We start from the raw sequence: 57671 nt of genomic DNA on the forward strand, positions 1-57671 counted from the left end.
GCCGCTCTTATCCTCTTTGCCTCCAGTCATCCCTATCTAGCCGCCTTTGCTTACACCCTCCAGTTGCGTTCGGTTGCGCAGAAGTGGCTCCCTCACACCCTAGTTGGGCTCAGGCTAGCAGAAATAGCTCCTCTTCACCAAAACCCGTCGAAGGCTTTCATCCTTCTCTGGCTTTTGGCTCCAGAGGTCTATTTCTCCCGCTAGCCTTCACACCCTATCTAGTCGGGTTCGACTTGGCAGGCTTGGCGTGATTTCACAAGTAAGGAACGAACGAATGCTTCGCTCTTATCCTTAATTGCTCCAATCATCCAAGCCAAAACCTCAAGTCTCTCACCCTTATTTAGTCAGGTTCGACTTGGCAGGCTTGGAGTGATTTCACAAGTAAGGAACGAGCGAATGCTTCGCTCTTATCCTTAATTGCTCCAATCATCCAAGCCTAACCCCCAAGTCTCTCACCCTTATTCTTCAGAGTCTAAGATAATAGTTACTGGGCCATCGTTGGTTAGGCTAACTTGCATGTCAGCACCGAACTGGCCTTCTTCGACGTCAAGATCATAGGCTTCGCGTAGTTTTTGATTGAGCGCCAGGTAGATTTTTTCACCGTGGTCGGGATGGGCGGCGTCTACAAAGGAAGGTCGGTTGCCCTTGCGTGTCCGGGCATAGAGGGTGAACTGGGAGATGGAAAGGATCTTGCCGCCTACCTGGTTAATGTCCAGGTTGAGTTTGCCCTCTTCATCAGCAAAAATTCGCATTTTGGCAATTTTTCTTGCCATATAGTCCACCGTTTCCTCGTTGTCGTCATCATGGACACCTACTAGGAGCATGAAACCTTCTTGAATAGCGCCCAAAGTCTGGTCGTCAACACTTACAGATGCTTGGCTAACACGTTGAATAATTACTCGCACAGTCACTCTTCCTTTCTTTTTACTGGGTGGAGGCCCGCTCCACCACATAGACGTCAGGGATATCCTTCACCTTATCAATGATCTTATCCAACTGGTCAATGTTTTGGATAGCCAGGCGGAGGCGTATCTTGGCCATGTTGGTCTTGTGGTCAACATTCCCGTTAATGTTAGAGATCGACTTGGTCAAGGGACTGACCACCTGGATGATTTCATTCAAGAGCCCACTCCGTTCAAAGGCTTCGATCACCAGTTCCACCTCAAAGCTGATATCCGCATCATCCTGGGTATTCTCCCACTCAACTTCAATCAGGCGATCAGAAAGTTCATCATCCAAATCGACATTCTTACAATCGCGGCGGTGGACAGAAATCCCCCGTCCCTTGGTAATATAACCGACAATATCATCCCCAGGCACCGGTGTACAGCAGTGGGCCAGGCGGAAGAGCAGGTTGTCAGCCCCCTCCACGAAGACGCCATCATTATGGCGGACAGTCATGGCGGGCTTGCGGTCCTTCTCCTCTTCATCGTGGATAACTTCTTCCAGATCCTTCTTATGCAATTCCTCCCGGCGTTTAGCCCGAGCCTTTTCTATCAGGCGGTTGGCCACGGCCGAAGCCGACAGTTCACCAAAACCAACTGCTGCAAAGAGGTCATCTAAGGAAGAGAAGTTAAAGCGTTCCAAAAGATCAGCCTGCCTGGTCTTGGTATAGAGGTCCTTGAAGGCAAAGCCGCTCTCATTGACCGCATCTTCGACTGCTTGTCGTCCCTTTTCCAGGTTCTCTTCCCGGTCTAAGAGCTTGAAGAAACGCTTAATCTTGTTCTTGGCCCGGTTGGTTGCCACTAGGTTGACCCAGTCTCGACTAGGGCCGGCGGAATTCTTCGAGGTTAGGATTTCCACAATATCGCCATTCTCTAACTTATAGTTAAGCGGGACAATTTTAGAATTGACCTTAGCTCCGATCGTTTTATTCCCTACCTCTGTGTGGATCTGGTAGGCAAAGTCCAGCGGTCCTGCCCCTGATGGTAACTCCTGGACGTCGCCTTGGGGGGTGAAGACGTAAACCTTGTCCTTGAAAATGTCTTCCTTGACGCTTTCTACAAAGTTTTCTGCGTCAACCGAATCATCTTGGAGGTCTTGGATTTGTTGGAACCAGGCGATCTGGTCATCTAAGTCATCCTTTTCTACTTCACCGGTAACGCCCTTCTTATAGGCCCAGTGCGCAGCAACCCCGTATTCGGCAACTTCATGCATCTGGTAGGTGCGGATCTGAATTTCAACCGGGACTCCCTTATCCCCTAATACCGTGGTATGGAGGGACTGGTACATGTTGGCCTTGGGCATGGCGATATAGTCCTTGAAGCGGTTAGGAAGGGGCTTCCAGTTAGTGTGGACAACTCCCAGGACGGCATAACAATCCTTGACCGTGTCGACCAGAACCCGGATAGCTAGGAGGTCGTAAATTTCCGAGAACTCCTTCTTCTGCTTCTTCATCTTCCGGTAGATGGAATAGATGTGCTTGGGCCTCCCATAGATTTCGAAGGGCTCTGCAATGACGCCCTCCATCTGAGCTTGGAGTTTTTCAATGGTTTCATTGATGTAGTTCTCCCGCTCATCCCGCTTGGCATTCATCAGATGAACAATTTGATAGTAGGCTTCGGGATTAATATAACGCAGGCAGGTATCTTCTAATTCCCACTTGATCTGGCTCATCCCCAAGCGGTCAGCCAGCGGGGCATAGATCTCCAGCGTTTCTCTAGAAATACTGACCTGCTTTTCGGGTTTATGCCACTTAAGGGTCCGCATATTGTGGAGGCGGTCAGCTAATTTTACCATAATTACGCGGAGGTCATTGGCCATGGCGAGGAGCATTTTTTGGTGGTTTTCCGCCTGCTGCTGCTCCTGGGACCGGTATTTCAGCTTCCCTAATTTGGTTACCCCGTCCACCAGAGTCGCCACTGTATCGGAGAAGAAATAAGCAATATCATCCAAGGAAATGCCCGTGTCTTCCACCACATCGTGGAGAAAACCGGTCGCCACCGTGTCAGGATCCATGTGAAGCTCCGCTAGAATCGAAGCCACCTGGATAGGATGGGTAAAGTAAGGCTCTCCCGATTTGCGAACTTGGTCACGATGGGCCCGCTCAGCAAAATCAGCCGCCTTAGAGACAAAGGCCAGCTTATCTTCTGGCATATAGGACTTGCAGAGGTCCAATACTTCTTCTTTAGTATAATTTTGTTTTTCAGACATCAAACCTACCCCTTTCTAATTACATCTCAATACCGCGGACAGTCTTAGGTAAGCTATGGCAGTTTAGATGTCTTTTGATGAATGGTTTAACTCATATTTTACCATATCTGAGAGGATAATGAGAAGTATTCCTTTAAATGGAATCCTTAGTCGCTTCCGCTCGGCCCTTAACGGCATAGATACCAAACCAGTCGCCCCGGCGGACGATCTCTTCGATACGGAAATCTGCTTGGATCAAGGCCGCCTTGATTGCTTCAAATTCCTTATAGTAGATGCCCGAGAGGATGAACTTCCCTTGAGGCTCAAGGCAGTCATAGGCTTGGGGGATGAGCGGGATCAAAATATCAGCCAAGATATTAGCCGTAATCAGGTCGACGGGGTCAGAAATCCTGCTTAGCTTATCATTAGCCCGAGCCGAGCACCGGTCAGCCACCTGGTTGACTTCAAAATTTTTCTGGGCAATGGGAATGACTTGCTCATCATAGTCAAAAGCCTGGACGGACTGGGCCCCCAGCTTAGCTGCTGCAATAGCAAGGATCCCTGAACCGGTGCCCACATCATAGACCCGGTCCTCCGGTTCGAGATAGCTTTCCAGAAGTTGGAGGGAGAGCTGGGTAGTGGCATGGTCCCCGGTCCCAAAGGCCATTTCAGGGTCCATATAGATAGGAATCAGGACCTGGGTCTCTTCTTCTTGCCAAGAAGGAATAATATGAATAAAACGACTGATCACTATGGGCTGGTAGTAACGCTTCCACTCTTCCTCCCAGTTGGTCTCCGCCAATTGACCAATCGCGATTTCTTCTTCGCTATAGACTGGGTCTAAATCCCTCAAAGCTGCTAAAAGAGCCTGAGCCAGGTCTTCCTTGGACCAAGCCGTATCAGAAAAATAGCCCACCACCTGGGGAAAGCGCGGATAAGCCTGGCGCTTGGCCTCTAACTTAACCACTGATCCTTCCTCTTCCAGCGCATCAAAATCCTTGACATCTTGGATCACAGCCCCCTGTGACCCCAATGCCAACAAGCTGTCTGACACCTGGTCGGAATCTCCGTATTTGACGTCGATTGTCACCTCATAGAATCCCATTAATATACCTCCAATGAATAGCGTTCTTTGTTTCCATAACGGTTGACTGCCTGACGCTGGGCAACATCTTGACTCACTGCCTCATGAGGCCAAGTCAAATCGAGCGTCTCCCGCTTACCCCGGTCCAGTTCGCGCAACTGTTGGTCAGCTTGGCGGAGGGTGTAGCGCATCCATTTGAGAAGAACCTGGACATAGTCGCCCGTATAAGTCCCATTGCCTAGGTTAGGTGCCAGGATAAAAATCCCAGGCTGCAAGCTAATATCTTTGCTATAATAGCCGAAACGAAAGGTTAAACTCAAATAAGCAAATTGATTGCTTTGCTTATTTAAGGCGTCTCGCATCATATGATCGGAAGCCAGCTCCTGCCGACTGGGCAGGTGAACTTGGAGAATAATCCCTGTACTCCTCTCATCATAGGTTAATTGCCAGGGAAACTGGAAGCGTAAACCCTGCCACTCCTGGTATAGGTATTCAAATAAGCTCTTTTCGGTCATCTGTCCACACTCCTTTTGGTCATTGCTTGCCCTATCTTGGGGCCTTCACTTCTCTCTATTATAGCTTATCCATCCTTGTTCTCCTAATTTATTAAAAGTTCTCTAAAGCCCTCTTTTCACTGACCTTGACCAAAGAAGATATGCTATACTATTGGAAGACAGTGTTAAAAATGGGGTGTAAGGATGTCCGAACGTAATCTGACAACAAAAGATATTTTACAAAAAGAATTTAAACCAGCCATCCGCGGCTTTAACATGCAAGAAGTGGATGAATTTCTAGATATCATCATGCGGGACTATGAGTCCTATGAAAAAGAAATTGCCTACTTACAAGCCGAACTGGAGAAAGCCAAGCGGCAGACTGGCGAAGATAAGAGTCGGCAAAGCCGATCCAAAGCTAGCGGAACTAACAAAACCGGTGCAACCACCAATTATGATATTCTCCGCCGCCTATCCAAATTAGAGAAGGCGGTCTTTGGTTCCCAAAGCTATGACGAAGAAGACCATATGGACGATACCATTATTCGCCAAAATTATTAGCATTTTACGCCGACTTGCGTTATAATGAGTTATCATATGTAAATTTCGGGTAATCGCGGGTAGTCATACCTGAGGAAAGTCCATGCTCACACTGACTGAGAGGTCAGTAGTGTTCGTGCTTAGCGAAAACATAAGCTAAGGCATAGACGGCGGGAAAAACGGCTTCAGCCCTAGGGCTATGCCCCAGTATCCCTGAAAAGTGCCACAGTGACGAAGTTAGTTGGGAAACCAGCTAAGTGGAACGAGGTAAACCCCTCGAGTGAGCAACCCAAATTCGGTAGGGGCACTTGGCAAGCAGAAATGAATGTGAGCCGAGGCAGCAATGCAGATAGATGATTACCGAACTTGCAAACAACCTGGGATGCAAGGGAACAGAACATGGCTTATAGAAATTTACATCAGGTTTGTAAAGAATCCAAGCTTGTGTGGTCTATCCCCAGGCTTGGATTTTTTATATTTTTATCGATTATTTTTTTGTGTTGGTAACTAGACATTGATTACCAGCACAGTATGTTAAAAAATTATAAGGAGGATTCCATGAAGACGTATCAGTTAATGGCCAGCTGCGCGAGCGGGATCGAGGCCCTGGTGAAGAATGAATTAAAGGCCCTGGGCTATGACTGCCAGGTCGAGAACGGCCGGGTCCGCTTTGAAGGGGCTCCCCAGGACGTTGCCCGGACCAATATCCAATTGCGGACAGCTGACCGGGTTAAAATTATCGTCGGTGAATTTGAAGCCAAAACTTTCGAGGCTCTCTTCGACCAAGTCAAGGCCCTCAATTGGTCGGATCTCCTGCCCTTCGACGCCAATTTCCCTGTCTCAGGCAAGTCCGTCAAGTCCCAGCTCCATTCGGTTCCCACCTGCCAGAAGATGGTTAAAAAAGCTATTGTGGACCACTTAAAAGAGGCTTATTTCCGGCGCGGACAGCTGCCTGAAACCGGTGCCCGCTACCCCATTGAGATCAGCATCCACAAAGACCAGGCCCTCCTAACCCTGGATACGACGGGAGATAGCTTGTTTAAGCGGGGTTACCGCCAGGTTAAAGGGGGCGCACCACTCAAGGAAAACTTTGCAGCTTCCTTGGTTAAACTAACGACCTGGTTCCCCGACCGGCCCTTGGTAGACCCTACCTGTGGCTCAGGGACCATCGCCATTGAAGCCGCCCTGATTGGGATGAATATTGCTCCCGGTATGCACCGGCACTTTGTCTGCGAGGACTGGGATATCTTCCGAGACCAGGAATTCGACAAGGAGCGGGCTGCTGCTAAGGCGGCCATTGACCATAACATCCAATTGGACATCCAGGCTTCGGATATTGACCACCGCATGGTTGAAATTGCCAAGGCCAATGCCCAAGCGGCAGGAGTTGACCATCAAATTACCTTTAAGCAGATGCAAGTAGCTGACTTTACAACGAATAAAGACTTCGGCATTATGATCAGCAACCCGCCTTATGGGGAACGTCTCAACGACGAAGACAGTGTCCACCAACTCTACCAGGAGATGGGCGAGGTTTTCCGGCCCCTAGAGACCTGGAGCAAGTATATCCTGACTTCAGACTTGGCCTTTGAGGACTATTACGGTGACAAGGCCACCAAGAAGCGCAAACTCTACAACGGCGCTTTGCGGACCGACTTCTTCCAATTCTGGGGAAAGAAGAAGAAAGCGCATTAAGCTAAAGCGAGGCCTGGCGCATGGCCTGCTTGGCGAGCTGGTCAGCCCCCCGGTTGTCAGCTTCCGGTACCCAGTTCAAATGAAATTGAGGAAATTTAGCAAGAGCAAGTAAGATAGCCTGGATGGCCTGGCTATAGGGACTGTTCTTGCTTTTTTTCTTGCGTATGGCGTCATAAACGGCCCGACTATCCGTTTGACAAATGATCAGGTCATCTGTACGTCCTTGGTCTTCGAGTAGCTCTAAAGCGATTTTAAGGGCAGAGAATTCAGCTAAGTGGTTGTCCATTTTTTGAGGCAGAGAGAATTTGAGGGGGTATTGCTTGCCCCCTTCCAGCCAGAGAATCCCGACCCCCGCCCGGCCGTCCTTAACATTGACCGAAGCATCGATGGCGAGACGTATCACCTAGATCACCCCTTTCATGATTTTTCTAAGTAAGCGGTAAGTGTCGTCTTCTGGATCAGCTGTCGCTAGAGCAGTCAATAAGTCAGCGGGTGACTGGTCGAGCTCTTCTTCGAAGGGATAGACTAAGCCCGTCAGAAGTACCCACTCCTCCTCCAGATAGGCCTTAACCAAGGGCTCCTTAAAGAAACAAGCCTCCAAGTAGTCTTGACCAGCCTGGAAGAAAGACCGGTCCTGGGGCTGGTCTAAAGTAGCTAAATGGAGCTCATGGCACTTCCCTAACGGTCCCTCTAGAACTAAGTGGCCTTGGTCTCCAGCCTCCAACAAGCGCGCCAGGAAATCCGTCCGTACCAGACTAGGTCCAGGATGTCTAGTCAGATAGGCTCGGATGAAAGTTTGAACCTGGTCAGCTGCTAAGCTGTCTAAGACCTGGTAGCAGGCCATAGCCTGGCTCGGATCCGAGGCCAAGTCGCTATCTAAGTAAGCGGTCAGAGCCATTTGACTAGCAGCCGCTTCTTTAGCAGCTATTTGATCGGGATAGAAGATAAAATCGATCCAATCCTGATCGACAGCTGGTCCCTGACGCACAAAAAGCCCCAACTCTGAAAACTCTTTCAAAGTACTTGGGGCTGTCTGAGCCAGTAGGGACATGGCACTTTCATATAAGAGGAGTGCTCGGTCTTGGTCAAGCTCCTCTAAAACTTGCTGGGTCAAGGCCAGAGCTAGGTCAGCCTGGTCCTGGTCCAGCAATACCTGGAGTAAGTCCAGGAAAAACTTGGAAAAATTTCCAGCCAGTTGCTGAGCTTGGCGGATAGCTGCCAGGCCCTGACTGAGACCCCCTGCTGTCTTAAGAGCTAGGGCTTCCTCGATCAGGGTCCGGCATTCAGCATTTCTTTCCATAGACATGGCACATGCCTCCCTTTGTTGTCACATTCTCCTTAAAATTGACGAAAACGCGCTTCGCGAGCTAGGCGGATGGCTTCAGCTGACTTGCCATCCCAGTCCTCTAATTCCTTGATGAGCATGGTTTTGATATTGTCAGCTAAGTGTTCCTTGATGATCGCCTCTCCCCGCTGGCGGACGGGAATAATTTCATCCACTACCCCCAATTCATAGAGGTCTTTAGCGGTGAACTTCATCAGTTCCGCTGCCTCATTGGCCCGGTTAACATCTTTCCACAGAATGGTCGCAAAGCCTTCTGGGGAAAGAATGGAATACATGGCGTCTTCTAGGATCCAAACCCGGTTGGTCACTGCCAGGGCTAGGGCCCCACCGCTCCCTCCTTCACCAATTAAGACGGAGATATTAGGAGCAGATAAACGACCGAAAGCCTGCATGGACCGGGCAATCGCTTCACCAACCCCCCGGTCTTCCGCTTCCATATCGCAAAAAGCACCAGAAGTATTGATAAAGCTAATGACCGGACGCTTAAATTTATCGGCTTGTTCCACTAGGCGGATGGCCTTGCGGTAACCCTCCGCATGGGGAGAACCAAAGTTCCGTTCCACATTTTCTTTAGTGGTGTGACCCTTTTCTGTCCCGATAATGGTCACTGGCCGGCCATCTAAACGACCCACCCCACCATAAATCGCGGCATCGTCCCCATAGGCCCGGTCGCCGTGGAATTCATAGAAATCGTCACAGATGTAATTGGCCAATTCCGAAGTGGTCAAGCGTTGGGTATCCCGAGCAGCTTTAACGACCTCACTCGGATGGAGAGAAGGTCGTTTTTTTGAATGACTTTCTAGCATAATACACTCCTTAAGCTTGGCAATGGATGGACAGCAAGGCAGATAGTTCTTCTCTTAATTGCTGGCGGGGGATGATTCGGTCAACGAAACCATGGGCCAGTTGGTGCTCAGCACTCTGGAAGCTGTCAGGCACGGCCTGGTGGATAGTTTGTTCGATCACCCGTTTGCCGGCAAAGCCAATTAAAGCACCAGGTTCAGCACAGATAATATCAGCCTGCATGGCAAAACTAGCTGTTACCCCGCCCGTTGTTGGATCAGTCAAAACGGCCAGGTAGAGGAGACCGGCCTCACTGTGTCGTTCCACAGCCAGCGAAATCTTGGCCATCTGCATGAGGGAAACAATCCCTTCTTGCATCCGAGCCCCCCCACTCGCTGTAAAGACCACAACTGGTAGGCTTTCTTTAAGGGCTAACTCGAAGAGGGAGGTTAACTTCTCCCCCACCCGGGCGCCCATGGACCCCATCATGAAGAAAGGATTCATACAGGCAAAGGCAAGTTCCTGTCCATTGAGCTTACCAAGGCCCGTGGTGATGGCTTCATCCGTCTGAGCCCGGTCTTGGGCCTTGGCGCGCTTCTCCTCATAACCTGGAAAGTCCAGGGGATTGGCATGACCCCCATCTTCAAAAAGAGGCTCAAAAGAATCTGGATCCAAGATCAAACGAATCCGTTCCTGGGCTGAAATCCGGAAATGATAGTCACAGTTGCTGCAGACATAGGCCGGTTTCATATCCTGGGTCAGGATAGTTTGCTGGCACTGGGGACACTTCTGCCACATGCCGTCAGGAATATAGGGCTTGTGGTTGGGATCAACAACGTCCACTTGACTAGACTGGGGCACATGAATATAAGATTTCTTTTTCCGCTTGAAAGCCATCAGCTCAGCTCCCTTCTCAGTTTGATTGTTCGGCTAGCCAGGCAGGTAAGAGGCTGGCTTCCAGGTGGTCATTACTATAGTCACCGGAAAGGAAACCGTCATCCTCTAGAATGGCCTGGAGAAGGGCCTGGTTGGAGGCAATGCCTTCAATCCGCAACTCTCCTAGGGCCCGCTTCATCCGTTGCACGGCTTCTTCTCGATCCGCTCCGTAAGCAATCAATTTAGCAAACATATTATCATAGTATGGCGGCATTTGATAGCCATTATAAACACTTGATTCTAGTCGCAAGCCCAAATTACCTGCCGGAAAATGAATAAAGTCAAAGGATCCGGTCGAAGGATAGAAGTGGTCTTCTGGCCGCTCCGCATTCAAGCGGACCTCAATGGCATGCCCTTCAAAGTGAATATCCTCCTGGTCCAAGCTTAGGGGTTGACCAGCCGCAATTTCAATTTGCTTTTTGACCAAGTCGACGCCGGTAATCATTTCCGTGATTGGATGTTCCACCTGGATCCGGGTATTCATCTCCATAAAATAAAAGTTCTGGTCATAGTCTACCAGGAATTCAATGGTGCCCGCCCCCGTGTAATTGACTTCTTCACCAGCTTTAACAGCTGCTGCACAGATCTTTTCGCGCGTTGTTTGGCTAATAAAGGGACTTGGACTCTCTTCGAGTACTTTTTGGTGGTTGCGCTGGAGGGAGCATTCCCGCTCCCCTAGATGGACCACCTTACCATAGTTATCACCGAGGATTTGAACTTCAATGTGGTGGGCAGGATGGATGACCTTCTCCATGTAGAGCTGGTCATTCTGGAAGTTCTGCTGGGCTTCCAAGCGGGCCTCATCGAAGGCCGCCTGCAAATGACTAGCCTGGTTAACCAGGCGCATGCCCTTGCCCCCGCCCCCAGCCGTTGCCTTGAAGAGAACAGGATAACCGACTTCTTCAGCAATGGCTTGGGCTTCCTCAGCACTACGAACAAAGTCTTCACTCCCCGGAATAACCGGCACCTTAGCGGCCTTCATGGTATCCCGGGCATGTTGCTTATCCCCCATCTGGTCAATCACATCCGCTTCCGGTCCGATAAAGACAATATTCATCTCCCGGCAGAGGCGGGCAAATTTACTGTTTTCTGATAAGAAGCCAAAACCGGGATGGATGGCCTGGGCCCCAGTAACGACAGCTGCGCTGAGGATAGAGGGCATGTTTAAATAGGAGTCCGCTGCGGACGCTTTCCCAATACAGACTGCCTCATCAGCTAAGGAGACATGCATTGCATCGGCATCCGCTTCGGAGTATACAGCCACTGTTTGGATGCCCATCTCCTTACAAGTTCGAATGATTCGAACGGCGATTTCGCCACGGTTGGCAATAAGTATTTTCTTAAACATTTGACCACTTTCTTTATTACTTAAATATCGCGTTCAACATCTGATACGGCGAAAGTCATTTGGCATTCACTGCATAGAACGCCATCTTCACGGTGAATGGTAGCCTTAGCCAAGCCAATATTCCGCTTAATCTTTAAGATATCAACGGTTACGGTAAGGACATCGCCTGGCACAACCTTCTGGCGGAATTTAACCTTATCCACTCCTGCTAAATATCCGGTCCGCTTGGTGAGGCCATCCGTCATCAAGAGTGGAATCGAACCAGCCTGGGCCATGGTTTCAATTTGAAGGACGCCTGGCATGACTGGTTCACCTGGGAAGTGGCCGACAAAATAAGGCTCGTTAATGGTCACGTTCTTGCGTGCCACCACGCGTTTGCCAACCTCTAATTCCGTTACCCGGTCAATAAAACAAATTGGATAGCGGTTAGGAATGATGTCCATAATCTCTTGGGCATCTAAGATAATTTCATTATTTTCCACACGATCTCTCCTTAACTAATCTCAAATAGAGGCTGGCCGTATTCAACGACTTCACCGTCCTTGACTAAAATCTGACTGATGGTCCCTGAGCATTCAGCTGGGATTTCATTCATAATCTTCATGGCTTCAACGATACATACCGTTTCCCCCGCCTGGATGGTCTGACCCAAGCTCACATAAGGGTCACGGTCAGGACCTGGCGCTAGGTAGACCACACCCACAATAGGACTGGTCACAACTTGGCCAGAGAAGCTTTCTTCTTCCTTGGTCGCTTCTTCTGCCGCTGGGTCAGGAGCAGACGTTGCCTCAGCTTGACCTGCCTTTTCAGCAGCCAAGGCGTCGACAGAACTGGCCGCTTGGTCTATGCCCTTAGCATTGAGGGCATCGGTTTCCAACTTGGACATGACAATCTCTAAGTCTTCATTCTTGAAGACAAATTGCTGTAAACTGGATGCATCTACGGCTTGGATAAGCGCCTTAATTTCTTTTGTTTCCATTAGTCTTGAGTCACCTTCTTAAAGCAAATCACCGTATTGTGGCCACCGAAACCAAGGGCATTAGAAACTAAAGCATCAATTTGGCGGTCTTCCCCTTGGCCAGTTACCAGGTGGAGGTCACAGTCTTCATCTGGCACTTGGTAGCCTACCATGCCTGGGATAAAGCTTTCTTCCATAGCTTTAATACTAGCAATCGCTTCAACGGCACCCGCAGCGCCCAAGAGATGGCCGACTGCCGCCTTGGTTGAGCTCACTGCGACGTCTTGACTATAATCGCCAAAAGCCGTTTTGATGACATGGCTTTCTACTCGGTCATTAGTTGGGGTAGAGGTTCCGTGGGCGTTGACATATTGCACATCGTCTTGGCCGAGGCCAGCTTCATTTAGAGCAAGTTCAATAGCCTTGACAGCTTCTTGGCCTTCTGCATGAGGAGCTGTCAGGTGGTAGGCGTCGGAAGTTGCTCCGTAGCCAGCCACTTCAGCGTAAATCTTAGCACCCCGGGCTTGGGCAGATTCTAAGCTTTCAAGAAGCAAGATGCCAGCTCCTTCGCCCATAATGAAGCCTGCCCGTTCCTTATCGAAGGGAATGGAGGCACGGTCAGGGTCAGAAGTGGTGTTCATCGCGGTGAGGTTTTCAAAGCCGGACATAGCAATCTCACAGATGGATGATTCCCCCCCACCAGCTAACATATAGTCGGCATAACCGTGCTTGATATAGCGGAAGGCTTCACCAATGGCATTATTAGCTGAAGCACAGGCTGTTGAGACGGTTTGGGCTGGGCCATGGATTCCAAAATGCATGGAGATATTGGCCCCACCCATGTTGGAGATGGCTATCGGAACGAATAAAGGATTCACCCTTTTTGGGCCCTTAGCAATCATCTTGCGGATCCCTGATTCCATTTCTTGAACCCCACCAATACCGGTCCCAAAATAAATACCCACCCGGTCGCGGTCCACTTGGTCAAGGTCTAAGCCTGCGTCTTTGAGAGCTTCGCTTGATGCTGCAATGGCGTATTGGGCGTATGGCTCCATCCGTTTGGCTGACTTGCGATCCATATAATTCTTAGGGTCGAAGTCTTTGACTTCAGCTACTAACTGGGTATCCAGGCCGCTAGCATCGAACTTGGTAATCGGTCCAATACCGTGCTTGCCTGCTTTTAAATTGGTCCAAAATTCATCGACTGAATTTCCTAAGGGGGTCACAGCCCCTAGACCTGTCACTACAACTCTTCTCGTCATAAGAACCTCCTAGTTCATATTGAGACCACCGTTGATTTCAAGGGTGGTACCAGTAATATACTTGTTATTTGCTAGGAATAAGATCGCTTCTGCTACTTCCTCTTGTTCGCCGAAGCGCTTGAGCGGGATTTCATCTAGCATGGCTTCTTTTGTTTTGTCTGATAATTTATCGGTCATGTCGCTGGAAATGAAGCCAGGTGCCACGGCATTGACGGTGATGTGACGACTGGCTAGCTCGCGGGCTGCCGACCGGGTCAAACCGATCAAAGCAGCCTTGGAAGCCGAGTAATTAGCCTGGCCGACATTTCCAATAATGCCGGATAAACTCGATACATTTATGATAGCACCTCTACGTTGTTTTAGCATTATTTTTGACACATGACGGATCAAATTAAAGCTTCCCTTAAGGTTCACGTCAATGACTTGGTCGAAGTCTTCTTCAGACATCCGAATCAAGAGGCTATCCTTGGTAATCCCGGCATTGTTGACTAGGACATCCACTCGACCGAAGTCCTTGTGAATGGCTTTCACCACCTGGCTGGTCAAGTCAAAGTCTGAAACATCAGCCAGGTACTCTCTTACTTCTACCCCATAGTCCCGGATGGCTTCCAAGACCGATTCATCCGCTTGGGACCGGTTGACCATGGCAATGTGGTAGCCGGCCTTGGCAAAGGCGAGCGCCGTCGCGGTGCCGATGCCGCGGTTAGCACCTGTAATAATAAGTGTTTCTTCTTTAGACATATGCTTATTCTCCTGCTAATTCATTAATGGTTTTCTGTAAGTTATCGAGGTCGCCTATCCGGTAGCAAGCTACTGACCGGTCGATCTGCTTCATAAAGGAAGACAGGGTCTTGCCTGGACCGATTTCAATAAAACAATCCACGCCTTGGTCTAAGAGATAACGGATCGAATCCTCCCAGCGAACGGGACAGTACATCTGCTTGGCCAAGTTTTCTTTTAAATGCGCCATATCATGGGGTTGAGCTGTGGTATTAGAAATGACGGGATACTGCATGTGGTCAAAATCAACCGCCTCCAAAGCCTGCTTAAAATCCTCACTAGCAGGCTCCATCAAGGCCGTATGGAAGGGCCCAGAGACCTTGAGAGGGATTAGCTTCTTGCTCCCAGCAGCCTTGAGTTTCTCACAGGCTAGGTCAACTGGCTCTTCATACCCCCCAATGACCACTTGCTTAGAGGTATTGTAGTTAGCGGGGGCCACATAGGCGTCATTTTCTTCGCGGGCTTCTTGGCAGGCCGCTTCAATGGTCTCGCGGGGAGTGTTCATCACAGCCACCATTTTCCCTAAGCCGGAAGGTACAGCTTCGGCCATAATCTTGCCTCGCTGGCGGATTAAGTCCAAGCAAGAGGCATAAGACAAGGCGCCTGCATCCATCAGAGCCGCATATTCACCAAGGCTAAGCCCCAGACTATAGTCCGCCTGAATCCCCGCTTCATGGAGGACCCGGGTCAGCATAGCCTCAATCGTAATCAAGGCAGGCTGCGTATATTCGGTCTCATGGATCTTCTCATCGTCCTCAAAGCAGATTGCTTTCATATCATAGGATGTGACTGCGCTCGCTTCCTCAAAAAACGTCTCCAAGTGAGGATAGTGGGCTAAGATATCCTGCCCCATCCCCTTAAACTGAGCACCCTGGCCACTGTACATGAAGGCAATTGACATGGAATCCCTCTTTCTTTCCTTATTGTTTATTATTTATAGTTAAAATAAAAACAGTGAAAGCAATAAAAAAGTTAGCCCTCACTGTCCGTCTTAATTCATACTGGCATGCTGCTGAATCAGCTCGCGACATTCTTGCATGTAGGACTGAATAATTTCTTCACAGGCCTCTTCTTGGTGAATGAGTCCGGCAATCTGACCGGCCATTAATGAACTATTATCCACATCCCCATCAACAACCGCTCGTTTTAAGGCCCCTTTGGCTAAAGCTTCTAGCTTGGTCCAATCAGGTTGGTCCTTGGCCGCTTCTTCATGTTCCAGCTTAAGATATTTCTTCGTCAGTTTATTACGTAAAACACGGACTGGATGGCCAGTCGATTCGCCTGTAATCACTGTATCAATATCCTTGGCATTGATAATTTTTTTCTTGAAATTAGGATGGGCATTCGATTCCTTGGCGACCACAAAACGGGTACCCACTTGAATCCCTGAAGCACCCAGCATCAATGCAGCTGCCATGCCCCGGCCGTCACCAATCCCACCGGCTGCAATGACCGGAATATCGACGGCATCAACTACTTGTGGAACCAAGGCCATGGTGGTTAATTTACCAATATGACCACCGGACTCCATACCTTCCACAATCAGAGCGTCAACCCCCTCACGGGCCATGCGCTTAGCAAGGGCAACGGAAGCAACAACGGGAATCACCTTAATACCGGCTGCCTTGAAACGTTTCATGTACTTGCCTGGTGAACCCGCACCGGTTGTGACAATCTTTACGCCAGATTGGCAAAGATAGTCAACCAAGTCATCCACATGGGCATTGAGTAACATGACATTAACCGCAAATGGCTTGTCCGTTAAGGCCTGCATCTTCTCGACTTTTTCTTGGACGAGTTCAACAGGATCATGTCCCGTCCCAATCACACCTAAAGCTCCGGCATTAGAGACAGCAGATGCAAGGTCTGCATCTGCCACCCATGCCATGGCGCCTTGGACGATTGGGTAAGTGACACCCATTTCTTTCCATAAATCAGTTTTCATTAAGCGCCTACTCTCTTAACTGTCGGCTTATTGGTTGTTGTCAACAAAGTCAACGAGGTCTTGAACAGTCGCAATGTTAGTTTCATCTTCATCGATAGTAACATCGAATTCGTCTTCGATTTCATTGATAATTTGGAAGATGTCTAAGCTATCTGCATCTAAACCGTCTTGGATATTAGTGTCAGCCTTTACTTCTTCTGCCTCAACGTCTAATTGGTCAACGATAATTTCTTGGATTTTTTCAAATGTTGTCATTATTCTGTCTCCTTTATTTTATAAGAAAATTTTTACCACTCATTGAATGGATCGATTAGAGCTATCTTAAACTAAGTCCATGGACTTGTCAATTTAAGTCAGCTAGACTTAAAGAATTTTTTAAAGCCGTCATAGCTCTTCAAATTCTCAACAAAAAGTATGATAACTTATTGTTTTTAATTTGTCAAATTATAATATACTTTATTTAGATAAATTAAAAGTGCAACAAAAGACTTCCCCCCAGCCTTCCCTGAAAAAAACAGTGGGACAGCCAGGACGGCTTAACTTTTGTCGCACAGGTCGATTATTGGTAAATATTTACAAATTCATCAATATTTTTGAAGTTAACAATAGTTCGCTCTTCGCAAATATCTAGCATCTTCTCATTGGAATAATCCCAATAAATACGGACCACGGCTGAATTGGTGAGCAATTTTTCGATGATTCCGGTCATATCGCAGTCTCTAAATTGAAATTTTATTTCATCTCCAACATCAGGACGAACCGATTTCTTTACCTGATCAATAACAGCGCAGGCTTCTTCATAGGAAAGGTCAATCAAATTCGCAATCCGAGATTTGCTTGTTCCCCTTCTTAGCTCCGTTTCAACCAACGCTTGAACTTCAGGAGTCAGCTTAATTTTCATACTTACGCCTCTTTCTTTGGAAACAAATAATAGCTACTAGTCTTATTTTAACATCATTTTAATATTTTTGCTAATATTTGCATTTTTGACTGCTTGAGGGCTTGTTTAGCAACACAAAAAAGGCCTCCACTTATTGGAGACCTGTCGGGTATTTGCGGGGGCTTTATCCCTCAAGCAATCCCTCAAGCTTTTTACTAGAGGGGTATGCTTTCAAACATTTCGTACTTTTTCAAGAAAGCCTTCATATCAACGTTTGAGAGCTATTTTTAAAGCATTCAAACCCCTTCAATGGAGATGAGGGGAGTCGAACCCCTGTCCAGACATTCCGATTATATGACGTTTACACTCATAGTCATAAGATTCAATTTAGCGCCCCAGGGGTCTTATGACGAACCGATCTGGTTAGCGAACCTGGTCAGTCTCTTCTCTAACTTCCAGGTGGAAAGTTAGAGCGTATCCCACTTCAATAGGACCCGGAACTAATACATGGGCGATACTAGGCGGATCTTAGCATGCTGCTAGGCAGCGAATGCTAAAGTTTGATTTTCTTGTTTGTCAGTTATATTTAAACTGTTTGACGTTTTTACGAAGGCGTCGCTTCGGAATGTAGTCATACATCGGGGCATGCCTGTCGAATTCCGGAACATCCCCGAATATGATGCAAAGATAATTATAACAAATACTAAGGCTCAGTGCAAGTCTCATACCCTGTCGAGCCCAAAGCAGGCCCTCCTTTTGTAAGAGAGCCTGCTTTTATTTTTTGAAGTTTTTACTTAGACCAGTCACCAGGGCAGATCGCAGCAACTTAATCTTCAGTGAGGTCTGCAAAATGTTTGGTCTGGTTGTAAGCTTCCAGATGGTAGAAACCATCCTGGTAGCGGAGGATGCTGACACTGGCATTGTCTAACATCTGGTCGATCTCAAAATCGGGAATGAGTTCATGGATCATATTGCGGATGGTAATGCCGTGAGAAACAATGAGGATATTTTGGTCGGTCTCCCGGTGCTTGGTAATGACATCGATCAAGCCCAATTCCACCCGCAGCCAGAAGGTCATAAAGTCCTCGGCATCATGGCTAGGGTCCAATTCATGGAAGGCGTCCATTTCAACTTTAACTGCATCGGGAGAAGTCAAACCTTCATAGCCCCGGCTCAAGTCTTGGTGGACATGCCGACTCACGCCGTCCCAGATCTCCTTAGCATCCAGGCCTTCGAAGCTGCCAAAGAACTGTTCGCGGAATTCGGGGCGCTTTTGAATTTCTAGGCCCTGGCCCTGCTTATTCTGATCCAAGACTAATTCAGCTGTCTTAACCGTCCGCTGCAGGTCACTGGTATAAACAGCGGAAAATTCAATCTCCGCTAGGCCCCGGCCACTGCGCATGGCGTCCCGGATCCCCTGATCCGTTAAGGGGGCATCACACCAACCCTGCATGCGGTTGTACTTGTTCAAATAAGTTTGGCCGTGGCGCATAAAGTAAATGCTGACACCTTTGGACATCGCTTCAATCTCTCCCTTATTAATTGTTAACTTCCTTCTCTGCTATCTTACCAGAACGGAAGGCGCAAAGTAAATCTTTAAGGTCTTGGACATTGGTTTTTAATGCTTGGCCGACATCCGTCTGCCCCACTGTCTTACGTTCCAACTCCTTATCGACCACGCGCCGGGTGGAAATAATATCTGTTCCGTTCATGACCACGTCTTCGACTCCCTTGAAAGCTTGGTGGCAGACCAATTGCATACCAAAGGAGTTAAAGAGCAGGGTGTAACCCGCAAGTCCCGTTGTGGATTGGTAGGCCTTGGAGAAGCCCCCATCAATGACCAGGAGCTTTCCATTAGCCTTGATAGGATCTTCACCCTTGATTTCCTTGACGGGGGTATGCCCATTGATCACATGGCCACATTCCACGGGCAGGTTGAATTCTTCGAGGATGGTATCCACACACGCTTCCTCTTCACGCCAGCTGTAGTAGGTATTTTTATATTCTTCATGGGTGTCCTTGTCCTTGACATAGTAGCGTTCAAAAGTGCGCATCTGCTTCTTGCCAAAGAGCGAAGAGGCTTCGCCCTGCCAGAGATACCAACAATAGTCCAGGTAGGGATTCTTGCTTTCATCAGCCTGGCGGAAGCTATACATCAGGCGCAACTGCTTATCGAACTTATCCATAAGTGTGCGTCCCCCATAAGACTTGCCATCGATTTCCAGCTCCTTAAAGGAATGGTCTTCATTAAAAGGAATGCAACCGTGGAAGAGCAAGTTATCGTTGTAGCACTTGTAGATCCCCCCCTTGCGATATAGGAAGGCAATATGCTTATGGAGACGGTCGCAATTGAGAAAGGCTTCCTGGAGCCGGTCCATAATCATCTCTTCATCTTCCGTCAGCCGGTAGGGGTCTTCGGGATCGACAGTGGGGAAATGGGTATTAAGCAAGCGGTGCCAGTTCCCGTCGACGAAGACCTGCCCCTTGTCAAAATCAATCTTATCTAAGAGCAAGCGGTTGTCACAGTTAAATTCAGGATGACGCTTAATAATGGCTGCTTCCAACTTGAACTGGATAATGGCCATGGCTTGTTGCATCTTGGCAATCTGGACGATTTCAGCTGGGAAGTGGTCAATATCTGGGTCTAATTTAGGCATAAAAATCCCTAAGTCGTCATCCGAATAGGTTGCGTCCACAAAGGAAACCAATTGGCGAAGCGAAATCCCGTAAGCGTCCTCAATAATATTCAAGTTATCATAGCGGGCGCAGATGCGGATGACATTGGCAATCAGGACCCGGGACCCACTGGCGGCCCCCATCCAGATCACATCGTGGTTCCCCCACTGGATGTCTAAAGATTTTTTCTCCATCAAGAGGTCAATAATCTTGTCTGGGCTGTCGCCCCGGTCGTAGATGTCCCCAAGAATATGGAGATGGTCCACGACTAATTCACGGATTAACTCCGACAAACGTACCACTAAGAGGTCAGCCTCATTCAATTCAATGATATTCTCTACAATATTATGGTAATAGTATTCCTTATTGGTCACAACGGAATCCTTAAAAATCAGCTCTTCCATAATATAGGCCATATCCTTGGCCATAGCCTTGCGCACCTTAGACCGGGTGTACTTAGACACCACAAACTGGGCTAATTTGACCAAACGGGAAATAATCGTATAGTAGAAATCAACCACTTCCCGCTCGCTAGTGAATTGAGGGAGGAGGTGGGCCAACATCTCTTCAGGATAATAAATAATCGTCGCCAATTCATTACGCTGTTCCTGGCTGAGCAAGGAACCAAAAACTTCAGAAATCTTTTCTTTAATATTCCCTGAGCCGTTACGTAAGACATGGTTGAAGGCATTGAATTCCCCATGGAGGTCGCTCATGAAATGTTCCGTGCCCTTGGGTAGCTCCATAATGGCTTCCAAGTTGATGATTTCAGTTGTTGCAGCAGCCTGGTTAGGAAATTTTTGGGCCAGTAATTGCAAGTAACGGTCATGTGTATAGGAGGCTTTTGTATCCATACGCTTAATCCCTTCAAACATATTTGTAAGAAAACACTTACATCTTCTATTCATTATAGCATGCTTTTTGTTTTCTGCTAGAAAATATTCTTTAGCGAATTGTATTAGCCAGCATCCGCTCCACTTTTTGAATCGGTATAAAGTTTTTTATTGGTCGTCAAGCTAATATTAAGGATTAGAGGACATAAAATCGCCTTTCCAAAAAGAAAAGCCGGGCTCGGCCCAGCTTGAAAATATATTTCGAAATGGTAGTCCGGCAGATATGCCCTTTCTGGATAAAAGTCTAGCGCACCTTGAGGGCCCGTTGGATGTCACGCTTCATATCGCGTTCCTTGAGGCTCTGGCGTTTGTCGTAGCGTTTCTTCCCTTTGGCTGTGCCGATAAGGACCTTAGCAAAGCCCCGCTTGATATACATTTTGAGGGCGACTAAGGTGTAGCCGTCTCTTTCCGTCGCCTTTTCTAACTTGGCGATTTCCCGCTTCTTCAAGAGCAGTTTGCGCCGGCGCATGGGGTCGGGGTTGTAACGGTTGCCCTGCTCATAGGGGCTGATATGGCATTGGTAGAGCCAGACCTCCCCTCGTTCGATCCGGGCAAAGGCATCCTTTAGGTTAACCTTGGACTGGCGGACGGACTTAATCTCCGTCCCCGTCAGGACAATGCCGCATTCAATAGTATCTTCAATGGTGAAATCGTGGTTGGCCTTGCGATTTCGGGCCACCACATGACTGTTATCTTTTGCTTTAGCCATTTGATAGCTCCTTTACTTGTGACGTTTACGAATCTTAAAGTCTCCCTGGCCTTTGTGCTTATGCTGGGAAGACTTTTTGCCTTTCTTGCCTTTTCCATGTTTCTTCTTAGGATGGCCCTTCTTATCCTTCCTAGGGGACTTGAAGTCTTTAGGCTTGGCCTTGTGGTGCTTACCCTTACCTTTCTTCTTAGGCTTAGACTGACCAGCTTGCTGGTCTTTATCTTGCTTGGACTCAGCCTCTTCTTCCAGCAAGCGGAAGTCCAATTGCCGGGAGTCCACGTCCGCATTGATCAGTTTCACTTCAATCGGATCGCCAATCTTGAAGGTCCGTCCCGTCCGTTCACCGATCAGGACCAAGTGACTTTCAATAAAGTTATAGTAGTCATCTTTCAGACTAGAAACATGGATCATGCCCTCAATGGTATTCTCCAATTGGACAAAGAGGCCAAAGTTTGTAACCGAACTGATAATGGCTGGGAAGGTCTCGCCCACCTTGTCCAACATAAATTCGGTCTTCTTCAGGCTATCCACTTCCCGCTCAGCATCGACACTGCGCCGTTCCCGCTTGGAAGATTGCTCGGCAATATCACCCAAATTTTTCTGGGTCGACGTATTGCTTTCATGGTTAGCATACTGGCGGATAAGCCGGTGGACAATCAAGTCTGGATAGCGGCGGATAGGCGAGGTGAAGTGGGTATAGTCTTCCGCTGCTAGGCCAAAGTGACCCAGGGCTTCGGTATCATAGTGGGCCTGCTGCATAGACCGGAGCATCATCATCTTAACGACGGGCTCATAGGATTCGCCCTCGATCTTCTTGAGGATCTGCTGCAATTCCTTGGGCTTGATGTCTGAAGAAGTCCCCTTGACCTTAACCCCCATGGCTGTCACGAATTGGAGGAAGTTCTGCATCCGGTCCATATCGGGATGTTCATGGACCCGGTAGATAAAGTCTTTCTTAGCAAGGGTGTAGTGTCTAGCAACCGTCTCATTGGCGGCCAGCATGAAGGATTCAATCATCCGCTCACCCAAACCACGCTCACGGAGCTGGATATCCACTGGGAAGCCTGTCTCGTCCACAATGATCTTGGCTTCCGATGTGTCAAAATCAATGGCGCCCCGGTGCTTACGCTTGGCCTCTAAGATATGGTGAAGGTCTGCCATCCCTTCTAACATGGGCACAATATCTTGATATTGCCCACGCAAGTCTTGGTCCTGACCAGAGAGGGTGGCATTGACATCGGAATAGGTCATGCGGTGGTCGGATTGAATGACACTCGGTCCAATCTGATAGTCCGTCACTTGACCCGTCTTGGACAGGGTCATCAAGCAGGACATGGCCAGGCGGTCCACCCCTTCTTGGAGGGAACAGATCCCATTCGACAAGCGTTGGGGCAGCATGGGAACCACCCGGTCAGTCAGATAGACAGAGGTCCCCCGGTCGAAGGCTTCCTGGTCGATCGCAGAGTTTTCCTTAACATAGTAGGAAACGTCCGCAATATGAACCCCCAGCTCATAGCCACCATCCGCTAAAGTCTTCAGGGAAATGGCATCGTCCAGATCCTTGGCATCGGCCCCATCGATGGTGATGGTGAGCTGGTCCCTCAAGTCCATCCGTCCCTTTAGATCTTCGGAACTGATGGTTTCGGAGACAGCCTCAGCTTGCGCCATGACCTCTTCTGGGAATTCATGGGGAATGTTAAACATAGCAAGAACCGCCAGAATATCGGTTCCCGGTGCATCCTTATGCCCCACCGTTTCCTTAACTAGAACCCGGCAGGTCATCGCCAGTTTGGCTGTTGGATAAGCGACAATTTCTGCCCGGACAATCTCCCCTTCAACAGGCTTGAGGCCTTGGTCCGTCACCAGACAGGTCATTTGCCCTAAAGAATGGTTGAGCGGCTTGATATAACCGATAGCTTGGTATTTCTTCTGGTCGTCATCGGAGAAGGGATAGAATTCCCCAACGACTTGTTGGTTGGACCGCTCCAAGACCTGGTTAATCTTACCCTCGGCCGACTTATCTTCCCATTCCTTGGCTTCCTGGGTGATCTCAACTTGGACCGTATCCCCGTTCATCCCCCCATTGAGGTCCTTGGCAGGGATAAAAATATCGCGTTCCATATTCTCCACACTCACAAAGCCGAAGCCCTTCTTGTTCACTGAGAGCCGGCCAGTCAGCTGGTCATAGTCCTGGCTGAGACCTAAAGTCCCGTCTTCAAGAATCACAATCTCGTGCTGGCGCTCCAATTCCGCTACCAGGTTGACAAAGTCTGTAAAGTCCTTTGCCGCATCATAGCCTAAAAGCTTGCTGTAAGCCGAAGCAGTCTGCCCCTGGTCACTAGCCTTTATGGCTTGTAAAAGTTCGTCTTTTACTTGTTCTTTATTCATGACTTATCTTTCCAATCTAGTCCTTCTAAGAAATCAAGGACATCGTCTTCTAAATGTTTATGGTTACTGCCAACAGTGAGGACATGCCCCGCATCTGGATAAGAAACGAAGTCAACCGTCTTACCCAGGTCTTCCATATAGGTTTTGAGCTGGCTTCCAGCCGTCCCGTCGATTAATTCATCCTGTTCGCCCTGGGCGATAAAGAAAGGCTTGTTCAAAGTCCCAAGGTCCTGGCAAATCTGAGCGTTCATCTGATCGATATCTGCTAGGCGCTGGTCTAACTTAGGCCGGAGTGCTTGGAGCCCAGCACCAATCTCTTCTTGGCTATATCCAAGCTGCTTCCATAACTTCTTCGCATAGGTCATGAAGGCTTGGGGTACTTGACTTTTGCTGATCGAATCGAGTATCAAGGGGGAGCTAAAGACGCCGCCGCCCAAAAGTTCATAGTCATCCAACAGCAAGCGGCTGGCAATACTGCTTCCTAGGGACAGGCCGAAGACAGCAATCTCTTCGTAGCCGTCTGCACGCAGTTGAGCCAATGCTTGCCGGCCATCTTCAACCCATTGACTGGCCGGTGTTTCAACGAGCGGCAATACCTCAGTGGTCGCATGCCCCGTAAAGTTAGGCCCCATCACCGTATAATTCTCCCGGTTGAGTCGGCGACCGAGCATCCGTTGGTCATTAGCCGTCCCAGTATAAGCGTGCAGTAAGAGAACCGCACGGGGACCAGCTTTAAAATAGAATGGTCCAGGTAATTTCACAATACCCCTCCTCAAGATCTTTCACTTACTTTCATTTTACCGAAGACTGCCTAGGGAAAACAACCCATAGCCTTCAGGAAAAAAGAATGCTTCTATATTTTTAATTTAATTGCAATTATCGATGAATGTTTGTAAAGCATCGAGACGAGGTCTTATCTAAATTCTAATATGGAACACACGCGAGGATTCCAATGCAAAAGAAAAACCAGGCTGAACCTGGCTCTTGTCAATCTTATGATGAAATTTTAGCAATTAATAATGCAATTACCATAAAAACAAAACCAAGTACAACGGTAAAACGGTTCATGGCCGCTTCAAAACCGCGGGCCTTTTTACGTTTACCGACAGAGGCATCAGAACTCGTTAGATTGCTCGGATTATTCTTTGATGGTTGCACAATAACGACTAATATTAATAGAATCGCAATGACAATCATTGCTGTTAGTAAAATATCGTACAATACATCCCCTCATCTCATAAATAAAATTATACAATCTATATTCTACCATAACTTGGTCTAGCAAACAATGCTTTCTAGTCAGATCTAGCGGCCTAGTCAGACAAAAAAATTAAGCAGGCTGGAGCTCCCCTAAGACTTGAGCAAAAATGGCCAAAGCCCGGTCGCAGTCTACCTGAGAAACATTCAAGGAGGGCAGGAAGCGGACCACATTGCCTTTAGCACTCACTAAGAGGAGTCCCGCTCCATAGCAGGCCTGGCAAAGATCTGTGACTGGCAAGCCGAGCTCAACGCCTAGCAGGAGTCCCTGGCCCCGGACATCAACAATCCCACCGACTTCTTGACGAATACTATTTAGGCCTTCCTGTAATTGCTTAGACCGTTCCTGGACATTAGCCAAAAGTTGGTCCTGGTCCAAAACATCGAGGACGGTGTTGGCTAAGGCGCAGGCTAAAGGATTCCCCCCAAAGGTGCTCCCATGGTCGCCTGGTTGGACACTGGCTTGGATCTTTTCTCCCGCCAGCAAGGCGCCAATCGGAAAACCGCCCGCTAGTCCCTTGGCCAAGGTCAGCATATCCGCCTGCAAGCCATAGCCTTGACTGGCTAAGAAATGACCGGTCCGTCCGACCCCTGTCTGTACTTCATCAATAATGAGCAGAAGGTCAGCTTCCGCTTGGAGGTCCTTTAGGGTCTGGGCATAAGCTTGAGTCATCGGATGGACCCCACCCTCCCCTTGGATCACTTCTACAATGATGGCACAGGTCTCCTTGGTCACCGCTTGCTTGAGGGCCTGGCAATCATTATAGGGAACATAGGAGAAACCTTCGAGCATGGGTGCAAAAGGCGCCTGCAAGCTCGCCTGACCGGTTGCTGCAAGCGAGCCCATGGTCCGGCCGTGGAAGGATTGCTGGCAGCTAATGATCTGGATAGCAGCTTCGCCCTTATGCTGACGGCCCCACTTGCGAGCTAACTTGATCGCCGCTTCATTAGCTTCGGTCCCCGAATTACAGAAGAAGGCCTGGCCCAAGCCCGTCTTTTCCGCGAGCTTTTCTGCAAGTTCGATGGCGGGCGTGTTCCAGTAATAATTCGAGAAGTGCATGCCGAGTTGACCTTGGTCAGCCATGGTCTGAACGAGAGCGGGATGGCCGTGACCTAGGGCGTTAACCGCAATGCCGGACATAAAGTCTAGATAGGCCTTACCGTCCGCATCAAAGAGATAGGACCCTTCCCCTTTCACCATAACCCGGTCCCCCCGGTTAAATAAATTCAATAAGATATCTTGACCGCGTTGGCTCCATTCGGCTTGACTCGTCATCCAACCATCCTTTCTAGCTGCGGTATTCCGCATTAATCTTAATGTAATCATGAGAGAAATCACAGGTCCAAACCCTGGCCTGAGCCTGGCCTAAACCAAGACTTAAGTGAATCTGGATCTCTTCTTCATGGAGGATCTGCCCAGCTAGGTCTTCATCCATACCTTGCGCCTGGCCAGCTTGGTAGGGAGTGATCGTGCCCCCTGCTGATTCAAAGGAAATAGTCAGGCGGTCCGGATCAATGGGCAGGCCTTCTGCATAGCCAGCTGCGGCTAAGACCCGGCCCCAATTAGCATCCTCGCCGTAGATGGCTGTCTTAACCAAGTTGGACGTGGCTACCGATTTGGCTACAGACACGGCTTGGTCCTCGGCTTGGGCACCTTCAACGGCTACCGTGACAAACTTGGTCGCCCCTTCCCCATCGCGTACAATCATCTGGGCCAAGTCGCGCATAACCACTTCTAAGTCTTGGGCGAATTGGTCGACGTCAGTCGGACCTGCCTGACCAGTAGCGGCTAAGAAAGCCGAATCATTGGTCGATGTGTCCCCGTCCACCGTAATCCGGTTGAAAGTCGTCTGGGTCACCTGGTGGAGGACCTTGCCGAGCTGGGCCTGGCTAAGATCAGCATCCGTTGCGATAAAGGCCAGCATGGTTCCCATATTGGGGTGGATCATCCCCGAGCCCTTAGCCACCCCTGCAATCCGATAATGATCGAACTGGTAGGCCACTTGCTTGGTACAGGTATCCGTCGTTAGAATAGCCTGGGCAAAATCATCGGAAGAAGCCGCCCCGAGTTGACCACATAGACTGTCGCAAGCAGAGACCAAGGGACTCACATCAAAGGCTTCCCCAATTACCCCTGTTGAAGCCATCAGAAACTCATCTTCTCCAATCTTTAAGCTCTCACACAAGCAGGTCTGGCAAGCTTTTAAGGCTTCCCAGCCAGCCGAACCATTGCAGGCATTGGCATTGCCGCTATTGACCGCGATTAGCTTGAAGCGATTCGATCCTTCCAATTGGTCCTGGCAAAAATGAACCGGATGGGCTTGGACAGGATTTTGAGTGAAGACGCCCGCTACTTCCGCCCCATCAGGGAAGTAAATCAGCCCCATATCTTTCTTCTTATATTTAAAACCGAGATGGGCCCCACAAGTTTCCAAGCCGGGAATACTGGCGAGTCCCTGGTCTAATACATCTCTCATAGCGCTCCTCCTATTCAATCATGGTGCCAATACCAGCATCAAAAAACAATTCTTCTAATAAGGCATGGGGTTCTCTCCCAGAGATCAGGTGGACTCGGTCGACCCCAGCATGGATAGCTGCAAGGGCAGCCTCAATCTTAGGCAACATACCTCCAGTGAGAATGCCTTCCTCCTTAAGCTGAAGGAACTCGTCAACGCTCAGAGTCGAAATTAAGCTCTCGGGATCTTCGGGGTCGCGGTAAACGCCCTTGACATCCGTTAAGAGCACCAGCTTAACAGCTCCTAGGGCTTGGGCTAGCTGGCTGGCCACTGTGTCTGCATTGATGTTGTAGACCTGGCCGTCCTTGCCCACCCCAACAGAGGAAATGACCGGCACATAGTCTGCTTGGATAACTTCTGAGACCAGGTCGGCATTAATCCCTTGCACCTGGCCGACATAGCCCAGGTCAAGAGCTTCCCCCTCATCATTAGTTAGGGCAAGGGGACCGGCTTGAATCAGCTTGGCATCCTTGCCCGATAAACCGAGAGCACGCCCGCCCATCTGGTTAATCCGTTTGACCACGTCGCCATTCACTTGGCCATCGAGGACCATTTCCACCACTTCCAAAGTCTCCTTGTCCGTTATCCGGATCCCCTGTTCAAAACGTGACTGGATCCCCATTCGCTCCAGAATCTTGCCAATGAAAGGCCCACCCCCGTGGACCACTACCGGCAGGATCCCCACCGCCTGCATGAGGACGATATCCTGGGCAAAGGCTAGCTTGGCCTCTTCATCGACCATGGCATGGCCACCAAATTTAATGAGAACAATTTTTTGGTGGAATTGGTGAACATAAGGCAGGGCCTCAAGTAAGACCAGCACTCTTGCATCACATTCTTTTGTCATAACTCTCCTCCTTTAGGGCCAAACCGTCAGCTGGTCCAAGCCCAAGTTGGCAGGCCAATTGAATAGTAGGTTCATATTCTGAACCGCCTGGCCACTGGCGCCCTTCATCAAATTATCGATCACTGAGAAAATAATTAAGTGACCCGTGTCCGCATCAGCCGCCAGACCAATCTGACAGCGGTTGGTCCCCCGCACTTGCTTGACTTGAGGCAAGCTCCCTAAAGGCAAGACTTGGACATAATCTGAGCCCTGGTAGGCGGCTTGGTAGTGCTGGTGGATGGCTGTCAAATCCTCAGTACCTGTCAATTTAGTATAAATAGTGGATTGGATGCCCCGGGCAATGGGGAGCAAGTGGGGCACAAATTGAACTTTGACTGCTTCTTTAGCGAAACGACCCAGTTCGGCTTCCATTTCCGGAACATGGCGGTGGGTCAAGGGCTTATAAGCCTTAAAGTTTTCCGTCATTTCCGCGTAGAGATTATCTAGGGATTCATTCCGTCCCGCCCCAGAAATGCCCGAGGCGGAAGAGATCATAATTTCTTGAGAGTCAACCAAGCCGGCTTTTAGTGCGGGATAGAGCCCCAGCAAGACAGAAGTCACAAAGCAGCCTGGATTAGCAACGAGTTGGGCTTTTTGAATCGCCTCAGGATAAATATCTGCTAAGCCATAAACAGCCTGGTCTAAGAAGTTGCCTCCTGGTGCTGTTTGCCCATAGTAGGCTTCATAAGTCGCCGGGTCTTTCAAACGAAAGTCAGCGCCCAGGTCGATAATCCGGGTCTTTTCAAGGTCAACTTCTCCCACAATAGCCTTGGCATGACCATGAGGCAGGCAGATAAAGGCGAGGTCAGAAGCTTGGAGCTTGGCCAGATCTAAGTTTTCAAAGGCTAAGCCCCCCAGCTCCACTAATTGGGGAAAGGCCTGGCCGATGACCTGCCCAGCATAGCTTCTAGACGTCACATGGAAGAGGTCAACTTGGGGGTGCTTGGCTAAGAGGCGTAAGAGCTCAAGACCCGTATAACCATTGCCTCCGATTACCGCAACCTTAATCATGGTAACCCCCTCCCTTCTCTAAGTTAGGCACAAAGAGGTGGCCGTTGGTAGCCGCCATGATGGATTTAATCGAATGCATCCGGTTCTCAGCCTGTTGGAACTGGTAGGCGGCTGGACTCTTGAAGACCTCATCCGTAACCTCTAATTCGGATACACCCTTGTCCTTAGCGAAATCGGTCTGATCATCGTGGAAGGCAGGTAAGCAGTGGAGGAAGATGCAGGTGGGCTCTGTCAGGTCCATCAAGTCTTGGTTGACCTGGTAGGCTTGAAGGTCAGCCAAGCGTTGGTCAGCCTCCGCTTCATCCCCCATTGAGATCCAAACATCAGTATAGATAACATGGGCCCCTTGGACAGCTTGCTTGATATCAGCCGTCACGTCAATCTTAGCCCCTGATACTTTGGCCCGGTCTTGGACTTCAGCTAAGATGGCAGGCTCCGGCTGGTACCCTTCTGGCGCAGCCACGGTTACATCCACCCCAAGAATAGCGCCAGCCATCAAGAGACTATTGGCCATATTATTGGCCCCATCACCACAGTAAACTAACTTAATCCCTTGGAGCGTGCCAAAGACTTCCTTGATGGTCATATAATCGGCGATCATCTGGGTAGGATGGGAGACATCGCTCAAACCATTCCAAACCGGTGCCGGTGACGCCTCAGCCAAAGCTTCCACAATTTCCTGGCTAAAGCCCCGGTACTCAATCCCATCAAAAATCCGCCCGAGAACTTGTCCCGTATCAGCAACCGATTCTTTCTTGCCGAGCTGGATATCCTTAGCTCCCAAGAATTCAACCGTCGCTCCCAAATCAGCCCCTGCTACCGTAAAAGCAGCCCGGGTCCGCGTTGAGCTTTTCTCAAACAAGAGACAAATATTCTGCCCCTCCATGTACTTATGGGGAATACCTGCTTGCTTCAGCCCCTTCAAGTGAATTGCAAAATCAATTAAATAGTTTAACTCTTCTTTTGTAAAATCTTTAATCTTTAAAAAATCTTTTCCTTGTAACATCTTGTGTCCTCCTTAAGCTTCACGCTTGCTTTCAAATAAAAAAACACCACCCCTGTCCTAGGACAGTAGAGGCGGTGTGACCACGGTACCACTCTACTGGTAGCTTTAAGTAAAACTACCCAGAAGCCCAGCCAAGCCAGTCGCTCCTTATGAAAAAAGCCCCCTATCGTCCCAGACGATAAGAGGCAGAAAAATTTCACGGTACCACTCTAATTCTTAGCTTGTCAGCTTCACTTAGTTAATGTTAACGCAATTTCTGCGGGTCCGATTACTCGCTTCACCGGCCATCTCAACAAGACGTTTCACAGTTAGCTTCTCGCAACCCTTCCACCACCAGCCGCTCGCTTAAGAGAATCCTATCTGTTACTTTTTGTTTCTAAGATTTTGATTAGTATTATTTAATCATCTTTTCATTTTATAGTCAAGGGCTTTTTTATATTTTTTTCAAAAAGAGCTATGTCAGAATGCGAATATTTAAGTCCTTATCCTTTAGAGACTAAGCTCACAAAAGAAGCCCAGCCCTTTATCTTTTATCATTTAACGATCAAATTCAATAGCGCAAGGGATGCTCAACAGCATAATGTATTTAAAAAAACAAAAAGCCAGGCCCCAATGAGCCTGGCGCTATCCCGCTAGCCAAAAGGCCAACAAGGATAGTGGATGAACAATTATTAATTAAGTGACGGGCATTTCAGACCTTATTTTTTAAGGTTGTAGAAGGCTTTAAGCCCTTGGTATTCAGCTAATTCGCCCAATTCATCTTCGATACGGAGTAATTGGTTGTATTTAGCAATACGGTCAGTACGTGATAATGAACCGGTCTTAATTTGGCCAGCGTTGAAGGCAACTGCGATGTCAGCGATTGAAGCATCTTCAGTTTCGCCTGAACGGTGGGAAACTACGTTAGTGTAGCCTGCACGTTTAGCCATTTCCATAGCGTTGAAGGTTTCGGTTAAGGTACCGATTTGGTTAACCTTAATCAAGATAGAGTTAGAGATTTCTTCTTCAATCCCACGGCTTAAGCGTTCAGTATTGGTTACGAAGAGGTCATCCCCTACTAATTGAACCTTGTCACCTAAACGTTCAGTTAAGAGTTTCCAACCTTCCCAGTCATCTTCATCCATCCCGTCTTCGATGGTAATGATTGGGTATTTGTTAACTAATTCTTCTAAGTATTCGACTTGTTCAGCAGCGCTACGAACAGCCGCACCTTCACCTTCGAAGGTTGTATAGTCATACTTGCCATCTTGGTAGAATTCAGAAGATGCACAGTCAAAACCGATGAAGACATCTTTGCCTGGTTCTAAGTGAACAGATTTGATGGCTTCGATGATTGTTTCTACAGCGTCTTCAGTACCCTTGAAGTGAGGCGCGAAACCACCTTCGTCACCAACAGAAGTTTCTAAGCCACGGCCTTTAAGAATATCTTTAAGAGCGTGGAAAACTTCAGTCCCCCAACGTAAAGCTTCCTTGAATGTAGGAGCCCCAGCAGGGATGATCATGAATTCTTGGAAAGCGATTGGAGCGTCAGAGTGAGAACCACCGTTAACGATGTTCATCATTGGGGTTGGCAGAACTTTAGCGTTGAATCCACCTAAGTAGTTGTAAAGAGGAACACCTAATTCATCAGCAGCCGCACGTGCAGCAGCTAAAGAAACAGCTAAGATAGCGTTAGCACCTAATTTAGCTTTGTTTGGTGTACCGTCTAATTGGATCATAGTGTTGTCAATCCCAATTTGGTCTTGTACATCTAAACCAAGGATGGCTTCCGCAATTGTAGTGTTTACATTTTCAACAGCTTTGGTAACGCCTTTACCGAGGTAACGGTCTTTGTCACCATCGCGAAGTTCAACAGCTTCGTATTCCCCAGTTGAAGCACCAGATGGTACCATACCGCGGCCAAAGCCACCTAATTCAGTGTAAAGTTCAACTTCGATGGTTGGGTTACCACGTGAATCTAAGATTTCGCGTGCGTAAACATCAGTAATTAATGACATGCTTTAATTGCTCCTTTTTTAAATTAAATTCATTTTACCATAAGATAATGGGCTTGCAAATTTTTAATGACAGCTAGCCAATCGTCATCTGATAGGGTCCGGTCATTGGAACACACTCCATCAAAGACGCCTTGAGCTAAAAGGTCCAAGTTCAGCCCCTCTAAAGCCTTAATGCTGTAGATAAGCTCAAGGGACTGGGCAATGGCCTCACCCGCAATCTCAAAGATCGTATCACGGATTAATTGGGCCACCCTTTCCAGGGCTTGAGCCGAGAGCTCGTCCCCTTCTGCCCCTTCGAAGAGAATTAAGACTTGACCTTGTTCTTCAGCCGTCAAATTTGAATAAATCTGCCAAATCTGCTGGGCCAACCAGACGCTCTGCATGTTCCATTCCCGACTAATCTGGGGAAGGCTTAGGCAGAGCACGGGACGAATACCGACGTCTAGGCAATTCTTAATCTTCCTAGACAAGTCGGAATCATCCTCCATGAAGGCTTGGCGGCGACTAGCGCTACCAATTAAGCAATGCGTAACGCCTGCTTGGTGAAGCTGGTAGGCTGTAGTTTCGCCTAATTCGGCATAGTCACTTTGAACCGAGCAGTTTTGGCTACCAAGCGCGCATGCCTGAAACGCGCTGGGGCAAAATTGGCTGATAACTATAGCAGGAAGGAAGTGGATATGCTGGACGCTTTCCGACTGGCCAAGGACCCGGTCGACTCCAGCGATAGCTTGGTCAAGCTGGCGGGCGGAAGTTGCGGCTTGGCAAATCCTTCCTAATATAAGCTCAGGCAAGGTTTACTTGTCGTCTAAAGCGGCAACAGCTGGAAGTTCAGCGCCTTCCAAGAATTTCATGGATGCGCCCCCACCAGTTGAGATGTGTGAGAATTTATCGCCGAAGCCAGATTTTTGGGCTGCTGAAGCAGAGTCCCCACCACCTACGATAGTTGTTGCGCCGTCAAGATGGGCAATGGCTTCGCAGACAGCGTTTGTCCCTTTAGCGAAGGCAGGCATTTCAAATACGCCCATTGGTCCATTCCATACCACTGTTTTCGCATCTTTAAGCACTTCTTTGAAGGCTTCAATGGTCTTAGGTCCACAGTCTAAGCCTTCCCAGCCTGCAGGAATTTCATCCGCAGCAACTTCCTTAGTATTGGCATCATTAGAGAAGTCATCTGCAATGGTTACGTCAACTGGTAATACCAAACGGTCGCCAGCGCGTTCCATTAAGTCTTTAGCTAGGTCAACCTTATCTTCTTCTAAGAGGGAATTCCCAACTTCATAGCCTTTTGCCTTGAGGAAGGTGTAGGCCATACCGCCACCGATCAATACCTTATCAGCTTTGTCAAGTAAGGTTTCGATGACTTGGATCTTATCAGAAACCTTAGCCCCACCGAGGATAGCTACGAATGGGCGTTTAGGATTTTCAACAGCGTCGCCTAAGAATTTTAATTCTTTTTCCATTAAGAAGCCGGCAACAGCGGTATCAATGTTAGAAGAAATCCCAACATTAGATGCGTGAGCCCGGTGAGCAGTACCGAAAGCGTCATTGACGAAAACATCGCCTAAGGAAGCCCAGTACTTGCCTAATTCAGGATCATTTCCGCTTTCCTTCTTACCATCAATGTCTTCGAAACGGGTGTTTTCAAAGAGAAGAACTTCGCCTTCTCCTAAGTTATTGATGGCGTCTTCTAAGTCTTTACCACGCGTTTCAGGAACAAAAGTCACTTTTTGACCGAGTAATTCTTCCAAGTGTTCAGCTACTGGACGTAGGGTCTTAGAAGCCTTGTCTTCTTCGGTCTTAACCTTGCCTAAGTGAGAGAAGAGGATTAATTTCCCTTGGTGGTCTAAGACATATTTAATTGTAGGAAGAGCTTGGACCATCCGGTTATCATCGGTAATGGTTGATCCATCCATTGGCACGTTGAAGTCCACGCGCATTAATACTTTTTTCCCTTTTACATCGATATCTTCAATTGTTTTTTTAGCCATGCTAAACCCCTTTTCTATCCTTGTCTACTTACTTTTAAAAAAACGGGAAGCGCGAAGCTCCCCGCTAGTTTAAAGATTTCTCTTATAGGTTAGCAAAGTGTTCTAAAGTAGAGATCATGTTGCTGGTGAAACCATATTCGTTATCATACCAAGCAACAGTCTTCACTAATTGGCCACCATCTGCATCCATGATCTTAGTTTGGGTTGCATCGAATACAGAACCGTATGGGTAACCAATGATGTCTGATGAAACAATTTCATCTTCAGTGTAGTCGAAGGCAGTGCTTGAAGCAGCTTTCATTGCAGCGTTGACTTCTTCAGCAGTAACTTCTTTTTCAAGAACTGAGTAAAGTTCAACTTCTGAACCAGTGATTACAGGAACACGTTGAGCAGTCCCGTCGATCTTACCATCTAATTCAGGGATTACTTTACCAACAGCTTTAGCTGCACCAGTTGAAGCTGGGATGATGTTGTCAGCGCCAGCACGGTTCTTACGGCCACCTGGAGCATCTTGAGTTTTTTGAGTTGCAGTGTAAGCGTGGATTGTTGACATTAATGCACGTTTCACACCGAATTCTTTGTTTAATACATTAACCATTGGAGCTAAGCAGTTAGTTGTACATGAAGCTGCTGATACAATGTTGTCGTCTGCAGTTAAGATATCGTGGTTAACACCATAAACGATAGTCTTAAGGTCGCCTTTAGCAGGAGCTGAAATTAAAACTTTCTTAGCACCAGCATCGATGTGAGCTTGTGCTTTATCAACTGATGTGTAGAAACCAGTACATTCAAGTACGAAGTCAATTCCTAAGTCACCCCAAGGTAATTTAGAAGCATCTGCTTCTTCATAGGATTTGATTTCTTTACCATCAACAATTAAGGCATCTTCTTTAGCTTCAACACTGTAAGGGAAACGTCCTTGAGCAGTATCATATTTTAGAAGATAAGCTAAGTCTTCGTTGTCAGTTAAGTCGTTGATTGCAACTACTTCTAAATCTGAACCTTTTTCTAAAATACGACGTAAAGCTAAACGACCAATACGGCCAAAACCGTTAATTGCTAATTTCTTTGCCATAATGTAAATTCCTCCTTGTAAGAACTACAACAGTTATACAACAATTTTATATCAATAGAGCTTGGCTCCATTTAATACCATATGACTTGCCCCTTCATCCGTAATTAAAACTAATTGTTGGGGGGCGATTTTGGCGAAGGCAGTAATCACATCTGCTTTGACTTCGCCACCGGCCACGAGAATGGGCCACTTAATTTGGTGGATATCTTCAATTTGAATCCCGATCCGTGGTACCCGGTAAACAATCTTACCTTCTTTATCAAAGAAGCAACCAAAAGCTTCACCGATGGCTGCCTTGGACTTAATAAAGTCACAAGCCTTGGCATCCAAGTCGCGTCGCTTAGCCATGATATCCGCATTCCCTACACTAAAGATTAAGACATTAGCTTCCTTTAAGCGTTGCAGGGTTTTGTTAATCTGTGGCTCTTTGAGCAACATTTGATAAGTTGCTGTGTTCAAACTTTCAGGAGCGTAGAGTGAAATACTCTGGCCACCCAAGAGTTGAGCCAGTCTTTCGCTGATGGTGTTGGGCTGGTTAGCCGCTTCATCTCCCATACCTCCACGCGCCGAAACGACGGTAAAGGCCCGGCCATCTGTTAAGAGACGGTTGGAGAGATGAGGCACCACAGCTTGGACGGTCGATCCACCTGTCACAGCAATCACTTGCTGGCCCTTGTCCAGATGGTCAGCCAAGTAAGTTGACAAGGCTTGGGCCATCTTAGCTTCCGTCCCATCATCCAAGCCTAGAACCCCATTAACAATCAGGGCCGACTGGATACCTAGAAGGTCAGCTAATTCTCTTTCAAGGACTTGGATATCGGTTTCGAGTCTAAATAAACGGTGGGCAAGCGTAATCGCTTCCTCCCCTTTATCTGTCAGGACCATGCCCGAGGCCGATTTCTCTAAAAGCCCCTGCCTGTCCAAGACATCCGTCTCAGCTCGCACCCGTCTCTCCGTGAGATCCAAGCGCAAGGCCATGGTCTTACGACCCATGGGCCCCTCAGCTAAGAGCAAACTCAGCATCCGAATCCGCAAGCGGTAAGTTGTGTGTAGCTCTGGAACCACATCTTCAATTAAACTTAAAGATAGATCCATAAGCTCCCTCATTTCTTTGGACAGATATCGTCCAGGTAGACAATTTCTGACCAAGTGTCTGTAAAAAAATTTGCGATCAATTTCTTTACACCGTTAGTATAGCAAGCTTCCGTCCAAAGTGCAAGTTATCAGCTTAAAAACTTTGGCAAAAATTTGTAAAAAGTATGTAAATCCACGCTAAATATGGGGCAAAAAAATAAAATAGCTTGGACATAATTAGTCCAAGCTATCAAATTTATATTTTGCTTTGGATGACTTGGGCCTTTTCCTGGGCAAGTAAGCAGAGCTCTTGAGCCTTGAAGATATGTTCTTGAGTCATGGCTTCTTCAGTCCCGTTTAGGCAGTCTAGAATCATTTGGCCAAAGAAAGGGAAACCAATCTCGCCGGTCACTTGGCGGTGTTCAACACCCTCTTCTGTCACCAGGTAAACATGGTCCAGGCTGTCTTCGCGCCCTACATCTAAGTACTTGCGCAATTCAATGGTGCCCTTGGTCCCGGTGATAAAGGTCCGGCCGTCGCCCCAAGTCGGCAAGCCATCTGGTGTGAACCAGTCCACCTTGAAGAAGAAGGTCGCGCCGTTATCCCCGACTAGGGTCGCGTCGCCATAGTCTTCTAATTCAGGCACATCTGGATTGTCGTAGTTAGCCACTTTAGAAGCGATCACTTCCGCATCCTCATTACCGGTATAATAGAGGAATTGCTCAATTTGGTGGGAGCCGATATCGGCTAAGATACCGCCGTATTCTTCTTTATTGAAGAACCAGTCCGGACGTTTTTCCTTGTCCAAACGATGAGGGCCAAAGCCCGTTACTTGGATGACCTTGCCGATCCGTCCTTCTTCAATCAGTTGGCCCGCTAGGACAGCGGCTTCGACGTGCAAACGTTCAGAGAAGTAAACAAAGTAGCGACGCCCTGTTTCCTTCTGTACGCGGCGAGTTTCTGCCAATTGGTCTAGGCTCGTAAAACCAGTCTTATCAGTGAAGTAATCCTTACCAGCCTTCATGACACGGTTACCCAAGGCACTTCTCAGATTAGGCACAGCTGCTGCAGCTACCATCTTGATCTCTGGATCCTCTAGAATTTGTTCTAAGGAATCAGCCACTTCCACATCCGGGAAGGTCTCCCGATATTCAGCGACCTTCTCAGGGTCCGGATCGTAAACGTATTTAATCGTGGCCCCTGCTTCGATTAAGCCATTGGTCATCCCATTGATATGGCCGTGGTCAAGAGCCGTCACTCCAACCTGGAATTCGCCAGCTTCAACCACATGATTAACCTTTCCTTTTGGTGCATAATTCATCCCATCATTTGCGCCCAAAGTTATTCCTCCTTCATCATTCTTTCATTGCGTCTGTTAGATCTTAGAACAAGTCTTTGAAGCCTAACTCATAAAGAGCATCCCGTGAATCGGCCAAGCAGTCGAAAGGATCGCGACCGTAAAGCATGTCTTGTTCAACTAAGAGGTAAGAAATATTTAATTCTACCGCCTTGTCGATAATCGCCTTGTAGTCCATAGAGCCTTGGCCAATTTCCGCAAATTCGACAATATTGGTGAAGTAGTTATAGAAGGTTTCTACATCTTCAGCTTCGAGAGCTTCAAAAGCTTCGTCCGGAATCTCACCGATTCGGTAGTCTTTAATATGGACAAGGTCGGTCCGGTCCGCGTATTGTTCTAAGATTGAAATCGGACTAGCCCCACCCCGTTGGACCCAGTGCAAGTCGAATTCGAAGTCGAGGTCTGGACACTCTTCGGCAATGATATCCAAGAGGAACTTGCCTTCATAGCGGCGGAATTCCACATGGTGGTTGTGGTAGAAAAGACGGATGCCTTCTTCTTTTAACTGCTTAGCATACTTATTCGCTTCCCGGCAGAATTCCAAGGCAGTTTCCTTATTCTTCATATTCTTAAAGGGCAGCATGCCTATCCGGAGCAAGTCCACATCTAAGGTCTTGCAGTCCTTAACAATCTTATCGAATTTAGTATCCAAGGCATCGTTCCCGCCTGGTACCCCTTCATCGATCACGTTACAAGATAAGGAAGCAATTTCCATCCCGAAATCTTCCTTAGCTCGTTTGATTTCTTGGACATTCTCTTCTGTCATCGGAATTTGAGAAATTTCAACCGCTGAATAGCCGAGTTCTGAAACTTTTTTCAGGGTTTCATAGGCTCCTAATTCCTCAAACTTGTCCTTTAACATCATTGCTTGAACGCCAATTTTACTCATTTAAATATCCCCCTTATAGATGGTTTGCTTGGTCTTCGATGATGCTTTCATAGCATCGATCATTTCCATAGTGGTTAAGGCATCGGACAGTTGGCAATAGTTGTCTGTGCCGTCAATAATGGCCTGGTAGAAGTTTTCGATGCAGCGCTGGTGGCTAGGTCCGTAGTAGATCTTAGTCCCTGGCAAGCTTTCGTTTTCAGCCAGGCAATTCATTTGGTCATCGAAGAGCTTGTCGTCTTTAATGGTATAGCGGGTCTTTTGGGTCACAACTTGTAATTCAATCGAATCGTTGCCGTAATAGGCATTGGTCGCCGCAAAGAAGCCGTGGCTACCATCGCTTAGTTTGTAATTAGCCATTGCTGAATCTTCCACTTCGATATCATATTCCATTAGATTACCCAGCATGCCTCGACAAGCTAGCCAGTCCGTATCGGTCACATAATGCATGAGGTCCAGGGTATGGATGGACTGGTTGATAATGGTCCCAGCCCCTGCTTCAGCTTCCCGTCCCCGCCAAGGCTTCATGATGTAATAGTCTTCTGGCCGGTACCAGGCGACAATCCCTTTAACCGCAATCACTGGCGAGGTATCATCTTCTGTTAGAATACGCTTGAGTTCTTGAACTGTCGCATTTAAGCGATTTTGAAAGCAGATAGCTAACTTCGCATTATTGTCTAAGCTCTCCTGGGCTGCCAGTAGTTCGCGTGTCCGCTCGGCGTCAATTGTTACCGGTTTCTCAAGGAAGACATGAACCCCTGCCTTTAAACATTTGAGCGCTGCCTCATCGTGGAGGTAGTGGGGCAAGCAGATGTGGACCACATCCAAATCTTCCTGGTCAAGCATCTTATCTAGGTCGGTATAGAAACGAGCCCCTTCCGCTTGAGTTTTTAGGCTTTCGTCGAGGTCACAGACAGCTGTTAACTCAGCTGCCTGGGCATTCTCGATCGCTCTCAAGTGGACCACGGACACCGTTCCTAATCCGACAACTCCAACCTTAAGCATGTCTAGCTTCCTTTCTTATTGGCGTTGTTCGAATTTACCTTCTTCAGCGATATGTTCGTTCAACATGCCAAGGAATTTTTCATCATCGAAGTTCTTAATCGACACTTCTTCGCCTGTCCAGCCTGACATTTGGATAGCATTGGCCAGACGCACGCCATTGATTCCTTCTGCCCCTGGTGCAATTAAGTCCTTACCGTGTAAGATATGTTGGGCAAAGTTTTCCATAACGCCTGAGTGTTGGGCACCCCAGACATTGTCTTCTTCAATGGTATCAACGGCTTCAAAGAGGTCGCCGAAGACATCTTCCCCAGCCATCATGCTCTTCACCTTAGCGGCGTCGAATTCCTTGTTAATTTCTTGTTCAGTTTCCTTCAAGCGGTAAACCGTTGCTTTTTGGGAGTCATCAACGACAATTTTACCCTTGTCGAAGTAAAGTTCTAAGCGATCTGAGCCCGCGATTTCATTGGTAGAAGTCACAAAGACCCCTGTTGCCCCATTAGCATAGCGGAGCATGGCATGGACTTGGTCTTCAACGACAATTTCGCGTTGGTAACCTTCTTGAACCATGGCATAAACTGATTCAGGGACACCAGCAATCCATTGAATCAAGTCTAATTGGTGAGGGGCTTGGTTCACTAAGACGCCGCCGCCTTCACCGCCCCAAGTTGCCCGCCAGTCGCTTTGGTTATAGTAAGCTTGTGGCCGCCACCAAGTGGTAATGATCCAGTTCGAACGACGAAGGTTTCCTAAATCACCAGAGTCAACAATCGCTTTAATCTTTTGGTAGAGCGGATTATTCCGTTGGTTGAACATAATCGCATAAGTCGCATCTGCGGTCTTAGCGTATTCATTTAATTCCTTCACTTGTTTGGTGTAAACCCCAGCAGGCTTTTCGTTCAAGACGTGAACGCCCTTGCTCAAGGCATAAATAGCCATTTCAGGGTGGAGGTAGTGAGGCACTGTGGTCACAATTGCTTCCACCTTGCCGGAATCGATTAATTCTTTGTAGTCAGAATAAGTTTCTACTTGTGGGTAGAGTTCTTTAGCTAATTTAGTACGTTCCTCATCAATATCACAAACAGCGACTAAATCAATGCTAGGCACCATGCCTTCATCAATAAAGCGTCCGTATGCTGAACCCTGTGTCCCAAAACCAATAATAGCGAATTTTAATTTGTCTGCCATAATAACATCTCCTTCATTTATCTTCTATAATATATTTTTCGACTTAGCGGTTAGCCTTGCGGAATTGGCTGGGGGTCATGCCCACACTCTGCTTAAAATAACGCGAAAAATGGGCATTGCTCTCAAAACCATTCGCCAAGGCAATCTCCTGGATGGATAAATCATCGCTCATCATCAGATGATAGCGAGCCTGTAAGAGGCGGTACTTCATGAGGAAATTGATCACCGTCATCCCGGTCACCTCACGGAACAAGTGAGAGACATAGGACTTACTCAGGTTGACACCGCTTGCAATTTTATCCAAGTCTAACTTCTCTTGGTAGTGCTGGGTCAAATAGTAGGCAATCTCCTGGACCCTGAGCAAGGGCTCTTCTTGGCGGGCACTCACTTCCACAATCGACTGGTGGTCCATCCGGTCCAAGGTCATCAAGAGGTCCACAATCTGTAGCTTGACCTGCTGCTCATGGAAGGCATAGGAGGAATCCAGCTGGGTGAGTTCCGCCAGAGCTCGCATCTTCTCAGCCACAATTTCCTTGTCCGAAGACTTGGTCATCCGGTAGAGACTCCCCTGGCCCTCCTTGAAGAGCTCCAGGAGCTGGCTAGCGTCTAAGCTGGCCAAGAGGGGCTGGATCGACTCCCGGGTGAAATGCACCACATGGCGTCGGTAGACCTCCCCCTCATCTTTGACAAAAGCCTTGTGGAGGCGCATGCCATCAATCAGTAAAATATCCCCTGGCTCCAGCTCATAAAACTGGCTGCCAATCTGAAAATAGCAGCAACCAGCAATAAACTGGTAGATCTCCAGCTGGCGGTGGGTGTGGAATTCTAACCACTCATCGCCGCCCTGCAGGTCATAGCCCGCATAAATTTCTTCATCCATTCTGCCACCTGCCTCGTACATTCTTATTATACTAGAGAAAGCGCTTTTAATCATTAGATAAGTCTGTTTAAAAGCGCTTGTTTTTTGACTGAGAGTGCTATTTGTGATGATTTGAGCATGATTATTTGTAAAAAAAAGACTGGAAAAACTCCAGTCTATAGCTAGTCTCACTTGTTAAGTTGTGCAAGAAAATCTCAGTTCGCACAGCTTGACTCAAGCGACTATTTTTGTAATTCTGAATTGGAGGTCATAATATGGTCGATGATCCCATATTCCTTGGCTTCTTCAGCAGACATCCAATTATCACGGTCGGTATCCTTTTCAACCACTTCAATGTCTTGACCAGTTGCTTCGGAAATAATCCGGTTCAAGTTCTTCTTGGTCTTCAAGATATGACGGGCAGTGATTTCAATCTCAGTGGCTTGTCCTTGGACCCCGCCTAAAGGTTGGTGGATCAAGATTTCAGAGTTAGGTAAGGCATAACGCTTGCCCTTCTCACCAGCCATGGCAATCACAGAACCCATAGAAGCCGCAAGACCAGTCACAATAGTTACCACATCTGCATTCACAAAGTTCATGGTATCATAGATGGCAAGGCCAGCTGTGACAGAACCACCTGGTGAGTTGACATAGATGTAGATATCCTTTTCAGGATCTTGGGCATCCAGGAAGAGCAATTGGGCGATAATTGAGTTCGCCATATTGTCATCTACTCCCCCAGACATCATAATAATACGGTCCTTTAATAGGCGAGAATAAATATCATAAGCACGTTCACCACGCGAAGATTGTTCGATTACTGTAGGAATTAAATTCATAAATTAAAACTACCTCCCTATACATTGTTTAATTCTATCATACACGGTTGGTCAACAATGGTCAAGCAAAAAGTCCTAAAAAAGATTTGCATTTTCCAAGGAAAAATTGTATAATAATTTTGTTGTTAATTTTTGCGCCCATAGTGTAATGGATATCACGTAAGATTCCGGTTCTTGAGATGGGGGTTCGATTCCCTCTGGGCGTATAAATGAGCTTTAAACCTTCGAATTAAAGCCTAAAATTGTTGAATCTATCTATCCCCACTGCTAAATGAGTAAGTTGGCACCTAGTAAATTAGGTGCTTTTTATTTTGCCTTCTAGATGACAACGGTCATAATGGTCCCTCTCATCATGATCTAAAGCTACATAAATATTGAAATCATCTTTCTCAAGGGGCATGTCAGTTAGTAGCTTCCAAGCTTCGTTAGACCGTTCGCCAAGCAATTCATCCAACTGCCACTTTTCTAATAGAAATAAGCCATCATTGCTTTCTGTTAGCTTTCTAATAAGCTTATGAACATCACTTTCAATAGCTAGTAGATCTAAGTCCTCAACCTGTTCAAATGAATCTAAAATATTAGTTATTGAAGTAATCAGAATTGGGCAGCTTCCTATGTAGATAATGCTCAGCTATTTCATCTTCGTCAAGTCTGGGAACTCATCATCAAATAGCTGTTTCTCCTTTGCCGTTAACTTGTGGGGATAATCAGACCAGAAATTATAAATTTTCTTTCGGTCAAAACTGAATAGAATTGGACCTAACATCATTGGAATTATCATTCACTATAGAAACTTTATCATTCATAATCTATTTCCCTATGTCTTTAAACATGTCTCCGACTTAAAAAATAATTGCGAGCAAAATTATCTTTTACCCCTTGGGGACGAGGCGCGCGAACAACCTGGGCCCCGCTAGCATAGGCAATCACCTGGTGGCCGAGACAAATCCCTAAGATAGGCAGTTTGCCCTGGGCTAGCTGGAAGAGGTCAGGTGAAACTGTCGCATCTTCAGGACGTTTGGGACCAGGGGAAATGATAAGGCCCTCATAAGCCGTCAGATCAAGCTCAGCTCTCCTCTCTTCCAAGTCAGCGGCAGATAAGATCTCCAAGTCAGCGTCCAATTCCCTAAAGTAGGCGGCTAAATTGTAAACAAAGGAATCGTAATTGTCAATCATCAAAAACATGATGTCTCTCATTTCTATTGATTGGCGATGGATGGCTGCGACTAGGAAATAATTGTAAGAAACTACCCCTAATCAAACTATAAAAAGACGCTCAGCCTTGGTCAGAGATAACAGGTCATCCTATCTGTGATTAAGCTGAGCGTCCTTTTCCCATCGCTTTTAATTTTTAATTATTATAGCATGCTAGGCGTATGGTAACCATTTCCTTTATATTTATCTATTATTGGTCCCATTATGAAATTCTCTAGTCTTTTTCCTTCATCATTTCCACGAAAAGTGTTAAAATAAACATGTGAAATAATTAACATATGTCAAGGAGGAGTTCATATGAATCGAGTATTTGCGAGCCCATCACGTTATGTTCAAGGGAAAGGTGCCTTGAAAACAGGAATTGACTACATCAAAGCCTTAACTAAACGCCCTCTCCTGCTCTGTGATGACACCGTTTGGGAAATTGTCGGGGAATCGTTCCATAACTTCCTCAATAACCAAGGCTTAGAAGTGGAGCATGTGCCCTTCAACGGTGAAGCCTCAGTCAACGAAATTGACCGTGTCTCAGAAATCGCCACAGAAAAAGCCTGCGACGCCGTGATTGGCTTAGGTGGAGGGAAAACCATCGATTCAGCCAAGGCAATCGGCGATAATGCTAAAATTGCTGTTATCGTTGTGCCTACCCTAGCTTCTAGCGATGCGCCAACTTCTGCTCTTTCAGTTATCTACAGTGATGAGGGGGTCTTTGAAGGCTACCGCTTCTATGACAAAAACCCTGACCTCGTCTTAGTAGACAGCAGCGTTGTCGTCCAAGCTCCCGCTCGCCTCTTTGCGGCCGGAATCGGCGATGCTATGGCGACCTGTGTGGAAGGTTTATCTGTTATCAAAGCCCAAGGTAAAACCATGGCAGGCGGAAAAGCTAGCTTAGCGGGCCAGGCCATCGCCGAAAAATGCCAGGAAACCCTCTTTGAATACGGCGAGCTTGCCCTATCTGCTGTTAAAGAACAGCGCGTTACCCTAGCTGTGGAAGCCGTCATTGAAGCTAATACTTTACTCAGTGGCTTAGGCTTTGAAAGTTGCGGATTAGCAGCTGCTCACGCTATCCATAATGGCTTTACCGCCCTCAGCGGGGACATCCACCACATGCAACACGGTGAAAAAGTCGTCTATGGCACCCTCACCCAACTCTTCCTTGAACAAGCTGACAAGGCCATCATCGACCGCTTCATCCACTTCTACCAAGCAGTCGGTCTTCCGACCACACTTGCCGAACTCAAACTTGACCAAACATCCTATGAAGACCTAGTTAAAGTCGGTGAACTCGCCCTCCAAGACGGCGAAACCATCCACGAAATGGTCGGGGATTTCACACCAGAAGATATCGCGGATGCCCTCATCGCAGTCGACGCCTATGTTAAAAGCTTAGAATAAATGCTAAAAATATCAGCCTCTTACTTGCCGGTAAGAGGCTTTTTGATTTGAAAATAATTCTTTAGCACAAAAAAGACTGGTCCCAAAAAGACCAGTCTTCAACTTCTCTAATATCAATCAGGATCAATATGCGCCATAATGGTATCCAGGACATCCTGGTGCAAGTCCTCCACCAAATGATCGACCACGCGTCCATTGCGGTTGTCATAATCGAGGCAGCGGATTTGAACCGTATCGATAATTCCCTGGACCGCATTTTTCTCGGTTTTTAGCTTCAGGTCCATGGGATACTTAGCATCCCGCTCGGTGATCGGCATGGCCCAGACGAAGCCGGCACTCTCCGTCATCATTTCATTGCTGACAATTAGAACCGGACGTGTCTTGCCTTTTTCATGGCCTCTGGCGGGATCGAGGTCAATTACCGCAATATCGAATTGTTTTACCATTCTTCACCTGCAGTTTCTCCGTAATCGATCAGGCCTTCCTCATAAGTCCCCCCAGCCTGGTAAAAGGCGCGAATTTTTTCTTTGAGGGGGCTTTTTTTCTTGGTCACTAAAATCGATTCCTTCTCAATGGTTAGATTAACCTGGTCGCCCACTTCTAAATCTGACAGGTCTAAGGCCCGCTGACTCAAAGGAATCGCTTGACGGTCCCCCTTCCGAATCACTTGCGAAGAAAATTGCTTCACCATGATCAGCCTCCTCCTTCATTCTTTCAGGCAATGCTATCATAACACAGGCTAGACTGCGTGTCATATGCGCCCTGGGTCACTTAACGAGTCTTGCCGTGGTAGAGGAAGTATTGGAAGGCGTCCTTGTCATCGAAGCTAAAAGGCTCATCAGCCACTAAGCCCTTGTAGTCATAGAAGCTAACATCGCAATCGCTATCCGTGTGGAGGATAAAGTCATCCACCCCGTAATCGCGGAAGGCCTCCAAACCTGCCCGCCAGAGCTTGCCACCAATCCCTTTGCCCCGGGACCGAGCGCTCAAGATAAACAATTGGAGAACGCCTTGGTAGGCCTCTTGGTGGCCGCGGTCCAGGCAAGCATTAGCTTCACGCTCACGGTCAAGCACCTGGAGAACGGTCTTATCCTGAATCTCTAATTCTTCTAGATAGGCCTCCCAATCAAGCGGAGCTTGAAGCTTGTCCGCCCCTTGGACATCCCCGATAAAGATCCCCAGGCTCTCACCATCAAAGTCCGCCACCAAGGCAAAAGTTCCCATCTCCAAACGCATCTTAGCATCAATATCAGCCAAGCGAGCGGCTAAAGCAGGGTCTTCTGTCGTCACATCAGGATACCAGGTTTCTTGGATCATGGCCTTAACCGCATCAAAATCTGACGCTTGGTAAGGTCTTATTTCTAATGGCATCACTTTTCCTCCTTTATTTATTATGGCTTAAAGATAAACCCTAGTCTAACAGAGGCTATGCTGAAAAACAATTCCTTTGCTTTCTTTAATTGGGGTATCTATCAAATAAGCAAGCTGTTCAATTTGCATCACTACTGGTCCTAGATGTTTGAAGCAGATAAATCAATCTGCTTCTTCCCATAAAAAGAATTTTTTCTATATGTTCCCTAGCTTGAATTTAAATGTGACAAGCTTGTCGCGTTTAGGGAGAGAAAAGCTAGAACATGGAAAGCTTCTCTCTTACTTTCCATGTTCTAGAAAAGCTAGTAGATGGAAATCGCCTACTACTAAGTACTAACTAACAAAATACTAATTACTAAGTTTACAAATAACGAATTGACAAAATGAATTAAAATAAATTAAAGGCGCGCGTGCGCGTAAGGGAATTACCTTACAAACTAAATTTAAATCTACAAGCAGAAACTCCGCTATTTTTCTAAAAGCTTGTTAGGTCAAGCTTCAGGATGCTTTTCAAAACTTATCAGCCCCTCCCATGCTCACTTTCGACGCAAATTTGCTCAATAATAACGAATGCAAAAAGAGCTGGGACAGGTTATAGTGGACCTAAGACTTGTTCATCACTGCTAGCTCCCTCGTCGACAAAAAATCCAAAAAAATTCCGATTTTGTGTAAGAATTGCCCCTTAGCTGGTGTATTCATAGTGAAAGGAGGACAGGCCATGTTAAATGATTTTTGGACTATCCAACAGATTAAGCACCGCAGGGAAAGCGGCATCCGCGCTGTGATTGACCAGTACGGCGGGCTTTTGATGGCGATCATTAAGCGCCACGCCCAGGGTTATGAGGCCTACCACGAAGAATGTTTTAACGACACCCTCTTAGCGATTTGGGACCATATTGCTGCCTATGACGCCAAGAAGTCATCCTTCAAGAACTGGATTGGCGTCATCGCCCGCTACAAGGCCTTGAATCTGGTCCGTGATAACCGGCGCATTGCCCAGCAGGAGACCTATGACGACCACTATGAATCTGGGGACAGGCAAATTCTCGACCAGTTGATCCTTAGAGAAGACCTCGAGCATTTAATTTCGTCCCTGTCTGAGGAGGACCAAGCCATCTTCCTCGCCCTCTTCTACGAGGGGCAGGACGTCAAGGAAGTGGCCCAGGCCCACCAGCTGAGCCCCAATGCCCTCTACCAGCGTATCCACCGCGGCCGCGAAAAATTAAAAGGAGAGAGAAAGCATGAACAAGACTAAGATCTACCAACTGCTCAACCAGACCAAGATGAACTTATCGGACTATCCCGACGAACAATTGTCCACCCAGCAAAAAGACCGCCTCTACGCTCAATTCCAGGCTTCTGTCGTCCAAGAAAAGACCAAATCCTATCGACGCCCCCTAATCCTAGGCCTAGTGCTTGCCATCGCCTTACTGACCCTCACCCCCTGGGGCCAGCAAGCCTCCGCTTCTGTCAAGTCGCTGATCGATACCACCCATTTTACCCTCTCTGCCAGCGCCGGAGGCATGGATGAAAAGACCTTCCCAGTCGGACAGACCATCCAAATGGGCGACCACCAAGTCAAGCTCGCAGATGCCCTTCTGGATGAGAACTCCGTGACCGCTTCCTTCCTGGTCGAATCGCCGGAAGCCTTATCTCCCCAAGATTTCTATGACTTTGTCGGCATGGCTATCGCCGTTAATGGAAAAACGACCCGGATCAATTCAGCAGCTGGGTCAGCGCGCTTGTTGGATAACGGCATCTACCAAACGACCATGACCTATAGCTTCGATGAACCGGTCGAGCTTCAGACCAATAACCAGATCTACCTACAGATTTCTGGCTTGATGAAGAATGCTAAGGAAGTCATTTCCATGAACGACGCCGCCTTTGACCTCAGCGGACGCCCCGAAGACTTAAACGGGGGCAGCCGGTATATTAACCCCAATAAGGGCGCCCCAGCTAAGCAAGACGCTGTCAACATCCAAGCCGTCAAACTCCACCCCTTAAAAACCCAAATCCAAGCTCAAATCCCTGAAGCAGACGCTAAAGACGCCATGATCGAAGCCGACCTTATCCTCCCCGATGGCCGCCGCTTGACCCTGACAGGCGCTTCTGAAATGAAAGCCTCAGCCACACCCGGCCTAGTCGACTTCCAAGCAGCCAACTTTGACTTCTCAGGCGATGCCAGAAGCAAAGAGACCTACCAAGACCTAATCAAGCAAGACGCCATCCAAGTGGAACTCTTTAAGATCCCCCTACCTGAAGAAAGCGGTCGAATAGCAAGGGACCAGCGGACCTCCTTGGGTGAACCAGTGACGGTTGAGTTGGATGGGGGAAGACAGTAAAGTGATTAAAAAGTCGCAGCATTCTTAACAGATTACTTGTAAAAGGCCTAGCCTCATAGCCTCCTATCAAGATTTCAGATAATCGCTATGAGGCTTTTTATTGTGGATAGGGTCCTTCAAATAAATTATTGACATCTAAAATAAGAAATAGTCTGGAGCCAGCAAAATTTACACAAAATTTACATCTTTTTTACAAAAAAAAACAATCCTCAGGTATGATGTTAACTGATCATATTTAAAGATTATTTTGGAGGTTATATTTTATGAAAAAATGGCTTAAATCTGCTGGGGTTCTGTTAACTTCAGCTCTTATGTTAACTGCTTGTTCAGGTGGCGGCGGTGAAAGTTCAAGTGCTTCCTCTTCGAATGAGGGGGCTGCTGAAGCTGATTCTAAACTCGTTATCTACTCCAACTCCTTGAGTGATGGCCGTAGCGACTGGTTGAAAGAGAAAGCAAGCGAAGAAGGTATGGAGCTTGAATTCGTTGATGCAGGAGGCGGTGATATCTATAACCGGCTCTTGGCTGAGAAGAATGCCCCACAAGCAGACGTCACTTTTGGGATGGATGAAGGCTACTTCAAGAAGTTAGACGAAGAGGGCATCCTCCACAATTACACAGCAGACTGGGTAGCTGATATTCCTGAAGAAATGCTTCAAAACAAGGAAGCCTATGCCCCATTGGTTGAGCAACGGATCTTTATGATCGCTAATCCAGACCATATCGATGAAGCAGACCTGCCTAAGTCTTGGGAAGAACCTGCTAAAGACGAGGCCCTTAAGGAAAAATACCGGGTACCTGCTGGCGTTGGCGGTGGTACCGACCAAAAGGCAACCATGAGCGTCCTCTTCAATTACCGTGATGAAAACGGTGAACTCGGCATCTCTGAAGAAGGTTGGAATACCCTTCAACAATGGTTCGACAACGGCTATATGCCTTCTGAGTCAGAAGAAGCCCTCCAACTATTCGCTGATGGGACCACGCCAATCTCTTACTACTATTCGTCAGGTATTCCAGCAGCTGAAGAAGAATACGGCTTCAAAGCTCAACCAATTAATAGTGAAGGCGGTGTCTTCTCCATGTCCGAACAAATCGGTATTGTAAACAAAGGCGACGACCACAACTACGAGACTGCTGAGAAATTTGTCAACTGGTTTGGTTCAGCTGACATCCAACGGGAATGGGCCAAGGAATTTGGGACCTGGCCTGTGAACCCTAAGGCCCAAGACGGTGCCTCTGACCGTATGAAAGAATTAATGGAACAAACCACAGCTAAGCGTGTCGATTGGGACTTCATCAACGAAAACATCGACGCCTGGATTGAAAAAGTCGAATTAGACATCTTACCATGACATAATGCCACAGGGGAAAGCCATTTTTCCCCTGTCATTTATTTAAAGGAGAAAAAATATGTTATTAGTCGAAGATTTACAAGTAAAATACGGTGACTTTGTTGCTATTGATGGGGTCAACTTAGAGATTCAGGATGGCGAATTCTTTACCCTGCTCGGGCCATCTGGCTGCGGGAAGACGACCACCCTCCGAGCGATTGCGGGCTTCCAATTTCCTTCTAAAGGGAAGATCGTCCTCAATGATCGTGACCTGACCCATGTACCAGTTGAAAAGCGTGAACTAGGCATGGTCTTCCAATCTTACGCTCTCTTCCCTACCATGAGTGTCTACGACAACATCGCTTATGGGATGGAAGTAAAGAAAGTCAGCAAAGAAGACATCAAAAAACGGGTCATGGAACTCGCTGCACTCGTGGACATGACGCCCGAACAATTAGAAAAAAACGTATCTGAATTATCTGGGGGCCAGCAACAGCGGGTCGCCATTGCTCGTGCCCTGGCCATGCGTCCAGATGTCGTTCTCTTTGACGAACCCTTGTCCAACCTGGATGCTAAGCTCAGAAAGCAATTGCGGGTGGAGCTCAAACGTATCCAACGCGAAACGGGCATGACTGCTATCTATGTGACCCACGACCAGGAAGAAGCGCTCGAACTTTCTGACCATATTGCCGTCTTTAATAAAGGTTTTATCGAACAAATCGGTACCCCTGAAGAAATTTACAACCATTCAGCAACTGAATTCGTCTGCGACTTTATTGGTGAATCGAACTTATTAAACGATGGCTTAGTCCAGAGCATTAATGAGCAGATTCCAGCCCAGCTTGATCCCAAGCTGCGCCATTACATCCGTCCCGAAAAGATCCGCTTCTACAGTGTCGATGAAGGCAATACAGCTAAAGTGACCGGAACCGTCCAACGTGTCGGCTACAAGGGATCTTTCAGCAGCCTCTTTGTTGATGTCAACGGTAGCGACTTGCTTGAGGTGATTAATAAAGAAGACCGGAATTCTAGATTTGGCATTGGCGATACGGTGACTTTACTCATTCATCCGGAAGACATTCTAAGCTATGAGGTGGTCTAAGATGGACAAATTATTCAAGAAACAATCCAATGACCTCAATCTCTTCAAGATTATCTTTATTGTCTTTTTAATTTGGTTCGCCATTACCTTCTTAGTCTATCCGCTGGTTGGCGTCTTTTTACAGACCTTTGTCCAAGACGGTAGCTTCTCTTTTACAGCGATTGATAAGATTTTGGATTCCGAGCGGGCTCTCAAGTCCGTGGGCAACTCTTTCCTCTTGGCAGTTGTCTTGACCTTCACAGTAAATATCGTCGGCACCTTTATCGTCTTAGTCACCGAATACTTCGATATTAAAGGGTCAAAAATTCTTAAAGTCGGCTTTATGTCGACTCTAGTCTTTAGCGGATTGATTGTAGCCAATGGTTGGCTCTACCTCTATGGCCAAGAAGGTGTCATTACTAAGTTTCTGAACAATTTCTTTCCTAATATGAATACAGCCTGGTTCACGGGTTTTCCAGCGGTCCTCCTGGTGATGACCTTTGCCTGTACCTCTAACCACATGCTCTTCTTGAGCAATGCTGTACGCAGCTTGGATAACAATACCATTGATGCCGCCAAAAACTTGGGAGACAGTCAATGGTCTATCCTAAAGAAAGTTGTGCTACCTACTTTTAAGCCTACTTTTCTGACCTTGATTGTCATGACCTTCGCCACTGGTCTGGGTGCCTTCTCAGCGCCCTTAATGGTTGGAGGCAAAGATTTCCAGACCATTGCGCCCATGATTCTAACCTTCTCCGGACGGCCAGCATCACGTGATATTGCTGCCTTGCTTTCCATTATCCTCGGGGCTGCACAAATACTCTTACTCTTTGTTATTACAGCCAACGAGCGCAAGGGTAACTATCTCTCGATTTCAAAGACCAAGGGAAAGTTAGTCAAGCAAAAGATTAATAATCCGACGGCTAATCTAATTGTCCATATTGTCTCTTGGGCCCTCTTTGTGATTTATACCTTGCCTATCGTCTTTGTGATCCTCTTCTCCTTTATGGATACAGCTTCGATTGCAGCTTCTAAGCTGTCACTCTCAGGCTTCACCCTGGAGCACTACAGTAAGATCATCACCAATCCCGCTACCTATGAGCCCCTCCTGCGTTCAGCAGCCTTCTCTGCCTTTGCGGCGGTTGGGTCCGTACTTCTAATGCTCCTCCTGGTGCGCTGGATTATGCAGAAGAAGAGTGGCATCTTCCGAACAGCTATGGAATACACCTATTACATTCCCTGGCTCTTCCCTACCATCATGATTGCCCTGGGCTATATCCTAACCTATGACCGGCCCCACCCCCTACTCATCGGCCAATCCGTCATCGGGTCGCAGTGGATTCTTCCCATCGCTTACATGGTTATTCTCCTGCCCAATACCATGCGTTATCTAAAGAGTGCCTATTATTCTTTTGACTCCAACCTCGAAGATGCTTCTAAAATCTTAGGGGCTTCCAGCATGCGGTCCTTCTGGAAGGTCATCCTGCCGGCTCTCATGCCAACAGCCCTGGCCTTGATTGCCTTGAACTTCAACAGCAATCTGGCTGAATACAATATGTCAGCCTTCCTCTTCCAGCCAGGGAGCGAAACCCTCGGGATAATTATCCGGGCCAACTCCGACCCCTCGTCGACCATTGACGCCAAAGCTATCAACTTGGTATACTCAGTACTCTTAATGGTGATTAATACCCTAGTAATCTACTTCGTCTACGGGCGGGGAGCCAATCGGACACTTGGAGGCAAGAAATAAGATGAAACAAGCACCACTGAATAAATTTACAGACCGTTTACAAGGAACTGACTTCCTCATCATGGCCCACCGCGGCTTCTGGGGCGGGAATGTTATCCAGAACACCCGGCAGGCGGCAGTCCTTGCCAAGCGAACCGGAGCGGACGTGGTGGAAGTCGATGTCTGCCGGTCCAGCGACGGGGTCTACTATCTCTTCCATAATGAGAATGAGGCCAGCCTGCTCGGTATTCTGGGCAAGGACTTCTCCGAACTGCCCTCTAGTCTGATTGACCAACTGGAATATACCAATTCCACTGGCGACCCATCGGGCTTCTATCCCGAACGCCTGGCCGACTTCCTAGACTGGCTACCGGCAAATTACCTGGTCAATATTGACCGGGCCTGGGCTTATTTTGGGGATGAAGCCTTTATTGACATCATCAGGAATTCAGGCAAGGCGGACCAACTCCTCTTTAAGTCACAGGTGGAGGAAGGCCCCCTCCAGGCCCTCAACCAGGTCAACCTGCCCCTGAACTATATGGCCATTATCCACAGTCAGGCGCAGGTGGAAGAAGTGGTCAAGTATGACAGCATCCACCTGGTCGGCTTTGAACTGATTGTTAAGGGCCAAACGAATGATCTAATGGATTCCGCTTGGCGCCAGGACCTCCTCGAGAAGGGCTATATTCTCACCGTCAACTCGGAGAAACTAGGCAAGCAGCCCCACCTCTACCTGGACTACAGTGACCAAGAAGCCCTTCTAGGTGAAACTGGCTATGAGGTTTGGAGAGCCATGCTTGGCCACGGCACTAATGCCTTTATCACGGACTGGCCCAACTTTATGGCGGACTTCCGTAGCCAAGGCAAGAAGTGTGAGTGATGGTATGCAGATTATTGAACAATTTCTCCAAGGTAAGGATGGCCCTCGGTCTTGTGAGGATATCATCTACACCTCCGAGGACTTTATCGCCGTGATTGACGGCGAATCAGCGAAGAGCTCAATCTGCTTCGACGGCCAGCGCCCAGGTAAGCTGGCTGCACAAATGATTCAGCAAGTCTTAGCGGACCTCCACCCCAGGGCTAGCTACTCGCAGTTCATCCAGGAAGTCAACCTCAGCATCCGGGACTACTATGCCGCCAAAGCAATTGACCCGAAACTGAAAGCAGTTGGCCTCCAAGCTGTGGCCGTCATCTATAGCCGAAACCGCCAGGAAATCTGGCTGATCGGCGACTGCCAAGCTCTGGTTGATGGCCAGCTCTACCAAAAAGCTCGCCCCGCTGACCAGGTTCTCGCCCACATGCGCCGCCTCATCGCCTACACCGAAATGCGGATTGATCAAAAGAAGCCCGCTATTTACTTCGACCAAGAAGACAGCGCCCGCCTGCAAATCCTGCCCTGGCTGGTGCGGGCCAGTGAATTCGCCAACCAAAGCGACAGTCCTTATGGCTACGCCATCCTCAACGGCGATCCCATACCGGCAGACCTCATCCAGATTATCCCAGTAGGCAGGAAGGACAGTGTCGAGATTGTCCTCGCCAGCAACGGCTACCCCGAGCTCGCACCGAGCCTAGAAGCTAGCGAAAACAAGCTCCAAGAGCTCTTGGCCGCCGACCCCCACTTGATTGACCAGCACATTGCGACCAGAGGCCAGGGGCAATCCGCGTCCTTTGATGACCGGGCCTATGTGCGCTTTCGAGTCTAGGAGCTGCTGACCGAGCTTTATAAAAAAGCGATCCCATCCCTCTACCCAGCTATTGCTGGGTAGAGGGATGGGATCGCTTTTTCTGTGGATTTTTCTTGGTTATGGTCGGAAATTTAGTTGATCATCTACAATCGACAAGTTTGTTTTCTTGATTCAACACTAGCAGAACCTCTTGTTGGTTGTTTTGACTTCAAAGTATATGCTATAAATGTGGGAGGCAAAAGTCCTTAAATGGGACAAACTATAATCGTAAAGCAGTATGAATAAGAGTAGATATAACTCTTAGTTCTTATAAAAGGTGGTCTCTTTTCAACGAAACTTTGAAACCTTTTATAATCGACATATGCAATAAATATTTTATTGAATTCATAGGCGGTTAAAGCAATATTTAACGATTTCCATTAAACTCTCTTCATCATTATTGATGTTTTCTTTCGCCTTGTTCTAAATAGTAGAAAAAGTGGGACATACTATGTTCATTAGAATCAACGGCCTTATTATGTCTATCTTTTGCTATTAAATTAGAAGGATGAACACCTATTGAATATAAAAAATTATTAAATGGCCCATTTATCTTATATGATTTATAATCTTTCTCTTTCCCAAATGATATAAATTCACTTAATTTAACATCATAATTTTTTAAATGCTCAGTAATATTATTTTTATTTTCTTCTGAATCATTCTCTGTATCTAACGATTTTGTTAAATGATTTGCTAAACCTGGGTTATCAAACGTTACCAAACTAGTTGCACTATTCCCTTTTTTATATAGTTCTTTTGCAACAGCTTCTGCTAAGAATCCCCCTAAGGAGTGCCCCACTACATAAATATTCTTAAATCCTTTTATTTGCTCAAGAGCAAAAGAAATCGCGCTGGCCACATAAGGATGATTACCATTTATTATTGGATAATTAATAAGGAGTAATTCATATCCTTTTTTGAACAAATCCTCCTCACTCGTCCCTCTATAAGATAATATTATTGTTGAATTTTCATTATTATTTGACTCATTATTTTTAAATGCAATAATATTGGAATGGAATATCGAAGATACTGGTTCGGGTATTTGATCTTTATTATCAGCTACACCTACAATATATTCATATGGATACTCTTTAAACTCAGTGTCAAATTTTTCTAAAATTCCTACATCAGACCCGGACGATTCTGTTTTAAAATTTATACCTTGTAATTTTTTTCTAGACCTGTTAAATTTAATTTTTTTAAATTTTCATACTCATTTTTACTAAGATAAGCTAATTGAGCCATTATCGCTAAATCTCTATCTCCTATATTCCAGTATAATGGTTCTTCATCATTAGAATCAATAACCCCATCCATGTCACTATCTAATGAATTTGGATCAAAATCTACTTTTAAATGACTACCTGTTTCATCATTTACAGTAATTAATTCTTCTCCATTTAGTAATCCATCTTTATCCATATCTTTAGGCAGATCATTTATCAAATAGTCTAGTATCTCTTCATCTGTAGGATTTTGCTTCTCTATATTCTTTTCTACAAAATCTTTAAAAAATTCCTCATAGACATTAAGTCCAGTACGTACCAAAGATGCCTTAGACTTAGATTTATTTTTTATAATAGCCCGAATAATATTATCGCTAATTCCATCTCGATTGCTGTCTTTGCTATTATATTTTAATTGTTCTCCTAAAATATTCAAATCTGAAATATCTGTAGCATAGAAGAAAAGTCCTCCTGTCTTATGTGCAATATCTCTAAGGATATCATTATATTTATCAACATTAGCTAGTGCAATTACATAAATTTTAACAGCTTTTTCTTTAGCCAAATCTATAATCTTGGAATTATCAGAAATCTTAGCCACTCCATCTGTTAAAAGAATTATACTTCTGTTTTCACTATGCTGATTTGATTTAAGATATTCAAATTGATTAAGTGAAATCTGTAAGCCTTCAATAAGTTCTGTACCTCCATTGTTGGTCTTATTTTCATTTAAAAAACTAATAACTCTTGAAGTGGGAAGATTCATATCTACTTTTATTTCAGCAGTATCATCAAAAGTAACAACTCCTATTCCATTTTTTATGGCTTTATCATTTTGGATAGAAGTAACTAGTTCATTTATAAATTTATATCTATCATTATTTTTATCATTCCAATCCATACTTTTGGATGTATCAATAGTAAAAATAATATTGGGATTATCTTTTAAGAAATTAACATCATCCCAAATATATTGTTTATCTAGATGTACTTGTGTTTTATCTGCCAGTAAGTAAGTAGATGGTTTAAGTAATTTAGCAACTGCTTCTAGTTTTCCGTTTTTATTTGGATAAAGACTAAATCTAGTATTCACTTCTTCTAAGCTTTGTAAACTTTCATTAAAGGAATAGATAGTAGGAGTAACATAACTTCCGTCTTCATTTTTTTGAATATCTAGTTCAAATTCAAATTTAATATTGGCAAAATCTTTAGGCGTTACCATGTTAACGCTAACCGGATTTGACATTAACCCCGGTAGAGTTTCAGGAAGTAGTAAATTATTAACTTTGTTGATTTTTAATTTTTCAGCTTTTTGACCCGGTAGTTTACTTGTTACTGTAACTGTCACGCCTCTATCATCTTTGAAACTTTCTGAAACTTTCAATAAGTGATCAAATGTCGTAGGATTGGCCCCATGCTTAACTTCCCACCCATCACTAGCTCCATCTCCATCGGTGTCTACTTT

At 47.0% G+C, this 57671-nt stretch carries 56 protein-coding genes, 1 tRNA gene and 2 other RNA genes (1 of these 59 only partly in view); 13 read left to right on the forward strand and 46 right to left on the reverse strand.

Annotated features, from left to right (window positions below):
• A partial coding sequence (locus HMPREF2626_RS10230) for a hypothetical protein (RefSeq protein ID WP_210382809.1) occupies window positions 1-204 on the forward strand: 204 nt, incomplete at its 5' end.
• A gap of 254 nt (window positions 205-458) precedes the next feature.
• Here HMPREF2626_RS10230 and dtd read toward each other — a convergent pair.
• The 4 genes from dtd to HMPREF2626_RS07605 form a co-directional block, all read right to left on the reverse strand.
• Complete coding sequence (gene dtd, locus HMPREF2626_RS07590; RefSeq protein WP_070619642.1) at window positions 459-905, reverse strand: D-aminoacyl-tRNA deacylase; 447 nt, start codon at window positions 903-905, stop codon at window positions 459-461.
• Window positions 906-924: 19 nt separating this feature from the next.
• Entirely contained in the window at window positions 925-3153 is a 2229-nt protein-coding gene (locus HMPREF2626_RS07595) for a RelA/SpoT family protein (RefSeq protein ID WP_070619645.1), read from the reverse strand.
• 133 nt (window positions 3154-3286) lie between these two features.
• Complete coding sequence (prmA, locus tag HMPREF2626_RS07600) at window positions 3287-4237, reverse strand: 50S ribosomal protein L11 methyltransferase (RefSeq protein WP_070619648.1); 951 nt, start codon at window positions 4235-4237, stop codon at window positions 3287-3289.
• Window positions 4237-4731: a hypothetical protein gene (locus HMPREF2626_RS07605; protein WP_070619651.1), complete on the reverse strand. Its 495-nt coding sequence runs from the start codon at window positions 4729-4731 to the stop codon at window positions 4237-4239. The genes prmA and HMPREF2626_RS07605 overlap by 1 nt, the downstream gene beginning before the upstream one ends.
• A gap of 183 nt (window positions 4732-4914) precedes the next feature.
• Between HMPREF2626_RS07605 and gpsB the strand changes: the two genes are divergently transcribed.
• From gpsB to HMPREF2626_RS07620, 3 genes are all read left to right on the forward strand, one after another.
• Window positions 4915-5271 (forward strand): cell division regulator GpsB, encoded by a 357-nt coding sequence (gene gpsB / locus HMPREF2626_RS07610; protein ID WP_070619653.1) that lies wholly within the window; start codon window positions 4915-4917, stop codon window positions 5269-5271.
• Window positions 5272-5312: 41 nt separating this feature from the next.
• Window positions 5313-5662: RNase P RNA component class B (gene rnpB / locus HMPREF2626_RS07615), an RNA gene on the forward strand.
• Between the two features lie 146 nt (window positions 5663-5808).
• Window positions 5809-6945 carry a THUMP domain-containing class I SAM-dependent RNA methyltransferase gene (locus HMPREF2626_RS07620; RefSeq protein ID WP_070619655.1) on the forward strand — a complete coding sequence of 379 codons (1137 nt, stop codon included), beginning with the start codon at window positions 5809-5811 and terminating at the stop codon, window positions 6943-6945.
• 1 nt (window position 6946) lies between these two features.
• Here HMPREF2626_RS07620 and HMPREF2626_RS07625 read toward each other — a convergent pair whose 3' ends face one another.
• The 36 genes from HMPREF2626_RS07625 to clpP form a co-directional block, all read right to left on the reverse strand.
• Complete coding sequence (locus HMPREF2626_RS07625; RefSeq protein ID WP_070619658.1) at window positions 6947-7348, reverse strand: ribonuclease HI family protein; 402 nt, start codon at window positions 7346-7348, stop codon at window positions 6947-6949.
• The gene (locus tag HMPREF2626_RS07630; protein ID WP_070619661.1) at window positions 7349-8251 is read right to left on the reverse strand and encodes a hypothetical protein; all 903 of its coding nucleotides are present in this window, start codon (window positions 8249-8251) and stop codon (window positions 7349-7351) included.
• 32 nt (window positions 8252-8283) lie between these two features.
• Window positions 8284-9096, reverse strand: coding sequence for a carboxyltransferase subunit alpha (gene accA / locus HMPREF2626_RS07635; protein ID WP_070619664.1), 813 nt, complete (start codon window positions 9094-9096; stop codon window positions 8284-8286).
• Between the two features lie 10 nt (window positions 9097-9106).
• Window positions 9107-9970 carry an acetyl-CoA carboxylase, carboxyltransferase subunit beta gene (accD, locus tag HMPREF2626_RS07640; protein WP_070619667.1) on the reverse strand — a complete coding sequence of 288 codons (864 nt, stop codon included), beginning with the start codon at window positions 9968-9970 and terminating at the stop codon, window positions 9107-9109.
• A 16-nt stretch (window positions 9971-9986) separates the two neighbouring features.
• The gene (accC, locus tag HMPREF2626_RS07645; protein WP_070619670.1) at window positions 9987-11357 is read right to left on the reverse strand and encodes an acetyl-CoA carboxylase biotin carboxylase subunit; all 1371 of its coding nucleotides are present in this window, start codon (window positions 11355-11357) and stop codon (window positions 9987-9989) included.
• A 20-nt stretch (window positions 11358-11377) separates the two neighbouring features.
• The gene (gene fabZ, locus HMPREF2626_RS07650) at window positions 11378-11839 is read right to left on the reverse strand and encodes a 3-hydroxyacyl-ACP dehydratase FabZ (RefSeq protein ID WP_083272359.1); all 462 of its coding nucleotides are present in this window, start codon (window positions 11837-11839) and stop codon (window positions 11378-11380) included.
• 11 nt (window positions 11840-11850) lie between these two features.
• Window positions 11851-12336, reverse strand: a complete 486-nt coding sequence (accB, locus tag HMPREF2626_RS07655) for an acetyl-CoA carboxylase biotin carboxyl carrier protein (RefSeq protein WP_070619674.1) — start codon at window positions 12334-12336, stop codon at window positions 11851-11853.
• Window positions 12336-13577 carry a beta-ketoacyl-ACP synthase II gene (gene fabF, locus HMPREF2626_RS07660; protein ID WP_070619677.1) on the reverse strand — a complete coding sequence of 414 codons (1242 nt, stop codon included), beginning with the start codon at window positions 13575-13577 and terminating at the stop codon, window positions 12336-12338. Before fabF ends, accB begins: the two co-directional genes overlap by 1 nt.
• 9 nt (window positions 13578-13586) lie before the next feature.
• Window positions 13587-14318, reverse strand: coding sequence for a 3-oxoacyl-[acyl-carrier-protein] reductase (gene fabG, locus HMPREF2626_RS07665; RefSeq protein WP_070619680.1), 732 nt, complete (start codon window positions 14316-14318; stop codon window positions 13587-13589).
• 4 nt (window positions 14319-14322) lie between these two features.
• A complete protein-coding gene (gene fabD, locus HMPREF2626_RS07670) occupies window positions 14323-15258 on the reverse strand; it encodes an ACP S-malonyltransferase (protein WP_070619684.1) in 936 nt (311 codons plus the stop codon).
• Window positions 15259-15348: 90 nt separating this feature from the next.
• Window positions 15349-16302: an enoyl-[acyl-carrier-protein] reductase FabK gene (gene fabK, locus HMPREF2626_RS07675; RefSeq protein WP_070619687.1), complete on the reverse strand. Its 954-nt coding sequence runs from the start codon at window positions 16300-16302 to the stop codon at window positions 15349-15351.
• Window positions 16303-16329: 27 nt separating this feature from the next.
• Window positions 16330-16557: an acyl carrier protein gene (locus HMPREF2626_RS07680; RefSeq protein WP_067976378.1), complete on the reverse strand. Its 228-nt coding sequence runs from the start codon at window positions 16555-16557 to the stop codon at window positions 16330-16332.
• A 304-nt stretch (window positions 16558-16861) separates the two neighbouring features.
• The gene (locus tag HMPREF2626_RS07685) at window positions 16862-17203 is read right to left on the reverse strand and encodes a DUF2187 family protein (protein ID WP_070619690.1); all 342 of its coding nucleotides are present in this window, start codon (window positions 17201-17203) and stop codon (window positions 16862-16864) included.
• A 286-nt stretch (window positions 17204-17489) separates the two neighbouring features.
• Window positions 17490-17854, reverse strand: a transfer-messenger RNA (tmRNA) gene (gene ssrA / locus HMPREF2626_RS07690).
• 154 nt (window positions 17855-18008) lie between these two features.
• Window positions 18009-18701 carry a histidine phosphatase family protein gene (locus tag HMPREF2626_RS07695; protein ID WP_070619692.1) on the reverse strand — a complete coding sequence of 231 codons (693 nt, stop codon included), beginning with the start codon at window positions 18699-18701 and terminating at the stop codon, window positions 18009-18011.
• A 19-nt stretch (window positions 18702-18720) separates the two neighbouring features.
• Entirely contained in the window at window positions 18721-20712 is a 1992-nt protein-coding gene (locus HMPREF2626_RS07700; protein ID WP_070619795.1) for a fructose-bisphosphatase class III, read from the reverse strand.
• A 283-nt stretch (window positions 20713-20995) separates the two neighbouring features.
• On the reverse strand, window positions 20996-21460 hold the full coding sequence (smpB, locus tag HMPREF2626_RS07705; protein ID WP_070619695.1) for an SsrA-binding protein SmpB: 465 nt from the start codon (window positions 21458-21460) through the stop codon (window positions 20996-20998).
• A gap of 12 nt (window positions 21461-21472) precedes the next feature.
• Window positions 21473-23848, reverse strand: a complete 2376-nt coding sequence (rnr, locus tag HMPREF2626_RS07710) for a ribonuclease R (RefSeq protein ID WP_070619697.1) — start codon at window positions 23846-23848, stop codon at window positions 21473-21475.
• Complete coding sequence (locus HMPREF2626_RS07715) at window positions 23845-24609, reverse strand: alpha/beta hydrolase (protein ID WP_141744612.1); 765 nt, start codon at window positions 24607-24609, stop codon at window positions 23845-23847. The genes rnr and HMPREF2626_RS07715 overlap by 4 nt, the downstream gene beginning before the upstream one ends.
• Window positions 24610-24841: 232 nt before the next feature.
• Window positions 24842-25069: a preprotein translocase subunit SecG gene (gene secG, locus HMPREF2626_RS07720; RefSeq protein WP_067976391.1), complete on the reverse strand. Its 228-nt coding sequence runs from the start codon at window positions 25067-25069 to the stop codon at window positions 24842-24844.
• A 109-nt stretch (window positions 25070-25178) separates the two neighbouring features.
• Complete coding sequence (locus tag HMPREF2626_RS07725) at window positions 25179-26381, reverse strand: aspartate aminotransferase family protein (protein WP_070619700.1); 1203 nt, start codon at window positions 26379-26381, stop codon at window positions 25179-25181.
• A 13-nt stretch (window positions 26382-26394) separates the two neighbouring features.
• The gene (argJ, locus tag HMPREF2626_RS07730) at window positions 26395-27582 is read right to left on the reverse strand and encodes a bifunctional glutamate N-acetyltransferase/amino-acid acetyltransferase ArgJ (RefSeq protein WP_070619703.1); all 1188 of its coding nucleotides are present in this window, start codon (window positions 27580-27582) and stop codon (window positions 26395-26397) included.
• A 10-nt stretch (window positions 27583-27592) separates the two neighbouring features.
• The gene (argB, locus tag HMPREF2626_RS07735) at window positions 27593-28468 is read right to left on the reverse strand and encodes an acetylglutamate kinase (protein ID WP_070619707.1); all 876 of its coding nucleotides are present in this window, start codon (window positions 28466-28468) and stop codon (window positions 27593-27595) included.
• Between the two features lie 12 nt (window positions 28469-28480).
• Window positions 28481-29518 (reverse strand): N-acetyl-gamma-glutamyl-phosphate reductase, encoded by a 1038-nt coding sequence (gene argC / locus HMPREF2626_RS07740; RefSeq protein WP_070619710.1) that lies wholly within the window; start codon window positions 29516-29518, stop codon window positions 28481-28483.
• A complete protein-coding gene (gene argF / locus HMPREF2626_RS07745) occupies window positions 29511-30524 on the reverse strand; it encodes an ornithine carbamoyltransferase (RefSeq protein WP_070619713.1) in 1014 nt (337 codons plus the stop codon). Before argF ends, argC begins: the two co-directional genes overlap by 8 nt.
• 698 nt (window positions 30525-31222) lie before the next feature.
• Entirely contained in the window at window positions 31223-32521 is a 1299-nt protein-coding gene (gene eno / locus HMPREF2626_RS07750) for a phosphopyruvate hydratase (RefSeq protein ID WP_070619716.1), read from the reverse strand.
• 29 nt (window positions 32522-32550) lie between these two features.
• The gene (locus HMPREF2626_RS07755; protein WP_070619719.1) at window positions 32551-33312 is read right to left on the reverse strand and encodes a triose-phosphate isomerase; all 762 of its coding nucleotides are present in this window, start codon (window positions 33310-33312) and stop codon (window positions 32551-32553) included.
• Window positions 33313-33315: 3 nt separating this feature from the next.
• On the reverse strand, window positions 33316-34509 hold the full coding sequence (pgk, locus tag HMPREF2626_RS07760; protein WP_070619722.1) for a phosphoglycerate kinase: 1194 nt from the start codon (window positions 34507-34509) through the stop codon (window positions 33316-33318).
• An 82-nt stretch (window positions 34510-34591) separates the two neighbouring features.
• Complete coding sequence (gene gap / locus HMPREF2626_RS07765; protein WP_067976407.1) at window positions 34592-35584, reverse strand: type I glyceraldehyde-3-phosphate dehydrogenase; 993 nt, start codon at window positions 35582-35584, stop codon at window positions 34592-34594.
• A gap of 51 nt (window positions 35585-35635) precedes the next feature.
• Window positions 35636-36679, reverse strand: a complete 1044-nt coding sequence (locus HMPREF2626_RS07770) for a sugar-binding transcriptional regulator (protein WP_070619725.1) — start codon at window positions 36677-36679, stop codon at window positions 35636-35638.
• 235 nt (window positions 36680-36914) lie between these two features.
• Window positions 36915-37997 carry a Gfo/Idh/MocA family protein gene (locus HMPREF2626_RS07775; RefSeq protein WP_210382810.1) on the reverse strand — a complete coding sequence of 361 codons (1083 nt, stop codon included), beginning with the start codon at window positions 37995-37997 and terminating at the stop codon, window positions 36915-36917.
• Window positions 37998-38040: 43 nt separating this feature from the next.
• Window positions 38041-38904 carry a sugar phosphate isomerase/epimerase family protein gene (locus tag HMPREF2626_RS07780; protein WP_070619728.1) on the reverse strand — a complete coding sequence of 288 codons (864 nt, stop codon included), beginning with the start codon at window positions 38902-38904 and terminating at the stop codon, window positions 38041-38043.
• Window positions 38905-39906, reverse strand: a complete 1002-nt coding sequence (locus HMPREF2626_RS07785) for a Gfo/Idh/MocA family protein (protein ID WP_070619731.1) — start codon at window positions 39904-39906, stop codon at window positions 38905-38907.
• Window positions 39907-39921: 15 nt separating this feature from the next.
• The gene (locus tag HMPREF2626_RS07790) at window positions 39922-41091 is read right to left on the reverse strand and encodes a Gfo/Idh/MocA family protein (protein WP_070619734.1); all 1170 of its coding nucleotides are present in this window, start codon (window positions 41089-41091) and stop codon (window positions 39922-39924) included.
• A 43-nt stretch (window positions 41092-41134) separates the two neighbouring features.
• Window positions 41135-41971 carry a helix-turn-helix transcriptional regulator gene (locus HMPREF2626_RS07795; RefSeq protein WP_070619736.1) on the reverse strand — a complete coding sequence of 279 codons (837 nt, stop codon included), beginning with the start codon at window positions 41969-41971 and terminating at the stop codon, window positions 41135-41137.
• Window positions 41972-42192: 221 nt separating this feature from the next.
• Window positions 42193-42789, reverse strand: coding sequence for an ATP-dependent Clp endopeptidase proteolytic subunit ClpP (gene clpP / locus HMPREF2626_RS07800; protein WP_067976413.1), 597 nt, complete (start codon window positions 42787-42789; stop codon window positions 42193-42195).
• 134 nt (window positions 42790-42923) lie between these two features.
• On the opposite strand from clpP, the gene HMPREF2626_RS07805 reads away from it, so the two are divergent.
• Window positions 42924-42995 (forward strand) — tRNA-Arg (locus tag HMPREF2626_RS07805).
• A 619-nt stretch (window positions 42996-43614) separates the two neighbouring features.
• On the opposite strand, the gene HMPREF2626_RS07810 is transcribed toward HMPREF2626_RS07805, so the two are convergent.
• Complete coding sequence (locus HMPREF2626_RS07810; protein ID WP_070619739.1) at window positions 43615-43974, reverse strand: glutamine amidotransferase-related protein; 360 nt, start codon at window positions 43972-43974, stop codon at window positions 43615-43617.
• 327 nt (window positions 43975-44301) lie between these two features.
• Between HMPREF2626_RS07810 and HMPREF2626_RS07815 the strand changes: the two genes are divergently transcribed.
• Window positions 44302-45396, forward strand: a complete 1095-nt coding sequence (locus tag HMPREF2626_RS07815) for a glycerol dehydrogenase (RefSeq protein ID WP_070619742.1) — start codon at window positions 44302-44304, stop codon at window positions 45394-45396.
• Between the two features lie 113 nt (window positions 45397-45509).
• On the opposite strand, the gene HMPREF2626_RS07820 is transcribed toward HMPREF2626_RS07815, so the two are convergent.
• The 3 genes from HMPREF2626_RS07820 to HMPREF2626_RS07830 all read right to left on the reverse strand — a co-directional run bounded on the left by HMPREF2626_RS07820 (window position 45510) and on the right by HMPREF2626_RS07830 (window position 46767).
• The gene (locus tag HMPREF2626_RS07820; RefSeq protein ID WP_070619745.1) at window positions 45510-45842 is read right to left on the reverse strand and encodes a type II toxin-antitoxin system PemK/MazF family toxin; all 333 of its coding nucleotides are present in this window, start codon (window positions 45840-45842) and stop codon (window positions 45510-45512) included.
• Complete coding sequence (locus HMPREF2626_RS07825) at window positions 45836-46087, reverse strand: hypothetical protein (RefSeq protein WP_070619748.1); 252 nt, start codon at window positions 46085-46087, stop codon at window positions 45836-45838. Before HMPREF2626_RS07825 ends, HMPREF2626_RS07820 begins: the two co-directional genes overlap by 7 nt.
• A gap of 80 nt (window positions 46088-46167) precedes the next feature.
• Complete coding sequence (locus tag HMPREF2626_RS07830; RefSeq protein WP_070619751.1) at window positions 46168-46767, reverse strand: GNAT family N-acetyltransferase; 600 nt, start codon at window positions 46765-46767, stop codon at window positions 46168-46170.
• Window positions 46768-47485: 718 nt separating this feature from the next.
• On the opposite strand from HMPREF2626_RS07830, the gene HMPREF2626_RS07835 reads away from it, so the two are divergent.
• The 7 genes from HMPREF2626_RS07835 to HMPREF2626_RS07865 all read left to right on the forward strand — a co-directional run bounded on the left by HMPREF2626_RS07835 (window position 47486) and on the right by HMPREF2626_RS07865 (window position 54953).
• Window positions 47486-48022, forward strand: coding sequence for a sigma-70 family RNA polymerase sigma factor (locus HMPREF2626_RS07835; protein WP_070619754.1), 537 nt, complete (start codon window positions 47486-47488; stop codon window positions 48020-48022).
• Window positions 48009-49112: a hypothetical protein gene (locus HMPREF2626_RS07840; RefSeq protein ID WP_070619757.1), complete on the forward strand. Its 1104-nt coding sequence runs from the start codon at window positions 48009-48011 to the stop codon at window positions 49110-49112. Before HMPREF2626_RS07835 ends, HMPREF2626_RS07840 begins: the two co-directional genes overlap by 14 nt.
• 263 nt (window positions 49113-49375) lie before the next feature.
• Window positions 49376-50461, forward strand: coding sequence for an extracellular solute-binding protein (locus HMPREF2626_RS07845; RefSeq protein WP_070619761.1), 1086 nt, complete (start codon window positions 49376-49378; stop codon window positions 50459-50461).
• A 58-nt stretch (window positions 50462-50519) separates the two neighbouring features.
• Window positions 50520-51542, forward strand: coding sequence for an ABC transporter ATP-binding protein (locus HMPREF2626_RS07850; RefSeq protein ID WP_070619764.1), 1023 nt, complete (start codon window positions 50520-50522; stop codon window positions 51540-51542).
• A gap of 1 nt (window position 51543) precedes the next feature.
• On the forward strand, window positions 51544-53271 hold the full coding sequence (locus tag HMPREF2626_RS07855) for an ABC transporter permease (protein WP_070619767.1): 1728 nt from the start codon (window positions 51544-51546) through the stop codon (window positions 53269-53271).
• A gap of 1 nt (window position 53272) precedes the next feature.
• The gene (locus HMPREF2626_RS07860) at window positions 53273-54130 is read left to right on the forward strand and encodes a glycerophosphodiester phosphodiesterase family protein (RefSeq protein ID WP_070619770.1); all 858 of its coding nucleotides are present in this window, start codon (window positions 53273-53275) and stop codon (window positions 54128-54130) included.
• Between the two features lie 4 nt (window positions 54131-54134).
• Complete coding sequence (locus HMPREF2626_RS07865) at window positions 54135-54953, forward strand: hypothetical protein (protein ID WP_070619772.1); 819 nt, start codon at window positions 54135-54137, stop codon at window positions 54951-54953.
• Between the two features lie 418 nt (window positions 54954-55371).
• On the opposite strand, the gene HMPREF2626_RS07870 is transcribed toward HMPREF2626_RS07865, so the two are convergent.
• Window positions 55372-55902 carry a PGAP1-like alpha/beta domain-containing protein gene (locus HMPREF2626_RS07870; protein ID WP_070619775.1) on the reverse strand — a complete coding sequence of 177 codons (531 nt, stop codon included), beginning with the start codon at window positions 55900-55902 and terminating at the stop codon, window positions 55372-55374.
• Between the two features lie 233 nt (window positions 55903-56135).
• On the reverse strand, window positions 56136-57671 hold the 3' portion of the coding sequence (locus HMPREF2626_RS07875) for a vWA domain-containing protein (RefSeq protein WP_070619778.1). The gene runs 1245 nt beyond the window's last position; only the last 1536 of its 2781 coding nucleotides appear in the window; its start codon lies beyond the right edge, outside the window; its stop codon occupies window positions 56136-56138.

It is taken from the genome of Aerococcus sp. HMSC062A02 (assembly GCF_001809535.1).
GTDB lineage: Bacteria > Bacillota > Bacilli > Lactobacillales > Aerococcaceae > Aerococcus.

What these genes read in the sequence shown, in the direction of transcription:
- HMPREF2626_RS07685 (WP_070619690.1), bottom strand. Translation starts at nt 17,203, where the DNA reads ATGAAAATTAAGCTGACTCCTGAAGTTCAAGCGTTGGTTGAAACGGAG.
- fabF (WP_070619677.1), bottom strand. Translation starts at nt 13,577, where the DNA reads ATGACGAGAAGAGTTGTAGTGACAGGTCTAGGGGCTGTGACCCCCTTA.
- HMPREF2626_RS07860 (WP_070619770.1), top strand. Translation starts at nt 53,273, where the DNA reads ATGAAACAAGCACCACTGAATAAATTTACAGACCGTTTACAAGGAACT.
- HMPREF2626_RS07595 (WP_070619645.1), bottom strand. Translation starts at nt 3,153, where the DNA reads ATGTCTGAAAAACAAAATTATACTAAAGAAGAAGTATTGGACCTCTGC.
- HMPREF2626_RS07725 (WP_070619700.1), bottom strand. Translation starts at nt 26,381, where the DNA reads ATGACGAGTCAAGCCGAATGGAGCCAACGCGGTCAAGATATCTTATTG.
- HMPREF2626_RS07785 (WP_070619731.1), bottom strand. Translation starts at nt 39,906, where the DNA reads ATGCTTAAGGTTGGAGTTGTCGGATTAGGAACGGTGTCCGTGGTCCAC.
- accB (WP_070619674.1), bottom strand. Translation starts at nt 12,336, where the DNA reads ATGGAAACAAAAGAAATTAAGGCGCTTATCCAAGCCGTAGATGCATCC.
- HMPREF2626_RS07605 (WP_070619651.1), bottom strand. Translation starts at nt 4,731, where the DNA reads ATGACCGAAAAGAGCTTATTTGAATACCTATACCAGGAGTGGCAGGGT.
- HMPREF2626_RS07825 (WP_070619748.1), bottom strand. Translation starts at nt 46,087, where the DNA reads ATGGTGAAGCAATTTTCTTCGCAAGTGATTCGGAAGGGGGACCGTCAA.
- rnr (WP_070619697.1), bottom strand. Translation starts at nt 23,848, where the DNA reads ATGAATAAAGAACAAGTAAAAGACGAACTTTTACAAGCCATAAAGGCT.
- smpB (WP_070619695.1), bottom strand. Translation starts at nt 21,460, where the DNA reads ATGGCTAAAGCAAAAGATAACAGTCATGTGGTGGCCCGAAATCGCAAG.
- HMPREF2626_RS07680 (WP_067976378.1), bottom strand. Translation starts at nt 16,557, where the DNA reads ATGACAACATTTGAAAAAATCCAAGAAATTATCGTTGACCAATTAGAC.
- HMPREF2626_RS07850 (WP_070619764.1), top strand. Translation starts at nt 50,520, where the DNA reads ATGTTATTAGTCGAAGATTTACAAGTAAAATACGGTGACTTTGTTGCT.
- fabG (WP_070619680.1), bottom strand. Translation starts at nt 14,318, where the DNA reads ATGTCTAAAGAAGAAACACTTATTATTACAGGTGCTAACCGCGGCATC.
- HMPREF2626_RS07840 (WP_070619757.1), top strand. Translation starts at nt 48,009, where the DNA reads ATGAACAAGACTAAGATCTACCAACTGCTCAACCAGACCAAGATGAAC.
- HMPREF2626_RS07865 (WP_070619772.1), top strand. Translation starts at nt 54,135, where the DNA reads ATGCAGATTATTGAACAATTTCTCCAAGGTAAGGATGGCCCTCGGTCT.
- HMPREF2626_RS07810 (WP_070619739.1), bottom strand. Translation starts at nt 43,974, where the DNA reads ATGTTTTTGATGATTGACAATTACGATTCCTTTGTTTACAATTTAGCC.
- argB (WP_070619707.1), bottom strand. Translation starts at nt 28,468, where the DNA reads ATGACAAAAGAATGTGATGCAAGAGTGCTGGTCTTACTTGAGGCCCTG.
- HMPREF2626_RS07835 (WP_070619754.1), top strand. Translation starts at nt 47,486, where the DNA reads ATGTTAAATGATTTTTGGACTATCCAACAGATTAAGCACCGCAGGGAA.
- gap (WP_067976407.1), bottom strand. Translation starts at nt 35,584, where the DNA reads ATGGCAAAGAAATTAGCAATTAACGGTTTTGGCCGTATTGGTCGTTTA.
- accC (WP_070619670.1), bottom strand. Translation starts at nt 11,357, where the DNA reads ATGTTTAAGAAAATACTTATTGCCAACCGTGGCGAAATCGCCGTTCGA.
- argJ (WP_070619703.1), bottom strand. Translation starts at nt 27,582, where the DNA reads ATGAGAGATGTATTAGACCAGGGACTCGCCAGTATTCCCGGCTTGGAA.
- HMPREF2626_RS07790 (WP_070619734.1), bottom strand. Translation starts at nt 41,091, where the DNA reads ATGGCAGACAAATTAAAATTCGCTATTATTGGTTTTGGGACACAGGGT.
- fabK (WP_070619687.1), bottom strand. Translation starts at nt 16,302, where the DNA reads ATGAAAACTGATTTATGGAAAGAAATGGGTGTCACTTACCCAATCGTC.
- HMPREF2626_RS07820 (WP_070619745.1), bottom strand. Translation starts at nt 45,842, where the DNA reads ATGGTAAAACAATTCGATATTGCGGTAATTGACCTCGATCCCGCCAGA.
- HMPREF2626_RS07620 (WP_070619655.1), top strand. Translation starts at nt 5,809, where the DNA reads ATGAAGACGTATCAGTTAATGGCCAGCTGCGCGAGCGGGATCGAGGCC.
- HMPREF2626_RS07700 (WP_070619795.1), bottom strand. Translation starts at nt 20,712, where the DNA reads ATGGATACAAAAGCCTCCTATACACATGACCGTTACTTGCAATTACTG.
- gpsB (WP_070619653.1), top strand. Translation starts at nt 4,915, where the DNA reads ATGTCCGAACGTAATCTGACAACAAAAGATATTTTACAAAAAGAATTT.
- HMPREF2626_RS07855 (WP_070619767.1), top strand. Translation starts at nt 51,544, where the DNA reads ATGGACAAATTATTCAAGAAACAATCCAATGACCTCAATCTCTTCAAG.
- prmA (WP_070619648.1), bottom strand. Translation starts at nt 4,237, where the DNA reads ATGGGATTCTATGAGGTGACAATCGACGTCAAATACGGAGATTCCGAC.
- argF (WP_070619713.1), bottom strand. Translation starts at nt 30,524, where the DNA reads ATGTTACAAGGAAAAGATTTTTTAAAGATTAAAGATTTTACAAAAGAA.
- HMPREF2626_RS07815 (WP_070619742.1), top strand. Translation starts at nt 44,302, where the DNA reads ATGAATCGAGTATTTGCGAGCCCATCACGTTATGTTCAAGGGAAAGGT.
- pgk (WP_070619722.1), bottom strand. Translation starts at nt 34,509, where the DNA reads ATGGCTAAAAAAACAATTGAAGATATCGATGTAAAAGGGAAAAAAGTA.
- HMPREF2626_RS07830 (WP_070619751.1), bottom strand. Translation starts at nt 46,767, where the DNA reads ATGCCATTAGAAATAAGACCTTACCAAGCGTCAGATTTTGATGCGGTT.
- clpP (WP_067976413.1), bottom strand. Translation starts at nt 42,789, where the DNA reads ATGAATTTAATTCCTACAGTAATCGAACAATCTTCGCGTGGTGAACGT.
- accA (WP_070619664.1), bottom strand. Translation starts at nt 9,096, where the DNA reads ATGCTAGAAAGTCATTCAAAAAAACGACCTTCTCTCCATCCGAGTGAG.
- argC (WP_070619710.1), bottom strand. Translation starts at nt 29,518, where the DNA reads ATGATTAAGGTTGCGGTAATCGGAGGCAATGGTTATACGGGTCTTGAG.
- HMPREF2626_RS07780 (WP_070619728.1), bottom strand. Translation starts at nt 38,904, where the DNA reads ATGAGTAAAATTGGCGTTCAAGCAATGATGTTAAAGGACAAGTTTGAG.
- HMPREF2626_RS07630 (WP_070619661.1), bottom strand. Translation starts at nt 8,251, where the DNA reads ATGTCTATGGAAAGAAATGCTGAATGCCGGACCCTGATCGAGGAAGCC.
- HMPREF2626_RS07695 (WP_070619692.1), bottom strand. Translation starts at nt 18,701, where the DNA reads ATGTCCAAAGGTGTCAGCATTTACTTTATGCGCCACGGCCAAACTTAT.
- HMPREF2626_RS07795 (WP_070619736.1), bottom strand. Translation starts at nt 41,971, where the DNA reads ATGGATGAAGAAATTTATGCGGGCTATGACCTGCAGGGCGGCGATGAG.
- eno (WP_070619716.1), bottom strand. Translation starts at nt 32,521, where the DNA reads ATGTCATTAATTACTGATGTTTACGCACGCGAAATCTTAGATTCACGT.
- fabD (WP_070619684.1), bottom strand. Translation starts at nt 15,258, where the DNA reads ATGTCAATTGCCTTCATGTACAGTGGCCAGGGTGCTCAGTTTAAGGGG.
- HMPREF2626_RS07845 (WP_070619761.1), top strand. Translation starts at nt 49,376, where the DNA reads ATGAAAAAATGGCTTAAATCTGCTGGGGTTCTGTTAACTTCAGCTCTT.
- HMPREF2626_RS07770 (WP_070619725.1), bottom strand. Translation starts at nt 36,679, where the DNA reads ATGGATCTATCTTTAAGTTTAATTGAAGATGTGGTTCCAGAGCTACAC.
- accD (WP_070619667.1), bottom strand. Translation starts at nt 9,970, where the DNA reads ATGGCTTTCAAGCGGAAAAAGAAATCTTATATTCATGTGCCCCAGTCT.